This window comes from Mycobacterium sp. E3305, assembly GCF_001666785.1.
GTDB lineage: Bacteria > Actinomycetota > Actinomycetes > Mycobacteriales > Mycobacteriaceae > Mycobacterium.
The window spans coordinates 1-57671 of sequence record NZ_LZJA01000188.1 but is presented as its reverse complement, the minus strand read 5'-3'; the positions used below and the strand labels follow the sequence as shown (position 1 = coordinate 57671).

The window sequence follows — 57671 nt, the reverse complement described above, 5'->3', positions numbered from 1 at the left end:
TCACGACGAGCTCGCCGAGATCGTCGACAAGCACGGCGACGATCGGCGGACCCGCATCATCGCGGCCGACGGTGACGTCAACGATGAGGACCTGATCGCCCGCGAAGAGGTCGTCGTCACCATCACCGAGACCGGTTATGCCAAGCGAACCAAGTCCGACCTCTACCGCAGCCAGAAGCGCGGCGGCAAGGGCGTGCAGGGCGCCGGTCTCAAGCAGGACGACATCGTCAAGCACTTCTTCGTCAGCTCGACGCACGACTGGATCCTGTTTTTCACCACGCAGGGCCGGGTCTATCGCGCCAAGGCGTACGAACTGCCCGAGGCGTCCAGGACGGCGCGCGGTCAGCACGTGGCGAACCTGCTGGCCTTCCAGCCCGAGGAGCGCATCGCCCAGGTCATCCAGATCCGAAGTTACGAGGACGCCCCGTACCTGGTGCTGGCCACGCGCAACGGCCTGGTCAAGAAGACCAAGCTGACCGACTTCGACTCGAACCGATCGGGTGGAATCGTCGCGATCAACCTGCGCGACAACGACGAGCTCGTCGGCGCGGTGCTGTGCTCGTCGGACGAGGACCTGCTGCTGGTATCGGCCAACGGCCAATCCATCCGGTTCTCGGCGACCGACGAGGCGCTGCGCCCGATGGGCCGCGCCACCTCCGGCGTCCAGGGCATGCGGTTCAACACCGACGATTACCTGTTGTCGCTCAACGTGGTTCGCGAGGGCACGTACCTATTGGTGGCGACGTCCGGCGGCTACGCCAAGCGCACCGCGATCGAGGAGTATCCGGTGCAGGGCCGCGGCGGCAAGGGCGTGCTGACGGTGATGTACGACAGGCGGCGCGGCAAGCTGGTGGGCGCGCTGATCGTCGACGAAGACAGCGAGCTCTACGCCATCACCTCCGGCGGCGGGGTAATCCGCACGGCGGCGAGGCAGGTCCGTAAGGCGGGACGGCAGACCAAGGGTGTTCGCCTGATGAACCTGGGCGAGGACAACACGCTGCTGGCCATCGCGCGCAACGCCGAGGAGAACGCGGACGAAGTCGTCGACGAAGCGGAAGGCGCCGCGGACGCAGACGGCTAGTCGTTGACAATCCGCGCGGTCCGACGAACGGCCGGGCAATTAGACTCGGCCCGACCGGACAAAATGCGACGCCCCCGCGGCCGTGGCAGGAGAGCTAAGGAGTCGGGGTGACCTCACCGAACGAGCCGGGCGCCCCCAAACAGGGCGATGGCCTTAATGGGGATGGCTCGGCCGAGCGTGCCGGCGCCCACCGCGCGACGCCGCCCGCACCGGCCGGCCGCGCTCCCGACGCCGGGGACTCACCGCCGTGGCAGCGTGGCGGTCCCCGGCCCCCGCAGGCGCCGCAACGGCAGACCGAGCCGCCCACCGAGGCGCGCCAGTCCGGCCCGCCCAGTGGTGTCGAGGCGCGGCTCAACCGGTTCATCTCCGGCACCGCGGCCCCCGGCGCACCCGCGCAGGGCAAAAACCCGCCGCACGACAACGACGCCCCGCAGGGGCGTGGCGACGGGCCGCCGGCGGAGGCTTACGCCAGCGAGTTGCCCGACCTGTCCGGCCCGATTCCGCGGGGCCCCCAGCGCAAAGCGTCACCCGACCGCGCGCCGGAGCCGTCGACCCAGGCGGGATCCGGCCGGTCGTCGGCCACGGAAAACCGGGAGGGCCGCGAGACCCGCGAGAGCCGCACCCAGGTGTCGCGGCGACCGCGCGGGCCCGTGCGGGCCAGCATGCAGATCCGCCGGATCGATCCGTGGAGCACGCTGAAGGTCTCGCTGTTGCTCTCGGTCGCGTTGTTCTTCGTCTGGATGATCGCCGTGGCGTTCCTGTATCTCGTCCTCGGCGGCATGGGCGTGTGGTCGAAGCTGAACAGCAACGTCGGCGACCTGCTGAACAACACCAGCGGCAGCAGCGGCGAACTGGTCTCCAGCGGCACCATCTTCGGCGGGGCCGTGTTGATCGGCCTGGTCAACATCGTGTTGTTGACGGCGATGGCCACCATCGCCGCGTTCGTCTACAACCTGACCACCGATCTGATCGGCGGCATCGAGGTGACGTTGGCCGACCGCGACTAGCGTTTTTGGGGGTCGGGCGGCAATTGCGGTAATCTCGTCGCTCGGCCGTACGCGTGTACGGGCCTATAGCTCAGGCGGTTAGAGCGCTTCGCTGATAACGAAGAGGTCGGAGGTTCGAGTCCTCCTAGGCCCACAACCATGTGCCCATCAAGACGTTGCGTAAGACTTGCCCTGCCAATCACACTGATCGCTGTGGTGGCGGCGGTGGCGTGGTCCCGACGCGGGGTCGAGATCTGGCACGTGGCGGTGGACGACACCACGGGTCAGCCACCACCCGAGCCCGGCGAGGGGCCTTAGCTCAGTTGGTAGAGCACCGCCTTTGCAAGGCGGGTGTCAGGGGTTCGATTCCCCTAGGCTCCACAAATCGTGGGCGCGCCGACGTGCGTCCACGCCGCCAGGAACAGCCAACGGAAACGGTTGGCGTAACTCGCGACCCGCCCGAATTTGGCGCGGGTTTTGCGTCCCGGATCGATAGCTATCCCGCTAGTGTGTAAGCACTGATCGCGTGCCGAATAAGTCGCAGCCGCAGCGAAAGCGGTTGACCTGCGAGAAAGCCCACCGCCAAACCACACACCCTCGATATCGACGTCGCAGTAGGCAGCCCCACAACCCGACAGTTGCTATCGCGCGATAGGCAGCCGACAGCGCGACTCCGCCTTTGCTGTGAGGAGGAAACGGCTTTGTTCGGGCCAATATCAAGGGCGCGTGTGCGGGGCGGGCTATGTCTTCGCACCCGGTAGCCACTCCCGTCGCGGTCATCGGCATGGCTTGCCGCCTGCCCGGAGGCATCGATTCTCCAGAACAGTTGTGGGAGGCCTTGCTCCGCGGCGATGACCTGGTCACCGAAATTCCACCCGAGCGGTGGGACGCCGACGAGTTCTACGATCCCCAGCCCGGTGTGCCCGGTCGGTCCGTCTGCAAATGGGGCGCGTTTCTGGACGACGTCGCCGGCTTCGACCCGGAGTTCTTCGGCATCACCGACAACGAGGCGACCGCGATGGACCCGCAGCACCGCCTGCTGCTGGAAACCTCGTGGGAGGCCATGGAGCACGGCGGCCTGACCCGAGAGACGCTGGCCGGTTCCCGCACCGGCGTCTTCATGGGACTGATGCACGACGACTACCAATTGGTGCACGCGGACGCCAACGCCCTGGAGGGCCCGTACGGCTACCTGGGCAATAGCTTCGCCATGGGCTCCGGACGCGTTGCCTACACGATGGGGCTACGCGGTCCGGCGATGACGGTGGATACCGCCTGCTCGTCGGGGCTTGCGGCGGTGCATATGGCGTGCCGCAGCCTGCATGACGGCGAAAGCGAGCTCGCATTGGCGGGCGGCGCCTCGGTGTCGTTCGAACCGCGTAAGTCCTGCTCGGGTTCCGCCATCGGAATGCTGTCTGCCACGGGACGCTGCCGCGCCTTCGACGTCGGCGCCGACGGGTTCGTGGCCGGCGAGGGCTGCGTCGTCTTGTTGCTCAAACGGTTGGCGGATGCCTTGCGCGCGGGCGACCGAATTTTGGCTGTGCTCCGCGGCACCGCGGCAAACCAGGATGGCCACACGGTGAACATCGTGACGCCGTCACGGGCCGCACAGGTCGAGGCCTATCGGGCCGCCCTGGCCGCGGCGGACGTGGACGCCCGCACCGTCGGCATGGTGGAAGCACACGGTCCCGGAACGCCGGTGGGTGACCCCGTCGAATACGCCAGCCTGGCGGAGGTGTACGGCGCGGACGGGCCGTGCGCGCTCGCATCCATCAAGACCAACTTCGGGCACACCCAGTCGGCCGCCGGAGCCCTCGGCCTGATGAAAGCCGTTCTCGCGCTGCAACACGGGGTGGTCCCGCGCAACCTGCACTTCACCCAATTACCCGACGAACTGTCCCGTATCAAGACCAATCTCTTTGTGCCGCAGGCTAATACACCGTGGCCCAGCCAGCACGGACCGCGCCGGGCGGCGGTGTCGTCGTACGGGTTCTCGGGGACCAATGTGCACGCGATCGTGGAGCAAGCACCGGTCACATCGGGCGCCCCGCCGACTCCCCCGGCGATCGATGGCCCGCTGCTCTTCCCGCTGTCCGCCACGTCGGCAGACGGGCTGCGCCGCACCGCCGGACGGCTCGCGGACTGGGTCGAAAAACACGCTCCCGGGCTCGCCGCATCGGACCTGGCATACACGCTCGCCCGGCGGAGGGCGCACCGGACGGTGCGCACCGCGGTCATCGCCGGCACGCTCGACGAGCTGACCACGGGGCTGCGGAGGGTCGCCGCCGGCGACTTCCCCTACCAGCCGGCGGTCGGGCAGGACGACCGAGGACCGGTCTGGTTGTTCTCCGGCCAGGGCTCGCAGTGGGCGGCGATGGGCGCGGAGTTGCTCACTACCGAACCGGTGTTCGCCGCGACGGTCGCGACAGTGGAGCCGCTGATCGCCCGGGAATCGGGTTTCTCAGTCACCCAGGCGATTTCGACGCCCGCCACGGTGACCGGGATCGACCGGATCCAGCCGGCGTTGTTCGCCATGCAGGTCGCGCTGGCGGCCACGATGAGGGGCTACGGGGTGCGGCCGGGCGCCGTGATCGGCCACTCGATGGGCGAGGCCGCGGCCGCGGTCGTGGCCGGGGCGTTGTCGCTGGAGGACGGCGTCCGCGTGATCTGCCGCCGCTCCCGGCTGATGTCGACAATCGCCGGCTCCGGCGCAATGGCGTCGGTGGAACTGCCGGCCGAGCAGGTCCTTTTGGAACTCATGGCCCGGGGTGTCGACGACGTCGTGCTGGCGGTGGTGGCCTCACCGCAGTCGACGGTGGTCGGCGGCGCCGCGCAGGCCGTGCGCGACCTGGTCACCGCGTGGGAGCAACGCGACGTGCCTGCGCGCGAGATCGCCGTCGACGTGGCATCGCACTCCCCGCAGGTGGATCCGATCCTCGACGAGCTGTCCGACGCCCTCGCAGAGGTCGACCCCAGGACACCCGACGTACCCTTCTACTCCGCGACCGCATTCGACCCGCGCGAGCAGCCCGTGTGTGACGCCTGGTATTGGTCGGACAATCTGCGCCACATGGTGCGTTTCGCGGCCGCCGTGCAGGCGGCGTTGGAGGACGGCCACCGCGTGTTCGCGGAGTTGGCGCCGCATCCGCTACTCACCCATGCGGTCGAACAGACCGCGGCCAGCCTCGGTATGCCGCTGGCCGCCCTCAGCGCCATGCGCCGAGAGCAGGAACTCCCGCACGGGCTGCGCGGCTTCCTGGCGGATCTGCACGATGCCGGCGCGGCCGTCGACTTCTCGGCGCTCTATCCGGGGGGCCAACTGGTGGACGTTCCGCTCCCGACGTGGAGCCACCGCCGACTGCTGCTGAACCGCGACGGTCAGGATTCGCGGGCACGCGGCGCCTGGACCGTCCCGGTGCACCCGCTGATGGGGCCACACGTGCGGCTGCCCGAGGAACCCGAGCGCCACGTCTGGCAGGGCGAGGTTGGAACCGTGGCGCAGCCCTGGCTGGGCGACCACCGCATCCACCGCGTGGCCGTTCTCCCGGGGGCGGCGTACTGCGAGATGGCGTTGGCCGCGGCTCGCACGATCTTCGGTGAGAAGTCGGAGGTTCGCGACATCGCATTCGAGGCGACGCTGCTGTTGGACGACGAGACTCCGGTCTGCGCGGACGCGTCGATGACCGCGCCCGGCGTCGCCGATTTCGTGGTGCAGAGCTTTCAGCAGCGCAAGCCGATTCGGCGGGCGACGGCGGTGCTGCGGGCGGGAGGACGGGAGGACCGCCCGGCGGCTTACGACATCGCAGGCCTGCTCGCGGCCCACTCGTGCCGGCTGGACGGGGTCGAGCTGCGGAACCAGTTCGACGACCACGGTTTGCAGTATGGCGCGGCCTTCGCCGGACTGGCCGCGGCGCACAGCGCGGGCAAGGGCGCCGCCACGGTGCTGGCGGAGGTCGCGCTGCCCGGTGCCATCCGCTCGCAACACAGCGCCTACGGCGTCCACCCCGCGCTGCTTGACGCGTGCTTTCAATCGGTTGCGGCGCACCCCGCGGCCCGAGTCGCGGGCAGCGCCGGGCTGCTGTTACCGCTTCGCGTCCGCGGTATCCGGCTCTACGCCGAGACCCGCGGAGCGCGGTACTGCTACACGAAGGTGTCAACCGCCGACGGGGCCGGCGTTGAGGCCGACCTCGAGGTGCTTGACGAACAAGGGACCGTGCTGCTGGCCGTGGACGGACTGCAAGTCAGCACCGGAGCCGCCGAGGGTGCCCATCGCGATCGCGTGCTGAACGAACGACTGCTGACGATCGAGTGGACACAGCGAACACTGCCCGACGTGGAACACCTGGGCCGGGAATCATGCTTGCTGATCAGCACTTCCGCCACCGCGGACGTGATGGCGACCAGTCTGGCCGATGCGGTGAAGTCCGCGGGAACCGACTGCGCGACCATGACATGGCCGCAGCACTGCGATCATTTGTCCAACTCCGAAACCCTGGGCTCGCACCTTGGTGCCGGCAGTGTCCGCCGGGTGGTCATCCTGACCGGGCCGAAAAACGGCAACCCCGATGAGGAGTGCGCCCAGCGTGGCGGGGACTATGTCCGTCATCTCACGCGAATTGCCAGGCATATCACCAAGATCGACCAAGAGCCGCCGCGTCTTTATGTCGTGACGCGCAATGCCCAGGCCGTTGTGCCGGGGGACGTGAACAACCTGGAGCAGGCCGGGCTGCGCGGCCTGGTGCGAGCTATCGGCACCGAATATCCGCACCTGCGCCCAACGCTGATCGACACGGACGAGGAGTCCGACGCCGAGCAACTGGCCAGACAACTGTTGGGGCCTTCGGACGAGGACGAGACGGCCTGGCGGAACGGTCGGTGGCACACCGCCCGCGTGGCCCCCGGGCCGCTGCGGCCTGAGGAGCGGCGTACCGGCGTGGCGGATCACCCCTACGACGGGATGCGCATGCGGATCCGCACGCCCGGCGATTTGGAAACGCTGGAACTGGCGGCGTTTGAACGATTCCCGCCGGGGCGGGGGGAGATTGAGGTCGCGGTCACCGCATCCAGCATCAACTTCTCCGACGTTCTGGTCGCAGCAGGCGGGCAGGCCGGTGGTAACGGCGATGCAGCACGCCTCGGGACGGACTTCGCGGGCGTCGTGACCGCCGTGGGTCCCGACGTCTCCACCCATCGGGTGGGTGACCACGTCGGCGGGTTCTCTGAAAGTGGTTGCTGGGCAACGTTCGTCACCTGTGACGCCCGCCTGGCCGCGACGCTGCCGCCGGGCCTCACCGACGACCGGGCGGCTGCGGTGACCACTCCGCACACGATCGCCTGGTACGCCTTGCACGAGCAGGCAAGGATCGCCAACGGCGAACGGGTGTTGATCCATTCCGCCGCGGGCGGCGTGGGGCGGGCGGCGATCGCGATCGCCCGCGCCGCGGGAGCCGAAATCTTCGCCACCGCCGGAAGCGAGCAACGGCGGGAGTTGTTGCGCGACATCGGAATCAACCACGTCTATGACTCCCGCGGTGTCGAGTTCGCGGAACAGATCCGCCGCGACACCGACGGATATGGTGTCGACATCGTGCTCAACTCGCTGTCGGGCGCGGCGCAACGTGCCAGCCTGGAGGTGTTGGCCGCCGGCGGACGATTCGTGGAGATCGGTAAGCGGGATGTCGATGCGAATACCAGGGTGGAGCTCTTTCCATTCCGGCGGAACCACACGTTCCACTACGTCGATCTGGCGTTGATGTCGCAGAGCCATCCAAAGCGAGTGGGCGGATTGCTGGACACCGTGTACCGCCTTGTCGCACAGGGTGAGCTGCCGACACCGGACATCACCCACCACGCGCTCGGCGATGCCGCCGCGGCCCTCCGAGCGAAAAGCGAGGCCGAGCACACGGGCAGGGTCCTCCTCGATGTGCCGCAGACCGGTCACACCAACGTCGTCGTACCACCCGGTCAAGCCCGGACCTTCCGGAACGACGGCTCCTACATCATTACCGGTGGCCTGGGCGGCATCGGGCTCTTCCTCGCCGAAAGGATGGCCGCGGCCGGCTGCGGCCGCATCGTACTGAGCTCCCGGTCGCGGCCGGATGCCAAGGCGTTGGAAACGATCGAACTCATCCGGGCGATGGGCACCGACATCGAGGTGGAGTGCGGCGACATCGCCGAGGACGGCACGGCTACGCGTTTGGTGAGGGCGGCGACTGCCACCGGTCTGCCGTTGCGGGGGGTGTTGCACGCCGCCGCGGTGTTCGAGAACGCGATGCTCGCCACCACGAGCGACGAGCTCGTCGACCGCAACTGGGCTCCGAAGGTGTTCGGGGCGTGGAACTTACACCAGGCGACGGCCCACCTCCACCTGGACTGGTTCTGCGTGTTCTCCTCGGCGGTGGGTCTTGTGGGCTCGCCCGGACAAACGGCGTACGCCGCGGCTAACAGCTGGCTGGACGCGTTCGCGCGGTGGCGCCGCGCCCGCGGCCTTCCAGCCACCGCGATCGGCTGGGCATTGTGGGCAGAGGTCGGTCGCGCCGCCGAGGTCAGGTCGGAGACCGGCGAAGAGGTGACTCCCGGGCAGGACGGCGAAGGCACCGCGATTGCGCACTGGCGGGACACGGCCTTCACCGCCGAGGAGGGCGCCTACGCGTTTCAGGCGCTCTTGCGCCACGACCGGCCGTACGCCGGTTATGCGAAGTTGACGGGTACACCGTGGTTCGCCGCATACGCACAGCGCAGCAGGTTCGCCGAGTTATTTCGCTCCAGAAGCCAAAGCCCCAAGGGGACAGGCGAATTGGTGGCCGAGTTGCACGCGCTACCGCGCGAGGACTGGCCGGCCCGGCTCCGGCGCATGGTTTCCGACGCGGTCAGCCTGATTCTCAGGCGAACCATAGACCCGGATCACCCACTGTCCGAGTATGGCCTCGACTCAATGGGCAACCTGGAGCTACGGACCCGTATCGAGGCGGAAACAGGGGTCCGCGTCACCACCAACGACATCACCACGATCCGCGGTTTGGCCGGGCTGCTGTGTGAGACTCTCTCCGCCACCGCCGATCTCGACGCCGGAGCAAACGTGCCGAAGGGGGCAGGGTGTTCGTAGGTGCAGGGCCGGCGCGCGGGCTGTTCGTGGGAACCGTTCATGACTGGATGCCGGAGGCGGGCAGAATCGTGTCCTGGCAAGCAGCTCCGGCCTCCCTCGAGAAAGCCCGGCACGCGCCGGCAAGCGATGTGCCGCTGAGCGCCATGCAGGAGGCGCACCTGCGCGGCTTTTCGCGATACGCCGCCCGGGGCCTAGACTATGCCCGGCTGGTCATCGGGTGCGGCGACGAACCGGGCCGGTGCGACGTCCGCGCGATGAATTACGTCATCAATGCACACCTGCGCCGGCACAAGACGTATCACAGTTGGTTCGCGTACGAAGACGCGGAACGCATTGTGCGCCACACCATCCAAGATCCCGCCGATATCGAGTTCGTTCCGATCCGGCATGACGCGATGACACCCAACGAGTGGCGCCAGTTCGTGCTGTCCACCCCGGACCCGGTGCAATGGGACTGCTTCAGGTTCGGCATCATCCAGCGCGCGGACCACTTCAGCTTCTTTGCGATCGTCGACCACGTGCACTGCGATCCGACGATCATCTCGGGGCTGTACACGGAAATCTTGATGAACTACCGGGTCCTGATCACCGGCGGCGCGCTCGTCGCCTCCCCCCCGCCCGCCAGCCACGACGACTTCTGCGTGCGCGAGAAGCAACACCTGGCCGGCCTGACGTCCGCTTCCCCCGAGGTGCGGAAATGGATCGAATTCGCCGAACGGAATGGCGGAACGCTCCCGGACTTCCCGCTTCCCCTCGGTGACTTGTCGGTGTCCTCCGGTGGTGACCTCATGGTCGAACGGCTGATGGACCAGGAACAGACCGCGGCTTTCGAATCACTCTGCATCCGGGCGGCCGCGCGCATCAGCGGGGGGTTGTTCGCCTGCGTTGCTCTCGCGCAATACGAGCTAACTGGTGCGACAACGTATTACGGCCTCGCACCCATCGACAAACGCAGAACCCTGGCGGAATTCTCGACCATGGGCTGGTTCACCGGCGTGGTCCCGTTCACCGTCCCCGTCGACCCGACATCGTTTGCAGAGACCGCGCGTGCCGCGCAGGCATCCTTCGACTCGAATCTGGATCTCGCGAATGTGTCGTTCAACGACGTGCTGAAGTTGGCGCCCTGGCTCAGACCGTGGGGGCCGAATTGCACCATGGTCAACTACATGGATGCCGGCCTGCCGCCGTTCTCTGCCACCGTCTCCTCCCACATGAAGAACGCGAATCTCAAAATCTACTGCGATCCAAGGGATCCGGCGCACCTGTACATCTCGGTGATCCGTCTCTTCGATGCGGTATCGATATGGGTGAATTTCCCCAACAACCCGGTGGCCAGGGACTCCGTCATCCGATTTCTGAACGCGTTGCAAGGCGTGTTCAAGCGAGTCTTGGAAGGCCCCGGCTCGAATGCGCCGACCAAAACCACGGACCTCGCCTACGCGGACGACGACTGACGGAGCCGGTAGCAGCGATGAAGGTTGTCTTGGCCGCCCACGGAACTCGCGGTGACGTCGAGCCCTGCGCCGCCGCCGGCCTCGAGCTGATGCGGCGCGGGCACGAAGTGCGTATGGCGGTGCCGCCCAACCTGATCGGCCTCGTGGAGGCCGCCGGGCTGCCTGCGGTCGCCTACGGGCCGGATTCGCAGGAGCAGGTGAACGCGCTCGCGGACTTCCACCACCGCGCCTTCAAGCCGCAGAATCCGCTCAGCTTGGTCCGCTCGGGCAGGGAGCTCTTCATCGAGGGCTGGGCGCAGATGGGCACGACGCTGACTTCGGTGGCGGACGGCGCAGACCTGCTGGTAACCGGCCAGACCTACCACGGGGTCGTCGCCAATGTGGCTGAGTACTACGACATCCCAGTGGCGACACTGCACCACATGCCGATCTGCGTCAATGGCCAGCTGGCCCTTCCGTCGGTACCATCGCCGGCCCCCCTGGTCCGCACCGCGTTGAGGACGGCGTGGTGGCTGTACTGGCGCATCACCAAGGAGGTCGACGACGAGCAACGCCGTCAACTGGGCCTTCCGCGGGCCGCCGCCCCGGCGGCGAAGCGAATGGCGCATCGCGGATCGCTCGAAATCCAGGCCTACGACCGAGCCTGTTTTCCGGGCCTGGCGAAGGAATGGGATGGCCGGCGCCCGTTCGTCGGTGCGCTCACGATGGATCTACCGACCTGTGACGACGGTGAGGCGGCCGCCTGGGCTACCGCTGGAACGCCCCCCGTCTACTTCGGGTTTGGCAGCACACCGGTCCGATCCCCTGCCGACACGATCGCCATGATCGCCGCCGCCTGCACGCAGCTTGGCGAACGGGCCTTGGTCTATTCGGGCGAGGGCGCCCCACACCGTACTTCACAATCCGACCGAATAAAGCTCGTCGGCCCGCTGAATTACGCGGCCACGCTTCCACTCTGCCGCGCCATGGTCCACCACGGTGGCGGGGGCACCACGGCCGCCGGCCTGCGAGCCGGAATCCCGATGCTGATCCTCTGGGATGTGGCCGAGCAGCCGCTGTGGGCCGCGCAGGTCAGCCGGATGCGAGTTGGCCGCGCCCAGCGGTTGGTGAGCACCACCGTGGAGTCACTCGCCCGGCATCTCCGCGAGATCCTCGCGCCGCACTACGCCGGCCGAGCCCGTGAATTCGCCGCCCAGATGACCAAGCCCGCCGAAAGTGTCACCGCGGCAGCGGATCTCTTGGAGAAGGTCGCCGTCGGGGAGCGTGCTTGATGATGTGGGGAACGGTGCTGCCGATCGCAGTTTGGCTGTCGCTGGACCCGACGCGACTGGTCATCGGCGGAATCTTGATGTCACGCCCCCGGCCCCGGCACAACCTCCTCGCCTACTGGTGGGGCGGCCTCACAGCGGGCGTAGCCCCGGGCGTCGGCGCCTTCGTACTCCTGCGGGATTCGCCAGCGACGGTTATGGAAGACGCGAGGTCCACGGTCGTGCGCTTCACGGGCGGGTACTTCCAAATCGCGATCGGCGTGCTTGCCCTGGCGATCGCGACCGGAGTGTGGGCGTACCGCGGCGCCCCACCGTCCCGAGCCCCGCAGCCGCCCCGACCGACCGCGGCCGCCCGGCTGACGGCCCGCGTCCGCCGCGCGTTGCAAGGCGGGAACCCGTGGGTGGCGTTTGGGATTGGACTGGTGACGACCATGCCACTCGCCGATTATCTCGTGGTGCTCACCATCATTGTCTCCTCGAGAGCAGCGATCGGCGCTCAGCTCGGCGCGGTCGTGATCTTCACGATCGTGGTCCTCGTCCTGGTAGAGGTCCCCCTCGTCAGCTATCTTCTCGCGCCGGCGCAGACCCAGCTGGCGATGGTGCAGCTGCAAAGGTGGTTTGCCATTCACCGTCGCCGGCTTCTGATCGCCGCACCCGCTCTCGCCGGGATCATGCTGGTGGCCTCGGGCGTAAGCAGCCTCTGAGCGGTCGATGTCGTTCAGTTCGAACCGCGCGGCCCTCGCCGAGCAGATCCCATGCGCCCGTTCATCCGCCCGGCGCCGGGCCGGGCGTAGCCGCTCATCAGGGACGGCGCTCTCCGGCCGAGCCTGTCCACGTTCGACTGGATGAGCTGGAAGGGATAGTCGGTGTGTCGCTCGATGACGTCGCGCAGGTCCGCCATGGACGCGTGCCACGGCATGTCGTAGCGGGCCAGGTTCGCCTTGAGGAACGGAAACCGGAAGTCCTTGATGAGGCCATCCCAAAAGTGCAGGGTGCCGTTGTTGCGAGCAGAGCGTCTGGTGGCCCACGGGCGGGCCGATGGGCGGCCGTAGGTGAGTTCGATGGCGGCGGCGGAGACGAACGGGTTGAGGCTGAGTCCGGCTCCACGGGCGCGGGCGGATATGCCGATCTCGTATCGCCAGATGACCATCCCCTTGTGGACCACGTACTGGAAGCCATCCCAGAAGTCTTCGAGGAACGTGCGGGTGTGCGAGTCGAGATCCCAGACGAGAAAGAAAGATTGGAGATGCGGAACCAATTGGGTGTTCTCGACAGCGCCGTACATGTCGGCGCCGTGAAACGAACTCCACATGTCTTCCAGGGGAAAGAGCGGACCGAAGACGCTGTCGTTGGCGACCAGAAACCGGTCGAATTGATTGAGCGACCACCCGTGGTGCGTGAGAATGCACCACGCGAGGTGCCACGAGCCGAAATCGTAGGAAAGCGTTCGGCGGGTGTAGATGCCATCACAGAGGGAGCGGATGGAAGCCACCGACTCCGGTGTGAGAGTGGGCGAGCCGGAGACGAAGACGATGGCCGCGCCCTGCTCCCGCAAGGCTTTCAGGTAATAGGCGACGTACGGATCGACGACGCCCTGCGGGTCAAAGTGCGCAAACAGAGCAAGCGTGCGGCGGCCGGGTGGAGGATCCGGCGGAAGCTCCAGGTGGGTTTCGCATAGGAAGCGGAAAGCGTTGCCGCTGCGGCGGTAACGCGCCGCGGCCGAAGCGCGCTCGCTTTCGGTGCGCAGCATCTCCGAGAATTTCATCACGTCCCCGTGGCGTCCGTGAGTGCTCAGTCGGCGTGAACGGCCGGCCCTCGGCGCTGCGCATCCAACCGGGCGAACTGATTCTGTCGATACCGCTCGACACAGGCCGCCCGACGGACCTTGCCGCTGGTGGTGATGGGGATCGAACCGGGCGCTACCACAACGAGATCGGCGATGCTCAACCCGTGGACGGTGGATATCGCGGAAGTGACCTTGCGCCGGACGAGATCGAAAGCCTCCTGGCCGGAATCGTCGCGGCTCTTCAACTCGATGATGGCGACGAGTTTCTCCGTGCCCTCGTCCGGAACGGCGATGGCTGCACAACGCCCCGGCGCGATGCTTTGGATCGTTGCCTCGAGGTCGTCGGGAGAGTGGTTGCGTCCGTACACGATCAATAGATCCTTGATCCGGCCGATGATGAACAGTTCGCCGTCGGCGAAGAAGCCCATGTCACCGGTACGCAGCCACGGTCCCTCCGGCGTGCCGGCCGACGGATCGACAAGCGTTGCGCCGAACGTCGTTTCAGACGCTTGTGGGTTCTGCCAGTAGCCGGAAGCGACGTTGTCGCCTTGCACCCAGATTTCGCCGGTTATTCCGGCCGGACATTCGATTCTCGTCTCCGGATCTACGATGCGCACGAGGGGTGAGCGCGCCGCGCCGTAACTAATCAGTGCTGTACCGCCCCCGCCCGCACACCGCTTCGCGCGGCCGGCGGTCAGTTCTTCGGAGTCGAAATGCGCGACTCGTGGTGATTGACCCGCCTCGCGGGTGGCGATGTACAACGTCGCCTCCGCCATTCCGTATGAGGGCCGCAACACCCGGTCCTGGAGGCCGAAGGTGGCGAATCGCTCGGTGAAGCGCCGCAGCGTCGCGGGCTGGACTCGCTCACTGCCGTTGAGGATGCTGAGCACGTTGCCGAGATCAAGCCCTGCCAGGTCGTCGTCGGAGGCCTTTCTTGCGGCTAGTTCGAAGGCGAAGTTGGGTCCTGCCGAAAGTGCGTGACTGTTGCCGGCCAGCAGTTGAATCCACCGGGCCGGCCGCTGCAGGAACGCCACTGGAGTCGTGAGTACGGTGTGGAATCCCGTGAGCACCGGAAAGACGATTCCGAGATGCAACCCCATGTCGTGGTAGAAGGGCAGCCAGGACACCACGGTGGTGTCCGGTGGCGCAACGCCGCCGTGGTCGCCGAAGAAGGCGGCGTTGATCTGCTCGAAATTGGCCAGGATGTTCCTGTCGGAGACCATCACTCCGACGGGGGTGCGCGTCGACCCGGACGTGTATTGCAGATAGACGGTGTCGATCCCGCTGCCGACCCGGCCGCGCGGCCCGGCCCTCGAGCCCGAAGCCAGCGAATCAACCGCGACGATCGACGGAACGGATCTCCCGGCCCCCGACTCGACGTACCGGGCGGCATCGCCTGCGGCGGACGATACCGTGAGAACGACGGAGGGTGCGGTGTCTTTCAGTACGGCGGCGACGCGTTCGTCGCTGGCCCCACCGAGTGGAACCGCAATCAGCCCTGCCTGTAATGCCGCAAGGAACGCGGCGATGTAGTCGAGCCCGTGCGGCGCCAGGATCACAGCGCGGTCGCCCGGCGATCCGTGAATCCTCAACTCCTGTGCGACGTCAAGCACTCGCCGGTAGAGCTGTGACCATGTCACGCTCTCGGCAATTCCGTTGCGATCGCGCTCGTAATCCATAAACGTGAACGCTGTCCGATTGGGCTGCAGACTGGCGCGTTCGCGCAGCAGTGTCGGAATGGGACACTTAAGCATGGGCGTCAGGTTACCCGGGCCATTAACACTGCGTCGGCTTTGGGCTCGAGACGATGGGCAGTTGCAACGTACGCCTATAGAAAACGTCATCAGCCGGCTGAACGGCACGCCAATCTTGGTGGCGCTGTTGGATTTGCGCTTCAAATACGGGTACCGGTTCCTCAGCCGTCTCCTCACAAGAGATGACGTCCTATTCCTCAATTACGGGTACGAGGAGGATCCGCCGATGGCCCTGCCGCTGGCGGCCTCCGACGAGCCCGACCGGTTCCCCATCCAGCTCTATCACCGCACCGCGACCCAGGTGGATCTCACCGGCAAGGATGTGCTGGAAGTCAGTTGCGGCCACGGCGGTGGGGCCTCGTATCTGATGCGGACGCTGCACCCGGCGTCTTACACGGGCCTGGATCTCAATACGGTCGGCATAGCGTTCTGCCAAAAGAGGCACCGTCTGCCCGGCCTGAACTTCGTGCAGGGTAACGCCGAAAGCCTGCCCTTTCCCGAGGGGTCCTTCGACGCGGTGATCAATGTCGAAGCCGCGATCAATTACCGCGACGTGCGCCGGTTCTTCGCCGAAGTGAAACGCGTGCTGCGGCCGGGAGGGCATTTCCTGTACGCGGATATCCGCTACGCCGACGAGATCGCCTCCTGGGAAGCGGACCTCGCCGGCATCGCGATGCGCCGGATTTCAGCGACAACGATCAACGCGGAAGTCATGCGCGGGCTCGAGCAGAATCGGTTGTTCGACCAGATCACCCGGCGTCTGCCCAGCGTCCCATTCGTACGCGGCATCGCCGAGGACTATGCAGGGGGGCGCGGTTCGCTGATCTACCGGCGTCTGGAGAACGGCGAGGCTTCGTACCGGTTGTTCTGCTTTGCCAAGGACTGATCCGTCCGGGTCTTGAGACTTCGCGTCGGCGTCACCCCGTGTGAAGCCAACACTCCCTCGCGCCGTGCCCGACGGCCTATTCTTTGATCACCACAGCAAACGCAGGGGGCCGGATTGGCGGAGGTCGGATGACGGCCGTAGCGGCGTGCCACGCGTGTGGCACCGAGCTTCTCGAGAATGCGCGGTTCTGTCACGGGTGTGGTTCGCCGGTTGCCCAGCCCGCCGCGCATGCGGAGTACAAGCAGGTGTCGGTGCTGTTCGCCGACGTGGTGCACTCCATGGACATCGCCGCGGCCGTCGGTGCGGAGCGGTTGCGAGAAATCATGGCCGAGCTTGTCGACCGCTGCACCGACGTCGTGCAGCACTACCGGGGCACCCTGGACAACTTCACCGGTGACGGAATCATGGCGGTGTTCGGGGCGCCCGTAGCAATGGAGGACCACGCGGTTCGCGCCTGTCTGGCGGCCTTGGGGGTTCAGGAGGAGATCAAGGGGCTGGCGGGCGAGGTCCGACAGCGCGACGGTGTGGACCTGCAGTTGCGGGTGGGACTGAACTCCGGTCAGGTGATAGCGGGCGAAATCGGGTCCGGTCCGTTCCGCTACACCGCGATCGGCGAGCAAGTCGGGATGGCCCAACGGATGGAGTCTGTGGCACCGCCGGGTGGGGTGATGCTCAGCGAGTCGACCGCCCGGCTCGTCCAACACGCCACCGAGCTAGGCGATCCCGAGGAGGTGCGCTTCAAGGGCAGCGACGGCCCGGTGCTGGCCCGGCGTCTGCTGCGCATGACGGACGGGCACCGCCGAACCGGCCTGCCCCAAGGCGCATTGGTAGGGCGTGACCTCGAAGTGACAACGGCCGCAGGGCTTTTAGACCGATCGATGAGCGGGCGGGGATGTGTGGTCTGCGTTGCCGGGCCGCCGGGTATCGGCAAGACGCGACTCGCTGACGAAGTTGTCGCGATGGCCAGCCGGCGCGGTGTCGAAGTGTCCTCGGTGTACTGCGAGTCGCACACCAGCGATGTCCCCTTCCTGGTCGCGGCAGGACTGTTGCGCGAAGCCGCCCGGATCACCGAGCTCGACGACGAGGCGGCGCGAGCACAGGTGCGCGCGGGCCTCCCCGACGCCTCCGACGAGGACGTGCTGCTGCTCTATGACCTGATGGGCATTCGAGACCCCGAGACGCCGCCTCCCACGATCCATCCCGACGCGCGGCGGCGTCGGCTGACCGCATTGATCAACTCCCTGTCGCTGAACCGCACCCAACCGGTCCTCTACGTCATCGAGGACGCGCACTGGATCGATGAGGTCAGCGACTCGATGCTGGCCGAGTTCCTCACCGTCATCCCCCAGACGCCGTCGATGGTCCTGATCACCTATCGCCCCGACTATCACGGCGCTTTGGCGAGAGTCCCTGGCACCCAAACGATCTCGCTCGCCCCTTTGAGTGATTCGGAAACCGCTGCGCTGCTCGACGAGTTGTTGGGCTCGGATCCGTCGGTCTCCGGAATCAAAGCGCTCGTCGCCGAACGGGCCGGCGGGAACCCGTTTTATGCGCAGGAGATGATTCACGAGCTCGCCGAGCGCGGCGTGCTCGAGGGCGAGCGCGGCGAATTCACCTGCAGCACAGACGTGGCCGACGTCACCGTACCGGCCAGCCTGCAGGCAACCATCGCGGCGCGGATCGATCGGTTGGATCCGGATGCCAAGCAGACGCTGAACGCCGCCGCGGTGATCGGGTCGCGGTTCACCCCCGAGTTACTCGCTGCGGTGGGCAACGCCCCTGCCCTCGACGCACTGCTCAGCGCCGCGCTGATCGATCAGGTCCGGTTCACCCCGGGTGCCGAGTTCGCCTTCCGCCACCCGCTGATACGGGCGGTGGCCTATGAATCACAACTGAAATCCGATCGCGCGGAGATGCACGGGCGGCTCGCCGCCGCTATCGAGGCCCGCGAGCCGGAATCGGCCGACCAGAATGCCGCGCTGATCGCCGAACATCTGGAAGCCGCGGGTGACCTGCGGGGTGCCTACGGCTGGCACATGCGCGCGGCCAAGTGGGCGACGTACCGCGATATCGCCGCGGCGCGTCTGAGTTGGGAGAGCGCCACGACGATCGCCGACGCATTGACTGCCGATGACCCGGACCTGGCGGCCATGTGCATTGCTCCTCGCACCATGTTGTGCGGGATCGCCTGGCGGTTGCACGTCAACAACGTCGGCGACCGGTTCGACGAGTTGCGCAAGTTGTGCAGCGCCGCGGGCGACAAGCCGTCGCTGGCCATCGCGATGGCGGGGCTGGTCGTGGACCACGCCTTCCAGGACAGGGTGGGCGAGGCGTCACGGCTGGCCTCCGAAGCCATCGCCCTGATCGAGTCCATCGGCGATCCGACCCTGACCGTGGGGCTGTCCTTCACGCCGATCCGCGCGAAGATGGCAAGCGGCGAGTGGTCAGAGATGCTGCGTTTGTCCCAGCGGGTGATCGACCTGGCCGACGGCGATCCCGCGAAGGGCAATTTTCTTTTCGGGTCGCCCCTGGCGCTTGCCTACGCGCAGCGGGCGACCGCCCGCTACGCGCTGGGCCTTGCCGGCTGGCGAGACGATCAGCGGCGGGGCCTGGCGGTGGCCCACGGCGCCGACTCGCTGTCCTACGTCACGGTCGTCAGCTACGTGTACACGGCCGCGGTACCGGCCGGCGCGCTGCGGCCGGACGATTCCGTCGTCCGCGAGATCCAGGACGCGCTGGCGATCGCCGAACGGTCCGGCGACAACCTCCAGGTGGGTGTGGCATGGCTGACCTTAGGCCTTGCGCTGCTGCACCGCGATACGGATGCCGACCGGGATCGCGGGCAGCGGCTGTTGTTGGGGGTTCGCGACGTGTTCGTGCGCGGGGGCCACTTCTTGTGCGATCTACCGATGATCGATGTCTACGTGGCGCGTCAGGCGGCGCGCCGCGGGGAGCATGACGAAGCGATACCGCTGATGTCCGCCGCGGTCGACCACCTCGCCCGCGGGGGGCAGCTGCTGTCCTGGGGCATTCTGGCGACGGGGGTACTGGTGGAGACATTGCTGGACCGGGGAAGCGACCGTGACGTCGCCGACGCCGAGGCGGCAATCGAGCGGTTAGCCGCCGCACCGGCCGATGAGGGCCTGGCGATACGTGAAATCTGGCTGTACCGGATGCGCGCCCTCATGGCGCGGGCGCGAGGCGAGTCGGACGCCTACGCGTGTTTCCGAGATCGCTACCGCGACATGGCGAGGACGCTTGGCTTCGTAGGACACGCCGACTGGGCCGAGGCGATGCGGTAGGGCCGACCGCCGTCAGGGGCGCGGCTGCACGTCGACGCTGGGCGGGCGGGACTGCGGCTCTTGGGGCTTGGCGCGAACCGAGCGCCGCACCAGGCTGAACGCGACTGCGCCGCCGGCGAGGACCACAACGGCCGCTCCCGCGAACACCAACGGGCGCCTGGCCCGATGCTGTGCGCGCCGCGCGTCCTGCAGCGCCTGAGGCAGGTTCGAAACGACCTCCTGCGCGGCGGCCAGCTCCTGCGCAAGGGTTTCCTGGGCAGCGGCGAGTTCCTTGGCGAGGCGCCCCTCTTGATATTTGCGACGAATCTGCGCCGCGGTCGACTGCGCTGACTGGGCGCTCAGGCCGACGATCCCCCGGGTGACGTCCACCGGGCCCAGCGTCGAGTAGGTCAGCCCGCGAGCGAGTCGCTCGCGCGGGGTCAGCCGGGATTCCGCCTTCGCGCTCATCTGCCGCCTTTCTGCGCCGCCGGGCAAGCCCGTCGCGGGACCGGCTCGTGGGTACTCGAACAGACTGCCAGCATAGGGATGCCGGCGGAACTGTTCTGCGCGCGCCGCCTTTTCGGTCGTCGCCCGGCTCGGGGTGACACCGGGTGCGGGCATCCCGGCGCGGAGTGGCAGACTCTCATGCCGTGACCAACAGCCCCTTTCAGACCGCTACCGCCACGCTGCACACCAACCGCGGCGACATCAAAGTCGCTCTGTTCGGAAACCACGCACCCAAGACCGTCGCCAACTTCGTTGGCCTGGCCCAGGGCACCAAGGAGTACTCGACCCAGAACGCCTCGGGTGGCTCCTCCGGTCCGTTCTACGATGGCGCGGTCTTTCACCGGGTGATTCAGGGCTTCATGATCCAGGGCGGCGACCCGACCGGAACGGGTCGCGGCGGCCCGGGCTACAAGTTCGCCGACGAGTTCCACCCCGAACTGCAATTCGACAAGCCGTACCTGCTGGCGATGGCGAACGCGGGTCCGGGCACCAACGGCTCCCAGTTCTTCATCACGGTCGGCAAGACCCCGCACCTGAACCGCCGGCACACCATCTTCGGCGAAGTCACCGACCCGGAGTCGCAGCGGGTTGTCGAGGCGATCTCGACGACGTCCACCGACAGTAACGACCGCCCCACCGAGCCGGTCGTCATCGAGTCGATCACGATCTCCTAAGCCCGGCCCTTCCCGGTCCGCTCAACGCGGGTTTCGGCCCGCGTAACCGGCGGCCGTCAGCGCGTCGAGCACCTCGAGCGGGTCCGTCCCGAGGTCCCACCGAGAGAAGAGCACCAGGCTGTCGTCGGCCGTCTCGACCTCGAGCAGCCGCACCTTGCGTGCGTAGCGGCGGAACTCGGTGATCCGGATGATCTTGATGTCGGACGGCCGTAATAACTGCGTCCGGAACCATCCCCGGAGCGCCAAGCCGTCGGCGGTAATTGCCAGCTTGGGCCGCGCGCGCCACGTCGCGCCCGCAAACAAGATCAGACCCACCGCGGCAATCCCCGTCAGAATGCGCCCCGGCGCGTCTGTGACCACGGTCACAGACGCGATAGCCATCAGCAGCCCGGCAAGGCCACAACCAGCAATTCCGGGGACACGCGGCTCCCATTGTGTTTGCTGCATGCGCCGCTCAGGCCCTCCCACCACGGCCTATGGAGTTATCCACAGACGCTATCAACAGTGGGGATAAATCACACGCGTGTGATTGGGTGGCGGCAATGTTGCTGGCGCAGTAACGAGGCAACCCAAAAATGAATTCATTCGGCCGCTGGTCGTGCTCAGTGCCAGCGCATCGTCAGCAACAAACCGGTGATCATGAAAGCGAACGCGATGGCGTAGTTCCACGGCCCCAGTTGTGCCATCCAGTTGAGCGCGGCGGGCGCCTGACTCCCGACGGCCGCCAGCTGGAAGACCATCAGCCAGACCAATCCGATCAGCATGAGACCGACGAACAAGGCGACGAACCACACGCTCGACGGCCCGACCTTCACCTTCACCGGCGTGCGGCTGACCGCGCTGACGGTGAAGTCATTCTTCTTGCGGACCTTGGACTTGGGCATGATTACCTCAACAAGACGGTGAGCGGGACGGGGTGCAACGATAACGACCGCAGCTGCACGCACAGCTTGGCTACGAGACTAACCCACCTGGCACGGCGACCAGGAAATTGGAGAGCAGATGAGCGACGGAGGCCGGTCACCCTGGCGCTTCGGCGTCCCGGTGGTGTGCCTGCTGGCCGGATTGCTCCTGGCTGCCACGCACGGGGTGTCCGGCGGCGCCGAGATCCGCCGCAGCGACGCGCCCCGGTTGGTCGACCTGGTCCGGGAGGCCCAGGCCTCGGTGAATCACCTGAACGCCCAGCGCGACGAGCTGGCCGGCAAGATCGACGCCGCGCACGGCCGGTCCTCGGATCGGGCGTTGGCGGCAATGCTGCGCCGCTCGGCCGAGCTGGCCGCCGAGGCGGGGATGAACCCGGTGCACGGCCCGGGGCTGACCGTCACCCTGGAGGACGCGCCGCGCGACGCCAACGGCCGCTTCCCGCGGGATGCGTCCCCCGACGACCTGGTGGTGCATCAGCAGGACATCGAGGCGGTGCTCAACGCCTTGTGGAGCGCCGGCGCCGAGGCGATCCAGATGCAGGACCAGCGCATCATCGCCACCTCGGTGCCCCGCTGCGTCGGCAACACGCTGCTGCTCAACGGCCGGACCTACAGCCCGCCCTACACGATCACCGCGATCGGCAACGCGGCCACCATGCAGGCCGCCCTGGCCGCCGCTCCCCTGGTCACCCTGTACCGCCAGTACGTGGTCCGATTCGGGCTGGGCTACCGCGAAGAGGTCAAACCGGACGTGCAGATCGTCGGCCACACCGAGCCCGATCGGCTGCATTTCGCGCAGCCCATGGGAACCATCGGCTACTGATTTCGGCCGGACGGTAACCTGGCACGGTGCGGATCCTGGTCGTCGACAACTACGACAGCTTCGTGTTCAACCTGGTGCAGTACCTCGGCCAGCTGGGCGTCGAGGCCGAGGTGTGGCGCAACGACGACGCCAGACTCTCCGACGAGGCCGCCATCGCCCAGCGGTTCGACGGTGTGCTGCTCAGCCCCGGCCCGGGCACCCCGGAACGCGCGGGTGCGTCCATCGGACTGGTGAACGCGTGCGCCGCGGAGCGCACCCCGCTACTCGGAGTCTGCCTCGGCCACCAAGCCATCGGCGTCGCCTTCGGCGCGACCGTGGACCGGGCCCCCGAACTGCTGCACGGCAAGACCAGCAGCGTCTTTCACACCAACGCCGGTGTGCTGCAAGGACTTCCAGATCCCTTCACGGCGACCCGCTACCACTCGCTGACCATACTTCCGGAGTCGCTTCCGCCGGTGCTGGAGGTGACGGCCCGTACCCGCGGCGGCGTCATCATGGGTGTGCGCCACCGGGAGTTGCCGATCCACGGGGTCCAGTTCCATCCCGAGTCGATCCTGACCGAGGGCGGCCACCGCATGCTGGCCAACTGGCTGGCCTACTGCGGATGGGCCCGCAACGACACGCTGGTGCGCCGGCTCGAGAACGAGGTCCGGGCGGCGGTGCAGCCCTATCTCCCGGCCGATCCCGCGGCTACTGGCCGAACTTCAGCGTGATGATCCCGTCCCGGTTGCAGCCGGTGCCGGCCGGCGGGTTCTGATAGACCACCCGGTGCGACTGGGAGCCGCCCGCGTCGACGTCCGGGCCCTTGTCCAGCACGCCGGTCCAGCCCAGCGCCCGTAACCGCGGCTCGGCGTCCGTCCAGAACATGCCGCTCAGGTCGGGCATCACGAACTGGTTGCCCTTGGACACCTGCAGTTCGATCACCGAATCCACCGGAACCGTCTGACCTTTGGGCGGATTGGTGCCGATCACCTCGCCGGCGGGGCGGGTGCTGTCCACCTGTGCCTGGGTGACCTTGGTGAAGCCATAGACCGTGAGGTTCTTCTGTGCGACGTCGACGGTCTGACCGGCGACGTCCGGCACCTGCTTGGTCTCGGGGCCGGAGCCGACGATGACGGTGATCACGTTGGTGATCGCGGACGTCTGGTTGGCCGGCGGGTTGGTGCCGATCACCTTGCCCAGCAACTCGGGACTCGACGGAGAATTGGCCTGCTTGAATTTGCTGAATCCCGCGGCTTTGAGCTTGCTGACCGCGTCGGAGTAGCTCAGCGAGGAGACATCGGGCACCTCGCGCTGCTCGGGACCCGTCGAAACGTTGATCGTGATCTCGTCGCCGGCGCCGACCGACGCGTTCGCGCCGGGATCGGTGCTGATGACATGGTCGGGCGGGATCGTAGAGTCGGGCTTCTGCAAGGTACGCGTCTTGAAGCCGCGATTCTGCAGCGCGGCAATCGCGTCGGCGGACACTTGGCCCCGCATGTCGGGGACCTGGACATCGCGGGTGGTGCCGCCGAAGGTGTTGAAGGCGATGACGACGACGATCGTCAGCACCGCCAGCGCGGCGACCGCGACGATCCACCGGCCGACCCCCCCGCCGTCGCCGTCGTCGATGCGACGAAGGGGTTGCCGGGGCAGCGGATCGGTGCGCGGCCCGGGCTGGTTTGCGCCGGAGGCGATCAGGCCGCTGCGGTCGGCGTCGGTGAGCACCTTGGGCGCCTCGGGCGGTTCGCCGTTGTGCACCCGCACCAGGTCTGCGCGCATCTCGGCCGCGGTCTGGTAGCGGTTGTCCGGGTTCTTGGCCAACGCCTTGAGCACGACCGCGTCGAGGTCGGCAGAGATGCCCTCGTGCCGCTGCGACGGCGGAATCGGGTCCTCGCGCACGTGCTGGTACGCGACCGCGACGGGCGAGTCCCCGGTGAAAGGCGGTTCGCCGGTGAGGATTTCGTAGAGCACACAGCCCAGCGAGTAGACGTCGGACCGGGCATCGACGCTGTCGCCGCGGGCCTGTTCGGGCGAGAGGTACTGCGCCGTCCCGATCACCGCCGCGGTCTGGGTGACGCTGTTGCCGCTGTCCGCGATCGCCCGCGCGATGCCGAAGTCCATCACCTTGACCGCGTTGGTGTTGCTGATCATGATGTTGGCCGGCTTGACGTCGCGGTGGATGATGCCGTTCTGGTGGCTGAAGTTCAGCGCCTGGCACGCGTCGGCGATGATCTCGATCGCCCGGCGAGGGGGTAACGGCCCGTCGGTGTGCACGATGTCGCGCAGGGTGACGCCGTCGACGTACTCCATGACGATGTAGGGCAGCGGACCCGTCGGGGTCTCCGCCTCGCCGGTGTCGTACACCGCGACGATGGACGGGTGGTTGAGCGCGGCGGCGTTCTGGGCCTCGCGACGGAACCGGAGATAGAAGCTGGGATCGCGGGCCAGGTCGGCGCGCAGCACTTTGACCGCTACATCGCGGTGTAACCGGACGTCGCGGGCCAGGTGAACCTCGGACATACCCCCGAAGCCGAGGATTTCGCCCAGTTCATAGCGGTCAGACAGGTGCTGAGGGGTGGTCATCGTGGTATCTCGTGTCGGGCCGGTGACGCGCTGGGCGTCAGTGGTTCAACCCGCCCGTATTCGGCCGGCCCTCGTTGCAGTCCAGAATTACCTATCGTCCCGCGATCCGTCCAATTCAGCCGCAGCACGGGGCCGGACGCGGAACCGCTCGGGGTGTTGGTGGCCGGCGGCGCCGGCGGAGTCCCGGTGTCGGTGACCGTCGGCGGCGGCGGTGCCTGCTGGGTATCGGCGCGGGAATTGATGACGATGAGCACCGCGATGATGATCGCCAGCGCCCCCAGCACTCCGGCGGCCCACAACAACGCGCGCTGGCCCGACGAGAAGGTGCGCCGGGCCGGGGGTGGCCGATGGCCCCCGGTGGCGGGCCGGGATCGGCGCGGCGCCGCGGCCCGGGCGCTGGTCACGGCGGCCGCCCTGGTGGTCGGGCTCGACGGAATGGCCGCCGGCGACGCCCGCCCGGGCGGGGGCGACTGGCTGGGGCGCGGCGGCCGGCGGCCGGCCCGCACCGCCGCAACGGCATCGGCGAACGGCCCGCCGCTGCGGTAGCGCATGGCCGGGTTCTTGACCAGCGTGATCTCAATCAGTTCGCGCACGTTGGGCGGCAGCTCCGCGGGCAGCGGCGGCGGGGGCTCCTTGATGTGCTTCATCGCCACCGTCAGGGCACCGTCACCGGTGAACGGCCGCTTCCCCGAGACGACCTCGTAGCCGACGACTCCCAGCGAGTACACGTCGCTGGCGGGAGTCGCGTCATGACCCAGGGCCTGCTCGGGGGCGATGTACTGGGCGGTTCCCATCACCATCCCCGTCTGCGTGACGGGCGCGGCGTCGACGGCCTTGGCGATACCGAAGTCGGTGATCTTCACCTGGCCCGTCGGCGTGATCAGGATGTTTCCCGGCTTGACGTCGCGGTGCACCAGACCGGCCGCGTGCGCGACCTGCAGCGCACGACCGGTCTGTTCGAGCATGTCCAGCGCGTGCCGCAACGACAGCCGGCCGGTGCGCTTGAGCACCGAGTTCAGCGGCTCGCCGTTGACCAGCTCCATCACCAGGTAGGCGGTGCGGCCCTCCCCGTCCAGCTGGCTCTCGCCATAGTCGTGGACCTGGGCGATGCCGGGGTGGTTGAGCATCGCGGTGGTGCGCGCCTCGGCGCGGAACCGCTCGATGAATTCCGGATCCTGGGAGAACTCCTGCTTGAGCACCTTGACCGCCACGCGCCGGCCGAGCCGACTGTCCACCGCCTCCCACACTTGGCCCATGCCGCCGGTGGCGATCAGGCGCTGCAGGCGGTATCTGCCAGACAGCGTCACACCAACTCGCGGGCTCATGGTCCTCCCTGTAGCGCGGCTTGGATCACAGCCCGTCCGATCGGCGCGGCGAGTGCACCTCCCGTCGCGGACAGGCGGTCGCCGCCATTCTCCACCAACACTGCCACGGCGATTCTCGGCGTCTGCGCGGGCGCGAAGGCGATGTACCACGCGTGCGGCGGCGTATTACGCGGATCGGTGCCATGCTCTGCGGTACCAGTCTTCGATGCGATCTGCACGCCGGGAATGGCCCCTTTCTGCTGTGCGACCTTCTCGGCGCCGACCATCAGCTCTGTTAGCTTAGCGGCGACCTGGGGCGACACCGCGCGGCGCTGCTGATAGGGAACGGTGGTGCTGATGTTGGCCAGATCGGGCCCTTTGAGGCTGTCGATCAGGTAAGGCTGCAGCTGTACCCCGCCGTTCGCGATGGTCGCGGCGATCTCGGCGTTCTCCAGCGGTGTCAGCGCGACATCCTTCTGGCCGATGCTGGACATGCCCAGGGCGGCGGCGTCCGGGATGATTCCGACGGTCGATTCGGCGACCTGCAGCGGGATGACGCTCGGCGTGGAGTCCAGGCCGAACGCGCGCGCCATGCTGCGCAACGCGTCGGCGCCGGTGTGCATGCCGAGTTGCACGAAGGCGGTGTTGCACGACAGGGCGAACGCTTGCTTGAGCGACACCGTGGCCTCGCTGCCGCAGGGCTGGCCGCCATAGTTCTCCAACGTCGCGGTGCTGTCGGGCAGAGCGATTGACGGAGCGGCGGTGAGCTGTTCGGCGTCGGTCGCCCCGGCCTCAAGCGCCGCCGCGGTGGTGACGACTTTGAAAGTGGAACCGGGCGGATAGGTCTCCGAGATGGCGCGGTTGGTCAGCGGGTTGTCGGGGTCGTCGCGCAGCCGCTGCCATGCTTGCGCCTGCACTTGAGGATCGTGCGACGCGAGCAGGTTGGGGTCATACGACGGCGATGACACCATGGCCAGGATCTTGCCGGTGGACGGTTCGAGGGCGACCACGGCGCCCTTGCACGGCGGCCCGCCGCAGCCCTGCTGCATTGCGTCCCACCCCGCTTGCTGGACCCGCGGCCGGATTGTGGTGTCGACGTTGCCGCCCCGGGGGTCGCGGCCGGTGAAGAAATCGGCCAGGCGGCGGCCGAACAGCCGCTCGTCGGATCCGTTCAGCAGCGCATCCTCGGCGCGCTCCAAGCCGGTGCTCGAATAGCGCAGGGAGTAGAAGCCGGTGATCGGCGCGTACACCGACGGGTTGGGATACACCCGCAGGAAGCGGAACCGGCTGTCGGTGGCCACCGAGTAGGCCAGCAGTTGGCCGCCGGCGATGATCTGCCCGCGTTGGCGCGAGTACTCGTCCAGCAGCACGCGCTGATTGCGCGGGTCGGCGCGCAGCGAGTCGGCGGCGAACACCTGCGTCATGGTGGCGTTGAGCAGCAACAGAACGATCAACGCCATGACGGTGACCGAGATGCGGCGCAGAGAGGTGTTCATACCTTCTCGATCACCTCGGTCTTCGCCGCCGCGATCGGGGAATCCTTGCGGTCGCGTCCGCGCAGGGGGTGGCGGGCGCTGTTGGAGATGCGAGCCAGGATCGCCAGCAGTATGTAGTTCGCCAGGAGCGACGATCCGCCGTAGGACATCCACGGTGTGGTCAGGCCCGTCAGCGGGATGAGTTGGGTGACGCCGCCGACGACGATGAACAGCTGGATGGCCAGGGTGGAGGCCAGGCCCGCGGCCAGTAACTTGCCGAAGCTGTCTCGCGTCGCGATCGCGGTGCGCATGCCGCGGATGATGACGATGGTGTAGAGCATCAAGATGCTGGCGAGCCCGACGAGCCCGAGCTCTTCACCGAATGCGGCGATGATGAAGTCGGTCGACGCGGCCGGCACGGTGTCCGGCTGACCGTTGCCGAGCCCGGTGCCGAAGATTCCACCCGTGGCGAAGCTGAACAGCGACTGCACGATCTGGTAGCCGTTGCCGTCGGGGTCGGAAAACGGGTCCCACCACATCTGCACGCGGACCCGGACGTGGGCGAAGATGAAGTAGGCGATGACGCTGCCCACTGCGAACAGCACCAGGCCGATCAGCACCCAGCTGATCCGTTGCGTCGCAAGGTAAACCACCACCAGGAACGACGCGTAAAGCAACAACGAGGTGCCGAGGTCCTTCTCGAAGACCATCACACCGATCGAGGCCACCCAGGCGCCCAGCAGCGGCGCGAGGTCTCGCGGGCGCGGCAGGGTTAGACCCATGAAATGCTTTCCTACGCTGGTGAATAGCCCACGCTTGGCGATCAACACGGCGGAAAAGAAGATCAGCAACAGGATTTTGGAGAATTCGGCGGGCTGAATGGAAAAGCCGGGGAGGCGGATCCAGATCTTTGCGCCGTTCTGTTCGGACAGCGAAGCCGGCAGGAGCGCGGGAATCACCAACAGCACCAGGCCGGTGATGCCGCATATATAGCCGTAGCGAGCCAACTGTCGATGGTCTTTGAGAAACGTGACCACGAGCGCGAACGTGACCACGCCGACCACCGTCCACATCAACTGCTGGGTGGCGCTGGGATGATTGCGGCCGCTTGTCTGGCTGTTGACGAGGTCGAGCCGATGGATCATCACCAGCCCAAGTCCATTGAGCAGAGCCACAATTGGCAACAGCAGCGGATCCGTATATGGGGCGAACCGTCTGATGGCCAGGTGCGCGGAGCCGAACACGAGCAGGAATATCAGCCCGTAGCTGATGACGTTCCAGCGCAAGACACGGTCCTGGTTTGCCTCGACGATCAATAACGCCGCGACGGTGATCGCTGCGGCGAAGCACAGCAGCAGCAGCTCGGCGTTGCGACGGGTGGGCAGCGGAGGCGTGACCGCGACGGGCGGCTGGAGTTGGGTCGTCATGCCACCGTCCGGCAGTCGATGCCCGGTTGAAGTGGAGGCGCTGGAAGCGCGGTGACCGTCTGAGATGTGGTCGTGGGGCCCGCCTGCGACGGGGGCGCGGGGCCGCTTGTGACACTGGTAGGAGCTGGGGTGCTGGAGCCGGGAGGGGCGGTGGTCGGTGCTGGAGATGTCGCGACACTGGACTCGGGGGTGCCGCTCCCGGGGGCCGGCTGCCCCGGCGGTGACGTGGCGCGCGGGGACGGGCAGGTGGGCAGCAGGTATTCGGCGAGCAGTTGACGCAGCTGTGACTCGGCTTGATCCAGGCTGCCGCCCGGCAGTCCGGTCTGAACCTGGACCTGGCCGGGACGGCGCAAGTCCCGCAACGTCATCAGCTGACAGTTCGAGTGGTCGGATTGGCCGTAGCTGATCAGGGAGAGTTCGTTGCGCGCGGTCAGGCAGCCCACCAGATACGGCTGCTGCAGGGGCACGCCGAGCAAGGACCCTTGGATTCCGCGGACGATCGAAACTTTGCCGTCGTACTCGGTGACGTAATAGTTGCGCTGAATCACCCACCATCCGATGGCCAGTCCGGAAAGGGCGAACAGCACCGCCAGCGTCACCACGAAGAACATCCGCCGACGGGGCCACCGCGGCCGGCTCGGCGTTTCCGGTTGCGGCGCAACCCGTTTCGCTGCCTCTTCGCGCGGTCTGATCGCCGAGGCGCGGCCCGCGGAGGTGTTGGGCAACGTCATCTGGTCGTCGTCCCCGGAAACAGCTCCAGCCAGGATCGGCTGGGTCTGGCCGTAGTCGTAGTCGACGACGTCGGCCACCACCACGGTCACGTTGTCCGGCCCGCCGCCGCGCAGCGCCAACTCGATGAGGCGGTAGGCGGCTTCGGCGACGTCGGGAATCTGCAGCGCCTCGAGGATGGTCTCGTCGCTTACCGGGTCGCTGAGCCCGTCGGAGCAGAGCAGGTAGCGGTCACCGGCGCGCGCCTCGCGCATGGTCAACGTGGGCTCGACCTCGTGACCGGTCAGCGCGCGCATGATCAGCGACCGCTGCGGGTGGCTGTGCGCCTCTTCCCGGGTGATCCGCCCTTCGTCGACCAGGGTTTGGACGAACGTGTCGTCCTTGGTGATCTGCGTCAGTTCGCCGTCACGCAGCAGATAGCCGCGCGAGTCGCCGATGTGCACCAACCCGATTCGGTCGCCCGCGAACAATATTGCGGTGAGCGTGGTGCCCATCCCCTCGAGCTCGGGCTCGGCCTCCACTTGCGCCGCGATGGCCGCGTTGCCCGAGCGCACCGCGGCGTCGAGCTTGGCCAGCAGGTCGCCGCCGGGCTCATCGTCGTCGAGGTGGGCCAGTGCGGCGATCACCAACTGGGAGGCCACCTCGCCGGCAGCGTGACCGCCCATCCCGTCGGCCAGCGCGAGGAGCCGCGCGCCGGCGTATACGGAGTCTTCGTTGTTGGAGCGCACCAGGCCGCGGTCGCTGCGCGCGGCATATCGCAGGACCAGGGTCACGGGCGCAACTCGATCGCCGTTTTGCCGATCCGAATCGGCGTCCCTATCGGAACTCGTACCGCAGTCGTCACCTTTGCCCTGTCAAGGTAAGTGCCGTTGGTCGATCCTAGATCCTCGACGTACCATTCCGAACCGCGCTGCGATAGGCGGGCGTGCCGCGTCGAGGCGTAATCGTCGGTCAGCACGAGCGTCGAGTCGTCAGCTCTTCCGATCAACACCGGCTGCCCGCTGAGTGTGATGCGCGCCCCCGCCAACGCGCCCTCGGTGACCACCAGGTAGCGCGCCGCGTGCCTGCGTTGCCGCGAGGGCAGCAGGGTGCTGCGCAGCGCCAAGCCGCGGCGCACCATGACGGCCCCGGTGGGCGCGTAGATATCGGTCCGCAGAATTCGCAACACGGACCAGATGAATACCCATAACAACATTAGAAATCCGGCGCGCGTCAGCTGCAGTACGAGTCCCTGCATCTGGCGTCCTTTCCGTCCTGGCCCCGAAATCCAGCGTCCCCCTGGCGCCCGTGACCCCGAGCACATCGGCAACGTCACGATACTTGGACGGCGGTCGACGCGGGGCGAAGCACGGCAGCGTTGAGCCCAGCGGGTTTAGTGGATCCGGACGATGATCTCCGAATGACCCAGGCGGATCACGTCGCCGTCCGCCAACTGCCATTCCTGAACCGGCGCGTTGTTGACGGTGGTGCCGTTGGTGGAGTTCAAGTCCGACAGGAGCGCCACCTGCCCGTCCCAGCGGATCTCGAGGTGACGCCGGGAGACGCCGGTGTCGGGCAACCGGAACTGCGCGTCTTGTCCACGGCCCACGATGTTGGAACCCTCACGCAGCTGGTAGGTGCGGCCGCTGCCGTCGTCGAGCTGCAGGGTGACCGTCGTTCCGGCCGCGCCGTAACCGCCGGCGCCGTAAGCGCCGTAACCGCCGGCCTGCTGGCCGTAGTCCGCCGGCTGCCCGTAGTCGGCGGGCTGGCCGTACTCGCTCGGCTGGGCGTACTCGGCTTGCTGGCCGTACTCGTAGTCGCGGTGGGCGGTCTCGGGGTATCCGCCGGCCTGACCGGGGTATCCCCCGGCCGGCACGTTCTCGGCATACTGCGTGTAGTCGCCGGCCCCGTACTCCTGCCGGCCGTAGCCGCCGCCCTGTTGGTAGCCCTGCTCGTAGCCGCCGCCTTGCTCATAGCCGGCGCCTTGCTCATAGCCGGCGCCCTGCTCCGGATAGGCCTGCCGCTGCTCGGGCGGAGCGTAGCCCTCGTCTTGGCGGGCCGGCCCGCGGCCGTAATCGCCGTAGCCGCCATAACCCTGCTGGCCTCCCCCGGGCGGCGGGGCGTAGCCGCCGCCCTGACGGTAGCCCTGGTCGTAGCCTTGGCCGCCGTATCCCGTGGGCGCGGGAGGACGCTGCTCATACTGCGGTGGGGGCCCGCCCTGAGCTTGGTCGGGATAGCCGCCGCCGGGGCCTTGGTAGCCGCGCTGGTCGGGGTAGCCCCCTTGATCTTGGTAGCCGCGCTGGTCGGGATAGCCGCCGCCGGGGCCTTGGTAGCCGCGCTGATCGGGGTAGCCGCCCTGACCTTGGTAGCCGCCCTGCTCCGGATAGCCGCCCTGCTCGGGGTGGCGTGGCGGCGGGTAGCCCTGCTGCGGCGGGTAGCCGCCCTGCTCGGGCGGGTACCCCGCGCGCGGGTCAGGGCCGCCCTGCGGCTGGTCACCGGCGCGCGCGTCGTCCTGCGGGCGCGCGTAGCGCTCGTCGTAGTACTCGTCGCCAGGCCGCCCCGGCCCCGGAGGGCGGTAGCTCGAATCGTCAGTCATTGGTGCTACTCCTCGTTCTGCGCCGAACGCACTATTTGATTGTGGCGGGACGGGATCGTGGACCGTCGGGCGGGGCTGCACATCGGGATTGACAGCACCGCGGGCGCGGTACTGCCCGGTACGCAAATCCGACGACCGCTCGAACCGGACGACCACATCACCATACGTTTCCCACCCCTGTTCATGGATGTAGTCGACCAAGTACCTACCGAAAGCACCCGACGTGAGATCAGGGTCGGCGCCCACCTTCTCGAAGTCGTGCCTACCGAGGGTAATGATGTATTCGTTGGGGGCCAAAAGCCGATTGCCGTGGAGTTTCTGGACGCCGTCGCGGGCTTCGCGGCGCAGGAGCGCCTCGACTTCCTGCGGAACGATCGATCCGCCGAAGACGCGGGCGAACGCGTTGTCGACGGTGGCCTCGAGCTTGCGCTCGATCCGCGCGGCCAACCCTCGTTGGCTACTCATGCTCCGCCGTTCGCATGCACTTGCCGCAGCATGCCGCTGGCGCGCGGCAAACGATTCGGCGCGTGTCCCTCACCCCAGCATGTTATCGGGACAGCGCGACGGCGCGGCACCGTCGAAACTCTGAGAACTTGGTCGGCCCTGCTCAGACGCGTTGTCTCCCAGCGCCCCACGGCGTCCGGGCCCGACCAGGCGGGTTGGGGGACGCGGCCATTAGAGTGGTATGGTCCATCGGTTGTTTTTCCGGGCGAGTGGCGGAATGGCAGACGCGCTGGCTTCAGGTGCCAGTGTCCTTCGGGACGTGGGGGTTCAAGTCCCCCTTCGCCCACATTTGAGCGGTTCTCCGAACCGATGCGCTGAGGTCACGGACTCGAGGAGTTCGTGGCCTTCGTGTTTTCCGCCATGTTGTGCCGAGCCCTGCGCGCTTGGCCGCGGCAGTGAATTGACGTCTGCTATCGCGTTAGTAGCGTAATTGCCAGCTCAGGAGGGGTGGCAATGGTCGTCGCGGCGTGTGGCGCTGCGCAGCTACGGGTGATGCGATGCAGCTGCGCTACATAAGCATTGCGGCGCTGATCGCCGAGGCCGGCGGTGATCCGTGGGCAATCAACCGAAGCTTGCAAGCCGGCAGGCCCGGGGAGATCTCCTCGCTCGCCGAGGCCTTCCACCGAGCGGGCCGATGCACCGACGAGGCCCAGCACGCCTTCGAGCAAGCGCGCAACCGCTTCGACGCCGCATGGAATCGCCAGGGCGGCGGCGGCAATCCGATCACCGACTCCGCCGATGTGCAACGGGTGACGCAGTCGCTTGGTGCCCAGTCGCTTCAGCTGCCCAAGATCGGCGTCGACCTGGAAAGTATCGCGGCCTCCTTAGCCGAGGCGCAGAAGGCCGCGGCGGGACAGATCGCGACCCTCGAGAACCAGTTGCAAACACTCGACGACTTGATCGGGCAGGCCGTCGCAATGGAACGATCCGGCAACCTGAGCGCGGAGGACCGGCACACCCTCGATGCCCTCATCCGCAATTGCGAGAGGGATGCCATCGATGACACCAAAGCCGCACTGGCACAGCTCAATTCGATACGGAATGGCTACTCCGATGGCTTGCGGAACTCACTGACCAACCTACGAATCGAGGGCTATGATCCGGCTCGCCTTCACGATCTCGACGCCGACGGCTCACCGAAGCCAACTGAGGCCCAGCTGCAGGCGCTGGCCGACCTGCGCCGGAGCACCGACCAGGCGGTGGTGGATCAAATGGGCAAGGTGCGTGCCGCGCAGGATGCCCTGAACAAGGCGATGGCCGACCTCTATACGCACGGCCCGGGGTCGCCCGAGGGCGAGGCCGCGAGCGGGAGGCTGCCCAAGCTCAGGGAGGACCTCGCTCACGCGCTCGACGACCTGGGCAAGATCCCCGACTACAGGGACGTCGACCCCGCGTCGATCACGATCGCTCCCGACGGTCATTTCATGTTCACCCACACCGTGGATGGACAGCCGGTGCAGGTCTACGGGCAACTCAAGGACGGCACGGGTGAGTTCTTCGATCAGGCCATGGGCACGTCCTACGCCTTCAGCGGTGGCAAGTTGACCGGCATGCGCACGCTGGATCCCGGGAAGGTGGTAGCCACCCCTGAGCCGTTGTGGAGCGCGATCACCACCGCGGTCGGCGGCGGCGCTGTGCTGAAGGCGGGCGGTCAGGTGGCCTGGCAGGGGCTGAAGACGCTTTTCACTCGCGAAGCGATTGAGGGCGTGACCGGCGAAAATGTTTTTCCTCGCGCATTGGTCGGTGCGGAGGAGCGCGCGGCAAGTGCCGAAGAGGACCTGAGCCCGCATGGCTCGCCAACTTCCGGCGTGAGCGGGGAACCGGTGCCGGGCACCCACCCCGGTCCCGCGCCCGTGGTGGAGCACACGCCGCACCCGGGGGGTGGTGGCGGAGGTGAGCTTCCGCCCGATGCCGGACCTCCGGCGGGACCGCATGTGCCGGTGGAACCCGAAGGGCCCCCACCGGTCGTGATCGACCCAGCCCACCCGGAGTTCACCCTCCACAACCCCCTCGACTACATGACGCCGGAGTTGCGGGCGCTGTCTGAGCAACACCTGACCGGGAGCGGCGAAACGGTCCTTGGGCCGTACAGGAATCCTTTGGGCGGCCCCTCCTATATCGAGCTCGCGCAACAACGTGGCGCCAGCTACTTCGACATTGGGGATGCATGGGACGCTGCCACGCCCGTTGAGCGATTTGCCGCCAACCAACATGTGCTCGACATTGCAATTGCTAATCGAGATACGATCAAGCTGTCAGTGCCAATCGATCAGGTTCTCGACGATACTTACACTGCCGCCGAGCTCAGTTATCTGCGAGCTCACGGATACGAAGCAATCGACGGTTCAACACTAGTACCCCCCAAGGCCGGAGGCCCATGATGAAGGCGCTTTTAGAGTTCATTATGCAACACGCGGGATTCTTATACCTCAACCCTGAATACCGAATCACAAATTCCAACACCCGGGGCCTCGCTGACATCGATGCGTCGATTACGTTCACCGGTGAGTTGCTCAGGTGGGATGTCGTGAATGATCGTGGACAGATCTACTTCGCGGCGGTGCCCATGCTGCAGGGAGGTGGCGACAATTGGTTCGCGGCTTCCTTAATTCGTCAGTACCTTGAAGGCGGGGACGACACTGGCGCCGCATCACCCGTCGATCAAGCCAATTGGCTGTCGGTAAATCTGAAACGCGTAGAGCAGCTTTTCGCCGATCCGCCCACTGCTGAGCGCACAGCTGACGAGTTGATCTCGCTACGCCGGTCCAATTCGTCGAAGAAGTGGGGATGGCCGAAACCGGACACGATCTAGGCCGAGTCTCGGTAGCTGCGTATCTGTAGAAAACTCAGATCTAAGATGCCGGCTGAGATGTAAGAATCGTCCGCATAGCCCAGGGCATTGCCCTGCCAGCGTCAAGAGATGGGAAGGCGATCTCGATGTCACGGCGCGCAACCGTAGTCAGTGATTTCGGAAACAGTCAGTTGAGGAGATGTAGCTAACATCATGAAGGGCGCCGAGTAACGTGTCGAGCGTGCTTGACTCGAATCGTCCGATTGGGGCACCTTCGATGAAGGCCCTTTTCGAATTTCTTCTGGAGTACTTCGATTTCCTGTACTTAGACCCGCGCTACCGGGTCGCTGATTCAGACGTGGCGAAGCAGGCGCCCAGTGCTTCTTTGACGATAGTCGGGCCAGCATCAACATTTCAGCTCATCAACGAACGGGACCAAATAGAAATCGTGGTCGCGCCAACAAAACTCATGGATCCAGAGAACTGGTTCTGGCCTTCGCTGATCAAACAATATATTGACAACGATCCAGTAATTCGATATTTGCCTGCTTCGGATGAAGCAATCTGGATGCGTGAGAATCTCGACGCCGTCGAAAGACTCTTCTCAGACGATTCGACACTGAAAGCCACATGTGACGGGCTGTGTGCGCTGTGTCGTGCGAATGCGGAAAGGTATTGGTCAAGCTGGCGAGAGCAGCAAGGGCTTACTTAAGCGATCCGGCGCGGGCTGACGAGCGGACTGCCACCAGGAGCGCATCTGCACTGCTATTCTCCGAACCTGCTACGTCATTGCGTCGCGACCAGACTAAGAATTCACCCACCGCAAAATATCCGGCGTCACGGCGTCGGTGATGTCGTCGTACTCGGGGTGCTTCTTGAGCACGGTGCCGATCATCGAGCACACGGGAACTATGCGCTTGCCCTCGCCGCGCGCCTCGTTGAGCGCCTCTTCGACGAGGATGGTTGCCAGGCCGCGTCCGCCATACGCCGGGTCGATTTCGGTGTGGTAGAAGACGCGCTGGTCGCCGCGGTCGGCGAAGTCGGCGAGGCCGACCTGCTTGCCTTCCACGGCAATGGTGTATCGCCCCTCCTCGAGGCTGACGGTCGTCTCTGCCCCGGTCTTATCGGTGGCCATTTGTGTCTTCCTTTCGTTGCGGTATCGGTCGAGGCCGCAGCCGGGTGGTCGGCAGCGGCGGGGCGGGCAGTCGGATGAGCGAACCCCGGTAGCCGTTGACGGCGCCAAAGCGTTCGTCGCCGGCCTCCCACAGTTGGCGGTAAGCCACGATCTCGTCGTGGCTTCGTCCCACGAAGTTCCACCACATCACCAGTTCTTCGGCGAACGGTGTCCCGCCGAGCAGTAATACCCGCGCGGGCCGCTCCCCCTCGTTGCCAAGCCGCAACGACGAGCGGCCGGGTCTGAGGTAGGCCAGTTCGGCGACAGTCAGAGCGGCTTCCTCCACTTGGACCGCACCCGAATCGCAGAGCACGCCATGCTCGAAAGCCGGATCGACGTCGAGGTCCAGGTGAGTTCCGGCGTCGAGATCGAGCTGGGCTCCCAGCAAGGGAGTGAAGGTGGGCACCGGGCTTCGGCTGCCTGCGAGGTCCCCGAGGAACACGCGAGCCGTCCCGCCCCGGAGCGGTACGGGTTTGGGGGCATAGTGATCGAAGCCCCGGTCGGTGTCGCGATCGGAATCGGGCAGCGCCACCCAGAGCTGGACACCGTGCAAGGCCGCCGCCGACGAAACCGATACCTCCGAGTGGCAGATACCGGCACCGGCGGTCATGAGATTCAACTCGCCGGGACGTACAGCCGCGTACACGCCAGCGCTGTCGTTGTGCTCCACTTCCCCACTGAACAACCAGCTGACGGTTTGTAGTCCGGTGTGCGGATGCGGGGGGACGTCCATGCGCGCGGACGCCGGGCCGTAATGGTCGATGAAGCACCAGGCGCCGATCAGCGAGCGCTGCCGTTGCGGCAGCGAGCGTCGTACGCGCATCGCCCGGGGTCCGCCCAACGGCACCTCGCGGGGGCGCAGCACCTCGGTGCCCGCGCTCGGTGCTGCAGCGCAGGCAACTTCGATCGGCGCCGGCTCGAGGTTGCTCATCGTCCACACCGACCGTACCCATACTCGCTACTTACGTGGGGGTCGGAGCACCTTCATCGCCAGCCGCATGACGGGCTCGGGCACCCGGTCCTGCATCGACAACGCGGTGTCGGCGGCGCGGGAGCGCAGCGGAGTGCCTCGACCGAAGACGCGGTTCAAAGGTCCGCCGGACGGTTCGAGCACCACGTGCAGCGGCGGAGTGCCGACGCTGGCTCCCAGCGCATTGGCGATGACCATACGCTGGATCTCACTGGTGCCCTCAAAGATGGTGTATAGCTTGGCATCCCGATACCACTTCTCCACCGGGTGATCGGTGATGTAGCCCCAGCCGCCCATGGTCTGAATGGCGCGTTCGGTGGCCTTGACAGCCACCTCGCTGGCGGCCATTTTCGACATCGACCCCTCCCCGCGTTCGAAGGGCACGTTGTTGGCGGCCATCCACGACGCTCGCCAGGTCAGCAACCGCGCCGCGTCGATCTGGGTGGCCAGCTCCGCCAGCGGGAAGGCGATGCCCTGGTTGTCGATGATCGGCGCGCCGAATGCCTCCCGCTCGGTGGCGTATGCCGTCGCGTACTCCAGCGCAGCGCGCGCGATGCCGATAGCCTGCGCGGCGACCATCGGGCGGGTCTGTTCGAAGGTGCCCAGTGTGGCGGAGCCCGACCGCTTGCCGCCCGCCACGACCTCGCGAGCCTTGGCGAGCTTGTGCTCCAGCTTCTCTTCTCCGCCAAGCAGATTGGCGCCGGGGACGCGGACGCCCTCGAACAGCAACTCGGCGGTGTGGGACGCGCGACAGCCCAGCTTGTCCAATTTACGAACGAGCTTGAGCCCGGGCGTTCCACCGGGCACGACGAACAGCGCCTGCCCGCGATGACCGAGTTCCTCGTCGACGACGGCGTTGACCACGTGCACGTCGGCGATTCCGCCGTTGCCGATCCACATCTTGTGGCCGTCGATGATCCAGTCGTCACCGTCGCGGCGAGCGTGGGTACGTAGATTCCGCACGTCGCTGCCGCCCTCGGGCTCCGAGATGGCCAGCGCCGCCAACTTGAGATCGCCTGGGGTTCCGAAGCATTCGGGTGCCCACTCCAACATCTGTTCCGGTGACGCTGCCTGGCCGATCGCCGACAAGGCCAACGCCGGCATCACGATTGCCAGCCCGATCCCGGCGCAACCCCAGAACAGCTCCTCCATGAACATCGGCAACGACAGGCCGGTCGGGTCGCCGATCAGATCGCGGTAAAACAGCGGGCTGTAGAAGCCGCGCTGGGCCGCCTCCTCCAAGACCGGCCACGGGAACTCTTGCCGTTGGTCGTAGTGGAGCGCCACGGGCCGGATCACGTCTTCGGCGAACTCGTGGGCCCGCCGGGCCAGGTCGTGCTGTGCTGCGGTCGGGGTCAGGTCGAACGTCATGGATCCCGCCTTCGGGTCGACAGACTCGGTCGTGCCGAAGCTCTACCCCGTTGGCTACGCCAGCAAACGGCCCCTGAGGACGACGGAGCTTCAGGCCGCCGAGCGAGGCCCCACCTTTGCGAGGGGCAGGTGCAGCACCACCGCGGTCACCGCAACCGCCTCGTGCTCATGATTTGCCAGCAGAGCCGCATTCTCCGGCAGCTGGCGGGAGTTGATCTCTCCGGACGCGATGCGCCGCAGGACGTCGTGGGCCTGGGCCAACTGGTCGCGCTTGCGGTACTGGCCGCCGGGAAGTTTGACGCCGGCCCAGACTCCGTACTCCTCGCGGTGCGCGATGGCGTGTTGGGCGCACCGTCGCTGCTGCGCCAACGGGCAGCGGCGCAGGCACTGGAGACGCGCCTCGACGGCCGACCGCTCATACGCGCGGGCCTTCGCCGCGCCGTCGCCACCGTCGTCGTCGGGGTAGCCGAACCACAGTTCCGGGTTGGCAGCGCACGGGTGTCCCATGTCGGTCTCCTTGGTCGAACGTGAAACGTAGGCAAAAGCATATACACAGACGGGTGCTCCGCGCAAGAGAAACGTGACAGAAACGTATATGCGTAGCGATACGGGACCGGCTGTGTAATATCCGGCCTATGGCCGGAGCGTGCGGTGAGCCGTGAATCGGCCGGCGCGGCCATCCGCGCTTTGCGAGAGTCGCGCGACTGGTCCCTAGCCGACCTTGCCGCCGCGACCGGTGTCAGCATCATGGGGCTGAGCTTCCTGGAGCGCGGCGCCCGCAAGCCGCATAAAAGCACAGTTCAGAAGGTTGAGAACGGGCTGGGCTTGCCGCCGGGCACCTATTCTCGCCTGCTCGTGGCGGCCGATCCGGATGCGGAACTGGCGCGCCTGATGGCCGCGCAGCCGCCTGCCGCCGTACCCGCCAGGCGCAGCGGGCCCGTGGTCGTGGACCGTCACAGCGACACCGAAGTGCTGGAAGGGTATGCCGAAGCTCAGCTCGAAGCGCTCAAATCGGTCATCGATCGGTTGCCAGCGACAACATCAAACGAATATGAGACGTATATTCTGTCTGTGATCGCTCAGTGCGTGAAGGCAGAGATGCTGGCCGCCGGTTCCTGGCGGGTCGCGGTGAACGCCGGCGCGGACTCCACGGGCCGGCTGATGGACCACCTCCAAGCCCTCGAGGCGACGCGGACCGCCCTGCTGAAACGGATGCCGACCAGCTTGAGTGCCCGGTTTGACCGGGCGTGCGCGCAGTCGGCCTTGCCCGAGGCCATCGTCGCCACGCTGATCGGTGTCGGCCTCGACGAGATGTGGGACATCCGCAACCGGGGGGTTATTCCGCCCGGAGCGCTCCCCCGCGTGCGCGCGTTCGTCGACGCCGTCGAATCGGGAAACCAACAGGGCGAGGGGCCGCAGTGAATCAAAGCGAAATCGCGCTGTTGAGCCGCGCCCATGACCTGTTCGCCGGCGGCACACGGCAGCCGCCGCTCGACGCGGGCGCCGCGCACTACCGCAAGGTGCTGCTCGGGGCTGCCGGGGCGAACGACGGATTGGCTCGCGGCTACCTGTTCGCCGCGGAACACAGCCGGCAACGGCTCGGCGCCGCCGCGGCCACGGACGCCGCGATGGCGGGTGTCATCGCCGGCGCCGACCGGGACCGGGCCCAGGCCCGCGAGCTGACCCGAAACGTCGTCGATGAAGCCCGCGCCGAACCCGCCGTCATTTCGGCGACCCCGATGGCCCAGCGCGAAGCGATGCGCCGCCGCGCGGCACGACTACGGGCGCAGCACGCCCATGTCGTGTCGGCCCGGCTGCGGGCTCGTCGGCGCCTCGCCGAATTACGTGCGCTGCGCTACCAACTATGGCGCCGGCGCCCCGCGGGATTGGGCTTGACCGCGCGGGCGGCGACCGCGGTGCGCGCTGCCCTGTCGCGTCTGGGTTGCCCGTACGTGTGGGGTGCGACGGGGCCCGACCAGTTCGATTGTTCGGGTCTAGTCCAATGGAGCTACGCACAGGCGGGAATTCACTTGGACCGCACCACTTATCAGCAGATCAACGACGGGATGCCGGTGCCCCGCTCACAGGTCCGGCCCGGTGATCTCGTCTTCCCGCACGCCGGACACGTCCAGCTGGCCATCGGAAACGATCTGGTAATTGAGGCGCCCTACGCGGGTGCCTCGGTGCGGATCAGCCCGCTGGGCCCCCACGTCGCTATTCGCCGACCGCTATGACGAACAGGGTGAGCCGATGACGGAACAAAGCGGACCTTCGGTCGCCGCGATACAGGCGCGCCAGTCGGCGCTCGCCGGCCAGCACGGCACGGTAGCCGACGCCGACCGCGTGCTGGGAGAAGTGCTCTCTAGTGCGCACGCCGCGATGCGCGAAGGCGCCCGTCGACTGGATGCCATCGCCGAGCAGCTCGACCACGCCACCGCGCACCAGGCGAGCCTCGCCGTCGATACCCCGATGGGCGCGCGCGAGTTTCAGCGCTTTTTGCTGGCCAAACACCGCGAGATCACCTCCGTCGTCGAGGACGCGCGCGAACTCAGTCGAGCGAAAAAGGCTGTGCTGGAAGCGCTTCGGGACCAGTACAGCGCCGGCGGCGGCTAGCAGGCACGGTCGCAGTGTCGTCCACAACCGCACGGCACGGTGAATTGTCGACGTCCGAACGCCTGGGTACGGTCGTCGGGCATGGAGAGGTCGCAACGCATCCCGCACGCATTTCGCGTGACTGCAACCGTGGTCGCGTAGCTGATGTCGGCGCATGAGGAGCTTCTCGCGGCGGTGAAAGATGTCCGAGACCGCACCGGTGACCCGAACGCGTGGCAGGCGGGCCTGTCGCCCGGTGAGCTGGCCGCCGTGATCACCCCGACGACACGTCCCGAACAACTCCAGGCGATCGCGGGGAAGATCCGCCAACAACTCGCGGGTCCGCCGGATCGAGAGAGGGGTGAGGCGGCCGAAGCCATCGCGCACGCCGAAGCAGCCCTCGCCCACCAGAATTCGGCCAGCTCTCAGCTGGACATGCAAGTGATCACGGCTATCCTGAACGCCCATCTCAATGCCGTCGATGGCAGCGAGGCGCTGACGAGGTTGCAGCAAGACACGGAAGCCGCGGTCCGAATGCGATCGGACCTCGACACCCCGGCAGGCGCACGCGACTTCCAGCGCTTCCTGATCGGCAAGCTCCGCGACATTCGCTCGGTGGTCCTCAACGCTCGCCTCGACGACACGTCGAAGTCGGCACTGATGGCCGCATGGACGTCGCTGTACGACGCATCCAAGAGTCCCGACGAGCGTGCGTCGGACCGCGCGGTTGGCACCGATGCGGAAACCGCAGCGTCGACAGGGGACTCGGACTGGGATCCGCTGCTGGACTCGATGCTGGCCGACGACCCGGGACTGGCGACCGATGACCTATCGGGCACGGGTACCCCGGAGGCCGGGACCGCCCCGACGGCGCCCATCGCTCCCGTGCCGCCGCCGATGCCCAGCGTCGCTCCAGGCCTGCCGAGCTTCGGCGCGACACCGACCGGACTGCCACTTCCCGCGCTGGGCGGTGAGGAGAGAACGGACCCGATGCTGCGAGGCCTCGACGACGAAGGCCCGGTGGACCCCTCCGAGCGGCCGGATCCGAAGACCGAGTCCGGATCAGACGAACCGGGCGACCAGCACGACGACGGTGGTCGGGAGGCGGCCGCGGCCGAGAATGAACCGGCGGCGGCCGGTCCCACCACGGTGACCCTGCCCGACGGCGAGTCGGTGACGGCCGCGAGCCCCCAATTGGCAGCGGCGATCAAAGCCGCGGTCGGCGGAGTGGCGATACCAGATGCGTTCCAACAGCAGGGAATAACGATTCCGCCCCCGGGCTCCGCGGTCACCAACCCGATCGAGCCGACGCGGGTGAGCCCGGCGGATATCGGGATCTTCATCGACCGGCATGCTCTTGCCCTCGGTCCAGGTAAGGCCCTTCTCGACGGCCAAATTCAAGACATCGCCACCGTGACCGGGCCAAGCTTTCTAGGCTGGGAGCATCCGCCGGCGCCGGCCGCAGCCGTGACCCCGCCGACGAGACCCGATACACCCACACCCACGCGGCCGGCGGCTTCGTCGACCACCTGACAATAGTGATCTCGCCGGTTTTCGCCGGCGGCCGGGAACAGGAGACAGCGGATGGCAGATTCGATCCATGTGGTACCCGCGCACTTGCGTCAAGCCGCCGCGCGCCACCAGGAAACCTCCGATTACCTGCGGACGGTTCCTTCGTCGCACGAGGCGATCCAGGAAAGCCTGGATTCGCTCGGGCCGATCTTCGGTGAACTTCGCGACGCCGGACGGGAACTGCTCGAGCTCAGGCGCCAGTGCTACGAGCAACAGGCCGCGGACCACGCCGACCTGGCGGACAAACTGACGGCCTCGGCGGCGATCTGGGAACAGCACGAGCAGGATGCGGCTCGCAACCTCGGCGGCATCGCTGACCGCGGTCGATGACGGACGCGAATCCCGCATTTGACACCGTTCATCCGAGTGGGCACATCCTCGTCCGCTCTTGTCGCGGCGGCTATATGCACAGCGTTGCGCTGAGCGAAGAGGCGATGGAGACCGACGCCGAGACGCTGGCACGAGGCATTCTGCTGACCGCCGACGTCTCTTGCCTCAAGGCATTGCTGGAAATCCGCGACGAGATCGTGGCGGCCGGACACACGCCCTCGGCCGAGGTTCCGACCCCGCGAGACCTCGACGCGGCGATCGAGAAGCTACTGGCACACAAACTGCGTCGCCGCAACAGGGCCATCTAGCCGGTTCGCAGGGCTTACAACAGCCATGTCTTGGCCGCCTCGGGATCTGGAGCGATATCGGTGGGCGGCTCTACAGGGTTGGGGCCGAACAACTCTCGCGCACGGGCAAGCAAGGCACGCACTTCATCGAGTTGCTGCTGCAGCGCAGATTCAGCCATGTCCCCACGCTACCCAGGCCCTCACACCTGCACAATTCACTCACCGAATAAGCGATCCATCAAATACCGGTACCCTTAACCGGTGGCGATCTTCGGTCGGATGACGGCGCGCCAGCGCCTCCGGAGAGCTACCCGGGAATCACTGGCGATGCCGGCTTTCAGCTCTCCCATCGATTGCACCCCATGGGTGATCGGTGGACTTTGGCCTGCCGAACTGTCGACGGTGACGGCCGAAAACGCCACGCTCGCAGAGTATCTCAAAGCCGACCTGCAGCGGATCGCCGAAAGCGCGAACGAGCAGCTGAAGATGATCAAGCGCGCGGGCTTGGCCGACCTGTCCCGCCAGGCGGAAGAAGCCCGCGTGATCGATGAAGCGCGCGGCCGCGCCGTGCGGCGAGTCGAGTCGACGATGCGCCAGCTGCACGCGGCGAAGAGCGGAGTGAGCGCCGGATATCCCCGCAGGCAGCTCGCCGAACCGTCGCCACCGGACATGACGCAGACCCGAATCCTTCCCGCGGTCAGCGGCGCCAGACCTTCCGAAGCGCCCACCAGGACGACGAGTAGGCCGCGCTGGCGGGTCGACAAGCCGGCTCCCATGGTGCCGGACCCCGGTGCGGTCGAGCCGGGGCCGCAACCGGAAACCACTGCACAAGAGGTCGCTGCGGAGGTTGCCACCACCCCGAAAACGCCGGATATGGACGAAACGCAGGTCATTCCGAGCGTGACTGACGTGAAGCACATCGTCGAAGCGCCGGCCGATCGCGCAGAGCCCGGCCGGGAGCCCGTCGCCGACGGTCGTCGCCAGGTGGAGGTGCAGGAGCCGGCGCCGGAGCGGGATGAACCGGATTCGGCGGTGGACACCGACGCCGCGGTGACCGCGATCGAGGAGACGCAGATCATTCCCGCGATCACCGAAGTCGAGCAGGTCGCTGACCAGCCGGTCGAGAGCGTGCCTGCGGCGGACTGGGAGCGCCCACCCTTGCTCGATGAGCCGGTTCGCCCCCATTTCGAGAAGGACGAATCAGCGTTCGATGAGGACGAATCAGCGTTCGCCTCGACGGAGGAGACGCAGGTCATTCCCGCGTTGACCGAGGTCGGTCCGGTCGTCGAGCCGCCGGTCGCGACCCCGGCGGCCGAGTGGGAGCCGGTTTCCAACGGCCGCCACCATGTCGACGAGGAGGCGGCGCCGGGCCCGGAGGCGCTGCCGGCTGAGGAGGCGGAGCCCGCCGACGCCGCACCGGCGGCTTCGATGGAGGAGACCCAGGTTATCCCGGCGATCACCGAGTCCCACCCTGTCGTCGACGAGCCGACGGACAGCGGTCGCCATCACGCTATCGTCGACGAACCCGTCGCTGCGCGGGATGAACCGGAGCCCACCCACCTATCTCGCGAAAAAAGTGTCACTACAACGGGTTTCGATGCAGAGCGGCTGAATCGACTGCTTGAGTTCGTGGTCCGCCAAGAGCCGCGGCTGAATTGGGCGGTGGGCGACCTTCCGGACGGCGCGACCGTTCTGGTAACCGATCTGGCCCACGGCTGGATACCGGCGGGCATCAACCTTCCGGCCGGCGTGCGGCTGTTGGGGCCCGAGCGTCGCACCGGCAGGGTCGCCGCGTTGATCGGCGACGCTGCGCGCGTCGTGACCTACGCTCCCGGTGATTCGCTGCGCCGCTCGGCGGACTTCGCGACGACGAAGTCGTCGGTCGAGCCGCGGGAGCTGCCCGCGATCGAGGACCTGGGCAGAGTGCTGAGCGAGACCACCCGCCGGTTCGACGGACTCCCCCGCATTGTGCAGAGGCTCGCGGATGCTGCTGCGGCCGAAGCCGTCATCATCGACCAGGAGGTCGACGTGCTGCGGGTGCACCTCGATACGGCGCGCTATCAGCTCCTGGTCCAGTATCCGGCCGTGAACCCGGCACTCCTGCTGAAGTGTTTGCTGATGGCCGCAACCGAAGGCCTCGCGAGTGGAGACCCGGTTTCGGCGAACTACCACCTCTCCTGGTATCGGAAACTCGTCGCCCAGGTACCGGGCGCGTAGCTCCGACGCGACGCGCTTTCGTGGCCTGCGAGTTTGAATTGACGCTGGTTGGAGGGGTCGACATACTGTGATCGTGTCGGATTCGGGCGGTCGCGCGAATCTCAGCGATAAGGATCTCGTCGAATCAGTTCTCCGCGAATTGAGCGCCGCGGCCGACAAGTGGGAAGCCCTCGTGGCCCAGGCTGAGGCGGTCACCTACAGCGTCGATCTCGGTGATATCTATGCGGTGGCCAACTCTGATGGCCGGCTGCTCAAGCTGACTCTGCACCCGGGCGTGATGACGGGCTATGCGCACGGTGAGCTGGCGGACCGGCTGAACCTTGCTATCTCGGCGCTGCGCGAAGAGGCCGAGGCCGAGAACCGGGCGAGTTACGGCGGCCCGCTGCACTAGCCGCGCTCATCGACCGGCGCTTGGCTGGGATGGGCGCCGGCTCTCTTCGCGCGTAGCCGCGCTCATCGACCGGCGCCGGGCGGGCCCGCGAAGGCTTGCGCGATCTCCAGCCAACGCTGGGCGTCGGGCCCGTCGGCAGTGATGTCGAGGGCGCTGAGCGGGCGCCGCTGGGTGACCAAGAAGCAGAAGTCTTCCGCCGAACCGGTGACCCGCTGCGTCGCGTCAGGCGGCCCCCAGGTCCAGGTGTCCCCACCGGGTCCGCGCAGTTCGACCAGGAAGGGCTCGGCCGGGGCGGGCAGATTGTTGACGGAGAAGGCGTAGTCGCGGGTGCGCACCCCCAGGTGAGCAATCGACCGCAACCGATCGGTCGCGGCCCGCTTGATCCCCAGCGCATCGGCAACGTCCAGTCCGTGAGCCCACGTCTCCATCAGCCGAGCGGTAGCCATCGAGGCCGCGCTCATCGGCGGCCCGAACCAGGGAAGTTTGCGTCCGGCGGGAACCGTCAGGAGCTCCTCATGCAGCCGGCCCCGGGTGGCCCGCCAGTCGGCGAGCAGTTCGGCCGGCGGTAGAGCTGCCAATTCCTCGGCGCCCGCGTCGACGAAGCCCGTCGGGTCGGCGGCCGCGGCCCGGAGCGCGTCGGCGAACCCCGCCTCGTCGGTGACCGAGGTCAGCGCGACCCGGTCGGTCCACAACAGGTGGCCGACCTGGTGGGCGATCGACCATCCCGGCGCGGGCGTCGGGTCGGCCCAGCGGTCGGCCGGCAGCGGCGCGACCAGGGCATCGAGGTCGTGGCTCTCGGCGCGAAGGTCGGCCACGATCGATTCGGGACCCGCCATCATTGCCTCCGCTCGTCGGTCGCCCCCGCCGGGGAACGATTATTCGCCTGGTCGCCGCGCCGGCCCAGGAAACTGTGCATGGCCAGCCCGGCCAGGTAGAGCCCCGAGCCGAACAAGGCGAATGCGGGCGCATGCCCGTCGGCGGGAATCAGCGCCGCGGCCACCGTGATGGAGGCGATGAACGCGACCCAGAACAGCGCGTCCTGCACCGCGAAGACGTGTCCACGCAGGGCGTCATCGACGTCCATCTGCATCGCAGAGTCGGCGCACAGTTTGACCACCTGCCCGGTCACACCGAGAAAGAACCCGCACACCGCCATCACCGGCAGCAGTAATCCCGCTCCCGCCACCTCGATGCCCGCCGACGCCGCAAGCGCACCGTTCACCGTCGCGTAGCGGCCCCAGCGCCGGACCGCCGGCGGAGTGAGCACGTTGGCCAGGAACGCCCCGAGGCCGGCGGCACCGAAAAACACCAGCGCGGTGCCCAATCCCCCGGCCTGCGGGTCTCTCATGTGGTGGACCAGCAGCAAGACCAGCAGCGAATTGATGCCGATCACCATGCGGTGGGCGGCCAATCCGGACAGGGTGGCGGCCACCGTGGGCCGCTGCGCCACCGTGCGCGCGCCGTGCAACCAGCCAGTGATCACTGCGTAGAAAACCGGTCCGTGGATTGCCCTCTTGGTGTCGTCCGGGCCCAGCACGCGGGCGCCGAATCGCAAGGTCAGGAGCAAGGCGGTCGCGACGGGGACGCCGGTGAGAAAGATGATCGCCGAGGCGCCTTTGTCCCCGGCGCCGAACACGAACCGGGGCACGAGCATGAAGTTCGCGCCGATGAAGGCGGCGATCGCCCCCGACGCGTTGGCCACGGCGTTCATCGTCACCACCTGTTCGCGCGGCACGACGTGCGGCAGGGAAGCCGACAGCCCGGAGCCGACGAATCGGGCCAAGCCGTTGGCAAACAACGCGCCCAACAGCAGCGGCAGGTCGCCTGCTCTGACCGCCAGGATCGTGCCGATCGCGGCGATGAGGACGAGGCGGCCGGCGTTGGCGCCGACGATCACCAGCCGCCGGTCCCAACGGTCCATCAGCGCGCCGGCGAACGGACCCAACAACGAGTAGGGCAGGAACAGCACCGTGAACGCCCGCGCGATCGCCATGGGATCGGCGGCTCGGTCGGGATTGAACAACAACGCGCCGGCCAGACCCGCCTGAAACAGCCCATCGCCGAATTGACTCGCCATGCGCACTTGCAGCAACCGCCAGAAGTCCGGCAAACCGCGCACCGACCGCCAGATTTCGGCGGGTGCGCTTGAGTGCATCCGGGATTGGATCACAAAACCGACTTCCACGATTAGGGTCTAGCAAGCTCGTCACGGCCCGAGCTGACTTACCAACAGTACAAATATTTGCGTCCCGCGCTTGATTCCCCCGGGCGGCAAGTGCTGGATGCGATGATGGTGTGGTGCCGCCGCCCGAGGATCCAGAGGACTATGTCGCGCCGGCCGCGCAGCGGGTGCGGGCGGGGACCTTGTTGCTTGCCAACACCGATCTTTTCGAGCCGACGTTCCGGCGCAGCGTCATCTACATCGTCGAGCACAACGACGGCGGCACCCTGGGAGTAGTGCTCAACCGCGCCAGCGAAACGGCGGTGTACAACGTGCTGCCGCAGTGGACCAAATTGGCCGCCAAGCCGAAAACGATGTTCATCGGCGGCCCGGTGAAGCGCGACGCGGCCCTCTGCCTGGCGACGCTGCGGGTCGGTGCCGACCCCCAGGGTGTGGCCGGCCTGCGGCACGTGGCCGGCCGGGTGGTGATGGTCGATCTCGACGCCGACCCCGACACGATTGCGCCCGTGGTGGAGGGGGTGCGAATCTTCGCCGGCTACTCCGGCTGGACCATCGGTCAGCTGGAAGGCGAGATTGAACGCGACGACTGGATTGTCTTGTCGGCGTTGCCATCTGACGTTCTCGTTGGGGCGAGGTCCGATCTGTGGGGGCAGGTGCTGCGTCGCCAGCCGCTGCCGCTGTCATTGCTGGCGACCCATCCGATCGACCTCAGCCGCAACTAACGCCACTCCCCCACGCCCGGGGGGTCCGCGCTAGCTCAGTGGCAGGACTGCGTGCAGCCGGAGCAGGTACCGGTGCACGTCGGCGCCGCCGCTTCCTGCTGGAGCGCGAAGCGCGCGCTTTGCCACGACCCGGCGGCCAGCGTTCCGAAGGCGCCGGCTACGCAGACGATCACCACCACCAGCGCGGTGTGCGGCGGGGCCGCCAGCGCCACCACCCCGCCGGCGGCCAGCATGATCGCCGCCGCCAGTTGCGCGGGGGCCACCGATCGCAACGCCAACGCGGTGGGATCGACATGTTGGCCGCGCGCGAGCGACCACGTTCCGAACCCGGCCGAAGCCACCGCCGCGCATAAGCACAGCACCCCCGCAATCAGCATGGCCTCACAATACGAGCCCGGCCGCCGGTTCGCTCAGCGGGCTCCAGCGGTGCCGCGGGACCGCCCTAGTGCTGCAGAAACGAGAAGTTCGGCAGTGGGGGCAGGCCGGGGACCAGCGTCAACAGGTTCGGCATGGGCTGGCGGCTGGGCACGGGTCCCTGTACCGGCAGGCCCGTCGGAGCCGTCGCCGATGTCTGCCGCAGCGGAGCCGCGGCGGGCGCCTGCCCGAGCGGCGGGGTCGCCGGAACCTGCGCCACCGGAGCGGTCGCCGGAACCTGCGCCACCGGAGCGGTAGCCGGTACCTGCGCGACCGGGGGCACCTGCGCGGCCGGGACCGGGGCCGGGGCCAGCCCGACCGGCGAGGCTGCCGGGGTCTGGACCGGCGCGGGAACGGGAGCGCCGGGAACGGTCACCCGGAAGCCGTTGACGATGGCGTCGGTGGCGGGCGCGTCGGCGACGGCCACCGCACGGTCGGTGGTCACGGCGAGCGACACCAGGTACTTGTCGTTCCCGGAGGTGGCGATGACATGGCGCCGGGAGGTGTTCAGCAGCATGTCGCCGTCGCGGTACGTGCCTTCGACGATCGACGACGGGAAGCCGCCGAAATCGGCCATCGAGGCGTTGGTCGGTTGCCAGGCCAGGAGTTTCTGGCTGTCGACGTAGCCGTGGCTGATCGCCTCGCGGGGGTCGAAGTTGCCGACCAGCTTGTACACCACCACCTGTGCATTCGAGGTGTAGATGCTGCTGCCTTGCCGGTCGGCGATCACCGCGAACGCGTCGGGCACGTTGGGGTCGGGCACCTGGGTCCAGCGGGCCGGCACCGGCAGGGTGATGTCGAGCGCCTTGAGCCCCTCGGGCGTCTGCGCCTCGAGCTTGACTCCCTTCGACTGGAGGTAGTCACGGATCGTTCCGGAGGCGGCCGGGGTGACGGGGGGCGGGACGGGCGCGCCCGGAGCCGTGGGCGAGGCAGCGGGGTTCGACGCCGGAGGGGCCGCGACGATCCGATTGGTGGGTACCTGCCCGGGCGTGACGGCGGCATGCTGCGGAGCCGGGAGGGCGGGAACGGGCGACGGGGCAGGAAGCACCGGGTCAGCTGACGCGTTGGCGCCCGTGACGACCGCCGTGGCGATCAGTCCGGCGACCATACCCCCGAGGAGCGCACGGCGGGCGGGGACGATCTCGATCATCTGCCTCGGTCCTTCCAATGGCGCACTGCCAGCAGGCTTGTCAGAGGCCGACTGTAACTACAGGTCAAAGGCCGTGAATAGGCTCGAAATCGACCTGGGATGAACCTCTGATCGGTGCGCAACGGAACCGAGACCATCCTGTGGCCCGGCGGGCGGGCCGGGGTTCCCTTATACCCTGTTCAGGTGACCGACTCCCCGACCACTGCGGCCGAGAGCAACCCCGGCGCCGTTCAGCCGGACTCCGACGCGCCGACGCATCGCTACACCGCGGCGCTGGCGGGCCGTATCGAAAGCACGTGGCAGGAGAACTGGGCCAAGCTCGGCACGTTCAACGTGCCCAACCCGGTCGGATCGTTGGCCCCGGCGGACGGCACCCCCGTTCCCGCCGACAAGTTGTTCGTGCAGGACATGTTTCCCTATCCCTCCGGGGAGGGGCTGCACGTCGGCCACCCGCTGGGCTACATCGCCACCGACGTCTACGCCCGTTACTTCCGGATGACCGGGCGCAACGTTCTGCACGCGTTGGGGTTCGACTCCTTCGGGCTGCCCGCCGAGCAATACGCCGTGCAAACCGGCACCCATCCGCGCACCCGCACCGAGGCCAACGTCGTGAACTTTCGCCGTCAGCTGGGTCGGCTGGGCCTCGGTCACGACAGCCGGCGCAGCTTTTCCACCACCGACGTCGAGTTCTACAAGTGGACGCAGTGGATCTTCCTGCAGATCTACAACGCCTGGTTCGACACCGCGGCCAACAAGGCCCGCCCGATCGCAGAGCTGATCGCGGAATTCGATTCCGGCGCAAGGCAGCTCGAAGACGGCCGCCAATGGTCTGCGTTGTCGGCGGGGGAGCGGGCCGACGTCATCGACAGCCATCGGTTGGTCTACCGGGCCGACTCGATGGTCAACTGGTGTCCGGGATTGGGCACGGTACTGGCCAACGAGGAGGTGACCGCCGACGGTCGCAGCGACCGCGGCAACTTCCCGGTGTTCCGGAAACGATTGCGGCAGTGGATGATGCGGATCACCGCCTATGCCGACCGGCTGCTCGACGACCTGGATCTGCTCGACTGGCCGGAACCGGTCAAAACCATGCAGCGCAACTGGATTGGCCGCTCCATCGGCACCCGGGCGCTGTTCTCGGCGCGCAACACCAGTGGCGAGACGGTCGACATCGAGGTTTTCACCACCCGGCCGGACACGATGTTCGGCGCCACCTACCTGGTGCTGGCTCCCGAGCATGACCTGGTCGACGGGCTGATTGCCGCCGGCTGGCCGGAGGGGACCGACCCGCGGTGGACCTACGGCGCCGCGACGCCGGCCCAGGCCGTCGCCGACTACCGGCAGGCGATCGCGGCGAAGTCGGATCTCGAGCGGCAGGAGAGCAAGGAGAAGACCGGCGTCTTCCTGGGCAGCTACGCGCGCAACCCCGCCAACGGCGAGCCGGTGCCGATCTTCATCGCCGACTACGTGTTGGCCGGATACGGGACCGGCGCCATCATGGCGGTTCCGGGCCACGATCAGCGCGACTGGGACTTCGCCCACCAGTTCGGCCTTCCCATCGTGGAAGTCATTGCCGGCGGTGATGTTTCGGAAGCCGCCTATCCCGGCGACGGCATGCTGGTCAACTCCGGCTACCTCGACGGCATGGACGTGCCGACGGCGAAGAAAGCGATCACCGCGCGTCTGGAGGCGGATGGCCGCGGCTGGGCCCGCATCGAATTCAAGCTTCGGGACTGGCTTTTCGCCCGGCAACGCTACTGGGGCGAGCCGTTCCCGATCGTGTACGACAGCGACGGTCGCGCTCATGCGCTCGACGAAGCCGCCCTGCCAGTCGAGCTGCCCGACGTGCCGGACTACTCGCCGGTGCTGTTCGACCCCGACGACGCCGACAGCGAGCCGTCACCTCCACTGGCCAAGGCCACCGAGTGGGTGCACGTGGAATTGGACCTCGGCAACGGCTTGCAGCCCTACACCCGCGACACCAACGTGATGCCGCAGTGGGCCGGCAGCTCCTGGTATGAACTGCGCTACACCGATCCCTACAACTCGGAACGGCTGTGCGCCAAGGAGAACGAAGCGTATTGGATGGGTCCGCGGCCCGACGAGCACGGCCCGCAGGACCCCGGCGGTGTCGACCTCTACGTCGGCGGCGCCGAACACGCGGTGCTGCACCTGCTGTATGCGCGGTTCTGGCACAAGGTCTTGTACGACCTGGGACACGTCAGCTCCAAGGAGCCCTACCGCCGCCTGGTAAACCAGGGCTACATCCAAGCCTTCGCCTACACCGACTCGCGAGGCTCGTATGTCCCCGCCGACGAGGTTGTCGAACGGGGCGGCCGCTTCTTCTACCCGGCTCCCGGCGGCGAGATCGAGGTCTTCCAGGAGTTCGGCAAAATTGGTAAGAGCCTGAAGAATTCGATATCTCCGGACGAGATTTGCGACGAGTACGGCGCGGACACGCTGCGGGTATACGAGATGTCGATGGGCCCCTTGGAAGCCTCCCGCCCCTGGGCCACCAAGGACGTCGTCGGGGCGCAACGCTTCCTGCAGCGTGTGTGGCGGCTGGTGGTGGACGAGCAGACCGGCGCTACACGGGTGGTCGATGTGGCCGGCCAACAAGAGCTCGACACCGAAACCTTGCGCGCGCTGCACCGCACCATCGCGGGAGTTTCGGAAGACTATGCGGCACTGCGGAATAACACCGCGGCGGCCAAACTGATCGAGTACACGAACCACCTGACCAAGGAGCACCGCGACGCGGTACCGCGCGCGGCGGTCGAGCCGCTGGTGCTGATGCTGGCGCCGCTGGCCCCGCACCTGGCCGAGGAACTGTGGCTGCGGCTTGGCCACACCACGTCGCTGGCGCATGGCCCGTTCCCGCAAGCCGATCCGGCCTACCTGGTCGACGACAGTGTCGAATACCCGGTCCAGGTCAACGGCAAGGTGCGCGGGCGTGTGGTGGTCGCCGCCGATGCCGACCAAGACACGCTGAAAGCCGCGGCGTTGTCGGACGAGAAGGTTCAGGCATTCCTGGCGGGCGCCAATCCGCGCAAAGTGATCGTCGTCCCGGGCCGGCTGGTCAACCTGGTCGTCTAGCGAGTAGCCGAGTCAATGGCCTGCGGGCCGCAGCACGACCTCGTGGACGTGGCCGTCTGGGGGAGTGGCCACCACATTGGCTACCGCGGCAGCGACCGTCTCTGGCTTGAGAAACTTAGCGGCGTCATACGCGCCGCCCTCGAATGCGACGAGTTCGCGCTGCATTTCGGTGTCTGTGCGGCCGGGATAGACCGTTGTCACCCGCAGCTGCGGTTCGTCGGCCCGCAGTGAGTCGGCGAAGGCGCGCAACGCGAACTTGCTCGCCGAGTAGGAGGCCATCCCGGGCGAAACGTTGCGTCCCGCACCCGAATTGATGAAGATCACCTGTCCGCGGGCGCTCCGCAGGGCCGGCAGCAGCACCAGCGTAAGTTCCACCGGTCCAAGCACATTGACGGCGAAGGTGGCACGCCACTCATCCACGTTGGACTCCGCGACGTGACCGGGGAAGGACACGCCTGCGTTGTGCACAAGCACGTCGAGTTCATCCACGATCTCGCAGGTGGCCTCGATCTCGGAGGGGTCGGTCAGGTCCAGCGGGAAGGTCGTCGCGTCGAGCCGCTCCGCCACGGCGTCCAGCCGGTCGGACGGCCGACCGGCAAGCAGCAGGGTGTGGGTGGGGGCAGCGCCGTGGCGATCGCGGCACCGATGCCGCCGCCTGCGCCTGTGATGAGTGCAGTGGGCATGCAAGATAGTCTACGGGTGCCAGGAAATCCGTTGTCGGGCAGGTGTTTTCACGCCTCTTTGGCTGCCGCGGGTTCGCCGGCGGGCCCCGGGGCCGGCTCGCCGCAGGCCAGCCGCTCCAGCGGAGCCAGCGCCTGCATCAGGGTGCCCAGATCGGCCGGGGGGAGCTGACTGAGCATCGCCGCCAGGGATGCGCGCCGGTTGGCCAGGGATTCGCCATGCACCGCCCGTCCGCGCGGAGTGATGTCGACCAGCACCGCACGCAGGTCGGACGGGTCGCGCGAGCGTTTCACCAGACCGAGCTTCTCCAGCCGGCGGATCGCCACCGTCGTGGTGGGAGTCCGCACCCGTTCATGGGCCGCCAGGTCGGTCATCCGAATCGGCCCCTGATCCAGCAAGGTGACCAGGATCGACAGTTGCGCCAGTGTCAGTTCTCCCGCGGCAGCGCCGCTCGGGTCCCCACGACGCAGAATCGAAAACAATTTGGACAGCGCACGGTGCAAACCTTCCGCAAGCTCGGTCACATCGGCCGCGGTGGATTCGCTGTCCGCCATAAACGGGGAGTCTAACGCGATATCAGGCGGGGACAAGCTAGCTAAGCCTACTAATTAGAACCGAGGGGACGGTCAAAGTACTTGGGACAAGAATCGCTGTAAACGTTCGGTCCGCGCGGCCTCGAAAATCTGCTCCGGGGGACCGGATTCCACGACCTTGCCCCTATCCATGAAGACGACCGTGTCGGATGCCGAGCGGGCGAAGCCCATTTCGTGGGTGACCACGATCATCGTCATGCCGTCGGCGCCGAGGTCGGCGATGAGTTGCAGAATCCCTTTCACCATTTCGGGATCCAGCGCGGAAGTGGCCTCGTCGAAGAACATCACTTGTGGCGACATGGCTAATGCGCGGGCGATCGCGACCCGTTGCTGCTGGCCGCCGGACAACATGCCCGGCCGCGCATCGGCCTTGTGCTTCAGGCCAACTCGCTCCAATTGGGCCAGGGCCAAGTGGCGGGCTTCGTCGGCGGGCAGGCGGTGCAACTTGCGGGGCGCCATCGCAACGTTCTTCAGGACACTCAGGTGCGGGAAGAGGTTGAAATGCTGGAACACCATGCCGATGCGCTGGCGGAGCTTGTTGGGATCGTCGCGCAATACCGACCGGCCGTCCAGCAGGATGTCGCCGCTGTCCGGTTCGTGCAGCCGGTTCAAGGTCCGCAGCAGCGTCGACTTGCCCGATCCGGACGGACCGATGACGGCGACGGTGGTGCCCGCAGGGGCCTCGAAATCCACACCGCGCAGCACCTTGTTGCCGCCTAGGGTCTGATGAATGTCTTTGGCGGACAGGGAGACCGGCGCGCGGCCCATGTTCACGTGATCTCCTGGCCGAACGTCGTGGTGAGCATGCCCGGAGTGTCGTCCGGATCGGGGGCGCGCCGCCCGCGGCGCAGACGCGCGTCGATGTAATTCACCAGATGCGTTAACGGAATGGTCAATATTAAATAGAAGAGGCCCGCGGCCACCAACGGCGACAGGCTCCCCGTCTGGGCATTCAAATCGCGGCCCACCTGGAAAAGCTCGCGCTGGTCGGCGATCAGGCCGAGGAAGTACACCAACGCGGAGGCCTTCAGCAGCCCGATGAATTGATTGACCAGTGCGGGCAGCACCCGCCGTATTCCCTGTGGCACCACCACGAGCCGCATCGCGGTCGTATAGCTGAAGCCCAGCGCCCTGGCGGCCTCCAACTGGCCAGGGTCCACGCTTTGGATTCCGGAGCGCAGGATTTCACCGATATAGGCGGCGGCCATCAATCCCAATGCCGCAATTCCCAGGGGGTAGGGATTCTTGTTGGTCAGCCCGCCGACCAACGGCCCGACCCCCATTCCGATCAGCAGGATGATCACCACTTCGGGCAGGCCCCGGAAGATATCGGTGTACACCCGCGCCGGCCAGCGCAGCCAGCGCCGGTGCGAGATGCCCGCCATGGCCAGCACCATCCCGAGAGCGAGGCCGATCACGATGGCGCTGTTGGTCAGGATGAGCGTGTTGGGCAGCCCGGTCGTGAGCAGAACCGGGATGGCTCGTCGGTACATCTCCCAGTCGAAGAACGAATCGCGCAACTGCGCCAGGGTCGATTTGGGTGCAGCCGGTCCCGTCGCGGTGCGGTGCTGGCTCGCGGCGATCGCCGCGAAGTCGGGCAGGTTCGGGGCGGGCGCGGCTTTCGATCCGGGTTTCCACCCGGGCGGCAGCGTCCGCGGTACCCATTGGCAGTACAGCTTGGCCCAGGTGCCATCGGCGATCACCGCATCCAGTCCGGAATTCAGCGCGTCGATCAGCGGCTTGTTCTCTTTCGCGACCGCGTAGGCCACGAAATTGCCTGGGCTGAAAGTGTTCGCGACCGTGACGGCCGGATCGCCCGGGCGGATGACGGTCGAGGCGAGGGTTCCGGGCGCCACCCACGCATCGATCTGACGCGTCTTGAGACTGGCATACAGGGTGGCGAAGCCGGGGTACTTCACCGGTTGCAGATGCAGGGTGTCCACGACATAGGACTCCTCGACGGTGCCCTGGACCACGCCGATGCGCTGACCGGCCGCCAGGTCGCTGAACTTGTGGATCGGCGAGCCGGGG

General features: G+C 67.1%; 48 protein-coding genes, 3 tRNA genes and 2 pseudogenes (1 of these 53 running past the window's edge). 28 read left to right on the top strand and 25 right to left on the bottom strand.

Going from position 1 to position 57671, the window contains the following annotated elements:
* From gyrA to A5701_RS17470, 8 genes are all read left to right on the top strand, one after another.
* On the top strand, positions 1-1081 hold the final stretch of the coding sequence (gene gyrA / locus A5701_RS17505; RefSeq protein WP_067756296.1) for a DNA gyrase subunit A. Its footprint begins 1439 nt before the window's first position; 1081 of the gene's 2520 nt are visible here — the last part of the coding sequence; the start codon falls outside the window, past its left edge; the stop codon is at positions 1079-1081.
* 107 nt (positions 1082-1188) lie between these two features.
* Positions 1189-2088, top strand: a complete 900-nt coding sequence (locus tag A5701_RS17500; protein ID WP_067756293.1) for a DUF3566 domain-containing protein — start codon at positions 1189-1191, stop codon at positions 2086-2088.
* A gap of 59 nt (positions 2089-2147) precedes the next feature.
* Positions 2148-2221, top strand: a tRNA-Ile gene (locus tag A5701_RS17495).
* A 154-nt stretch (positions 2222-2375) separates the two neighbouring features.
* Positions 2376-2448: transfer RNA gene (locus A5701_RS17490), tRNA-Ala, on the top strand.
* 361 nt (positions 2449-2809) lie between these two features.
* Positions 2810-9172 carry a type I polyketide synthase gene (pks2, locus tag A5701_RS17485; protein ID WP_067756289.1) on the top strand — a complete coding sequence of 2121 codons (6363 nt, stop codon included), beginning with the start codon at positions 2810-2812 and terminating at the stop codon, positions 9170-9172.
* Positions 9163-10626, top strand: coding sequence for an acyltransferase (locus tag A5701_RS17480; RefSeq protein ID WP_231969188.1), 1464 nt, complete (start codon positions 9163-9165; stop codon positions 10624-10626). Before pks2 ends, A5701_RS17480 begins: the two co-directional genes overlap by 10 nt.
* Positions 10627-10643: 17 nt before the next feature.
* Positions 10644-11897 carry a glycosyltransferase gene (locus A5701_RS17475; protein WP_067756284.1) on the top strand — a complete coding sequence of 418 codons (1254 nt, stop codon included), beginning with the start codon at positions 10644-10646 and terminating at the stop codon, positions 11895-11897.
* Positions 11897-12598: a GAP family protein gene (locus A5701_RS17470; RefSeq protein WP_067756276.1), complete on the top strand. Its 702-nt coding sequence runs from the start codon at positions 11897-11899 to the stop codon at positions 12596-12598. The genes A5701_RS17475 and A5701_RS17470 overlap by 1 nt, the downstream gene beginning before the upstream one ends.
* Before the next feature lie 14 nt (positions 12599-12612).
* Here the strand turns inward: A5701_RS17470 and A5701_RS17465 are convergent, their stop codons facing one another.
* Together A5701_RS17465 and A5701_RS17460 are read right to left on the bottom strand one after the other, a co-directional pair.
* Positions 12613-13659 carry a rhamnan synthesis F family protein gene (locus A5701_RS17465; RefSeq protein ID WP_067756273.1) on the bottom strand — a complete coding sequence of 349 codons (1047 nt, stop codon included), beginning with the start codon at positions 13657-13659 and terminating at the stop codon, positions 12613-12615.
* Between the two features lie 26 nt (positions 13660-13685).
* Positions 13686-15434 carry an AMP-binding protein gene (locus A5701_RS17460; protein WP_067756271.1) on the bottom strand — a complete coding sequence of 583 codons (1749 nt, stop codon included), beginning with the start codon at positions 15432-15434 and terminating at the stop codon, positions 13686-13688.
* A 61-nt stretch (positions 15435-15495) separates the two neighbouring features.
* Here A5701_RS17460 and A5701_RS17455 point away from each other — a divergent pair, with 61 nt between their 5' ends.
* Complete coding sequence (locus A5701_RS17455; protein ID WP_369807430.1) at positions 15496-16320, top strand: phthiotriol/phenolphthiotriol dimycocerosates methyltransferase; 825 nt, start codon at positions 15496-15498, stop codon at positions 16318-16320.
* A gap of 128 nt (positions 16321-16448) precedes the next feature.
* Positions 16449-19622, top strand: coding sequence for an adenylate/guanylate cyclase domain-containing protein (locus tag A5701_RS17450; RefSeq protein WP_067756263.1), 3174 nt, complete (start codon positions 16449-16451; stop codon positions 19620-19622).
* Between the two features lie 12 nt (positions 19623-19634).
* Here the strand turns inward: A5701_RS17450 and cwsA are convergent, their stop codons facing one another.
* Entirely contained in the window at positions 19635-20069 is a 435-nt protein-coding gene (gene cwsA / locus A5701_RS17445) for a cell wall synthesis protein CwsA (RefSeq protein ID WP_067756260.1), read from the bottom strand.
* Between the two features lie 164 nt (positions 20070-20233).
* Between cwsA and A5701_RS17440 the strand changes: the two genes are divergently transcribed.
* Positions 20234-20782 (top strand): peptidylprolyl isomerase, encoded by a 549-nt coding sequence (locus tag A5701_RS17440; RefSeq protein ID WP_067756256.1) that lies wholly within the window; start codon positions 20234-20236, stop codon positions 20780-20782.
* Between the two features lie 21 nt (positions 20783-20803).
* On the opposite strand, the gene A5701_RS17435 is transcribed toward A5701_RS17440, so the two are convergent.
* Together A5701_RS17435 and crgA are read right to left on the bottom strand one after the other, a co-directional pair.
* A complete protein-coding gene (locus A5701_RS17435) occupies positions 20804-21229 on the bottom strand; it encodes a PH domain-containing protein (RefSeq protein WP_067756360.1) in 426 nt (141 codons plus the stop codon).
* Positions 21230-21384: 155 nt separating this feature from the next.
* Complete coding sequence (gene crgA, locus A5701_RS17430) at positions 21385-21666, bottom strand: cell division protein CrgA (RefSeq protein ID WP_067756253.1); 282 nt, start codon at positions 21664-21666, stop codon at positions 21385-21387.
* Between the two features lie 118 nt (positions 21667-21784).
* On the opposite strand from crgA, the gene A5701_RS17425 reads away from it, so the two are divergent.
* Entirely contained in the window at positions 21785-22528 is a 744-nt protein-coding gene (locus A5701_RS17425) for a DUF881 domain-containing protein (protein WP_067756250.1), read from the top strand.
* A gap of 26 nt (positions 22529-22554) precedes the next feature.
* The gene (locus A5701_RS17420) at positions 22555-23241 is read left to right on the top strand and encodes an aminodeoxychorismate/anthranilate synthase component II (RefSeq protein ID WP_067756248.1); all 687 of its coding nucleotides are present in this window, start codon (positions 22555-22557) and stop codon (positions 23239-23241) included.
* On the opposite strand, the gene pknB is transcribed toward A5701_RS17420, so the two are convergent.
* The 7 genes from pknB to A5701_RS17385 all read right to left on the bottom strand — a co-directional run bounded on the left by pknB (position 23219) and on the right by A5701_RS17385 (position 33068).
* Positions 23219-25093, bottom strand: coding sequence for a Stk1 family PASTA domain-containing Ser/Thr kinase (gene pknB / locus A5701_RS17415; RefSeq protein WP_067756246.1), 1875 nt, complete (start codon positions 25091-25093; stop codon positions 23219-23221). The two genes, A5701_RS17420 and pknB, sit on opposite strands and share 23 nt — an antisense overlap.
* A complete protein-coding gene (locus A5701_RS17410) occupies positions 25090-26418 on the bottom strand; it encodes a serine/threonine-protein kinase (RefSeq protein WP_067756244.1) in 1329 nt (442 codons plus the stop codon). The genes pknB and A5701_RS17410 overlap by 4 nt, the downstream gene beginning before the upstream one ends.
* Complete coding sequence (gene pbpA / locus A5701_RS17405; protein ID WP_067756242.1) at positions 26415-27893, bottom strand: D,D-transpeptidase PbpA; 1479 nt, start codon at positions 27891-27893, stop codon at positions 26415-26417. The genes A5701_RS17410 and pbpA overlap by 4 nt, the downstream gene beginning before the upstream one ends.
* Positions 27890-29299 (bottom strand): FtsW/RodA/SpoVE family cell cycle protein, encoded by a 1410-nt coding sequence (locus A5701_RS17400; RefSeq protein ID WP_067756239.1) that lies wholly within the window; start codon positions 29297-29299, stop codon positions 27890-27892. The genes pbpA and A5701_RS17400 overlap by 4 nt, the downstream gene beginning before the upstream one ends.
* Complete coding sequence (locus A5701_RS17395; protein ID WP_067756236.1) at positions 29296-30801, bottom strand: protein phosphatase 2C domain-containing protein; 1506 nt, start codon at positions 30799-30801, stop codon at positions 29296-29298. Before A5701_RS17395 ends, A5701_RS17400 begins: the two co-directional genes overlap by 4 nt.
* Positions 30798-31265: an FHA domain-containing protein gene (locus A5701_RS17390; RefSeq protein ID WP_046183038.1), complete on the bottom strand. Its 468-nt coding sequence runs from the start codon at positions 31263-31265 to the stop codon at positions 30798-30800. The genes A5701_RS17395 and A5701_RS17390 overlap by 4 nt, the downstream gene beginning before the upstream one ends.
* A 135-nt stretch (positions 31266-31400) precedes the next feature.
* Complete coding sequence (locus A5701_RS17385; protein ID WP_067756233.1) at positions 31401-33068, bottom strand: DUF3662 and FHA domain-containing protein; 1668 nt, start codon at positions 33066-33068, stop codon at positions 31401-31403.
* Positions 33069-33310: 242 nt separating this feature from the next.
* On the opposite strand from A5701_RS17385, the gene A5701_RS17380 reads away from it, so the two are divergent.
* From A5701_RS17380 to A5701_RS28260, 4 genes are all read left to right on the top strand, one after another.
* A tRNA-Leu gene (locus A5701_RS17380) sits at positions 33311-33393 on the top strand.
* A 211-nt stretch (positions 33394-33604) separates the two neighbouring features.
* Complete coding sequence (locus tag A5701_RS17375) at positions 33605-35488, top strand: hypothetical protein (RefSeq protein WP_067756230.1); 1884 nt, start codon at positions 33605-33607, stop codon at positions 35486-35488.
* Positions 35485-35919 carry a hypothetical protein gene (locus A5701_RS17370; protein WP_231972844.1) on the top strand — a complete coding sequence of 145 codons (435 nt, stop codon included), beginning with the start codon at positions 35485-35487 and terminating at the stop codon, positions 35917-35919. The genes A5701_RS17375 and A5701_RS17370 overlap by 4 nt, the downstream gene beginning before the upstream one ends.
* Before the next feature lie 220 nt (positions 35920-36139).
* Positions 36140-36610 (top strand): hypothetical protein, encoded by a 471-nt coding sequence (locus A5701_RS28260; RefSeq protein ID WP_156670137.1) that lies wholly within the window; start codon positions 36140-36142, stop codon positions 36608-36610.
* 93 nt (positions 36611-36703) lie between these two features.
* On the opposite strand, the gene A5701_RS17365 is transcribed toward A5701_RS28260, so the two are convergent.
* The 4 genes from A5701_RS17365 to A5701_RS17350 form a co-directional block, all read right to left on the bottom strand.
* A complete protein-coding gene (locus A5701_RS17365) occupies positions 36704-37033 on the bottom strand; it encodes a GNAT family N-acetyltransferase (RefSeq protein WP_067756226.1) in 330 nt (109 codons plus the stop codon).
* The gene (locus A5701_RS17360; RefSeq protein ID WP_067756223.1) at positions 37020-38003 is read right to left on the bottom strand and encodes a pirin family protein; all 984 of its coding nucleotides are present in this window, start codon (positions 38001-38003) and stop codon (positions 37020-37022) included. The genes A5701_RS17365 and A5701_RS17360 overlap by 14 nt, the downstream gene beginning before the upstream one ends.
* 27 nt (positions 38004-38030) lie before the next feature.
* Positions 38031-39413, bottom strand: coding sequence for an acyl-CoA dehydrogenase family protein (locus tag A5701_RS17355; RefSeq protein WP_067756220.1), 1383 nt, complete (start codon positions 39411-39413; stop codon positions 38031-38033).
* 90 nt (positions 39414-39503) lie between these two features.
* Entirely contained in the window at positions 39504-39920 is a 417-nt protein-coding gene (locus A5701_RS17350; RefSeq protein ID WP_067756218.1) for a WhiB family transcriptional regulator, read from the bottom strand.
* A 144-nt stretch (positions 39921-40064) separates the two neighbouring features.
* Here A5701_RS17350 and A5701_RS17345 point away from each other — a divergent pair, with 144 nt between their 5' ends.
* The 6 genes from A5701_RS17345 to A5701_RS17320 all read left to right on the top strand — a co-directional run bounded on the left by A5701_RS17345 (position 40065) and on the right by A5701_RS17320 (position 44215).
* Positions 40065-40835, top strand: a complete 771-nt coding sequence (locus A5701_RS17345; protein ID WP_067756216.1) for a helix-turn-helix domain-containing protein — start codon at positions 40065-40067, stop codon at positions 40833-40835.
* Positions 40832-41647 (top strand): C40 family peptidase, encoded by an 816-nt coding sequence (locus A5701_RS17340; protein WP_067756210.1) that lies wholly within the window; start codon positions 40832-40834, stop codon positions 41645-41647. Before A5701_RS17345 ends, A5701_RS17340 begins: the two co-directional genes overlap by 4 nt.
* A 16-nt stretch (positions 41648-41663) precedes the next feature.
* Positions 41664-42026 (top strand): DUF4226 domain-containing protein, encoded by a 363-nt coding sequence (locus A5701_RS17335; protein WP_067756208.1) that lies wholly within the window; start codon positions 41664-41666, stop codon positions 42024-42026.
* 144 nt (positions 42027-42170) lie between these two features.
* Positions 42171-43538, top strand: a complete 1368-nt coding sequence (locus tag A5701_RS17330; RefSeq protein WP_067756205.1) for a DUF4226 domain-containing protein — start codon at positions 42171-42173, stop codon at positions 43536-43538.
* A gap of 51 nt (positions 43539-43589) precedes the next feature.
* Positions 43590-43907, top strand: coding sequence for an ESX-1 secretion-associated protein (locus A5701_RS17325; RefSeq protein WP_067756202.1), 318 nt, complete (start codon positions 43590-43592; stop codon positions 43905-43907).
* Positions 43904-44215, top strand: a complete 312-nt coding sequence (locus A5701_RS17320) for a DUF2694 family protein (protein WP_067279683.1) — start codon at positions 43904-43906, stop codon at positions 44213-44215. The genes A5701_RS17325 and A5701_RS17320 overlap by 4 nt, the downstream gene beginning before the upstream one ends.
* Positions 44216-44229: 14 nt before the next feature.
* Here the strand turns inward: A5701_RS17320 and A5701_RS28575 are convergent, their stop codons facing one another.
* Positions 44230-44373: a hypothetical protein gene (locus A5701_RS28575; RefSeq protein ID WP_167374087.1), complete on the bottom strand. Its 144-nt coding sequence runs from the start codon at positions 44371-44373 to the stop codon at positions 44230-44232.
* Between the two features lie 82 nt (positions 44374-44455).
* Here A5701_RS28575 and A5701_RS29370 point away from each other — a divergent pair.
* From A5701_RS29370 to A5701_RS17310, 3 genes and pseudogenes are all read left to right on the top strand, one after another.
* Positions 44456-44914, top strand: a pseudogene (locus tag A5701_RS29370) (hypothetical protein); the annotation flags it as partial.
* A 54-nt stretch (positions 44915-44968) separates the two neighbouring features.
* Positions 44969-46411, top strand: a complete 1443-nt coding sequence (locus A5701_RS17315; RefSeq protein WP_197505005.1) for a DUF5631 domain-containing protein — start codon at positions 44969-44971, stop codon at positions 46409-46411.
* Between the two features lie 70 nt (positions 46412-46481).
* On the top strand, positions 46482-46802 hold the full coding sequence (locus A5701_RS17310; RefSeq protein WP_369807431.1) for a DUF2710 family protein: 321 nt from the start codon (positions 46482-46484) through the stop codon (positions 46800-46802).
* A gap of 62 nt (positions 46803-46864) precedes the next feature.
* Here A5701_RS17310 and A5701_RS17305 read toward each other — a convergent pair whose 3' ends face one another.
* Together A5701_RS17305 and A5701_RS17300 are read right to left on the bottom strand one after the other, a co-directional pair.
* A complete protein-coding gene (locus A5701_RS17305; RefSeq protein ID WP_067756348.1) occupies positions 46865-47638 on the bottom strand; it encodes a TIGR03084 family metal-binding protein in 774 nt (257 codons plus the stop codon).
* The gene (locus A5701_RS17300) at positions 47638-48957 is read right to left on the bottom strand and encodes an MFS transporter (protein ID WP_067756199.1); all 1320 of its coding nucleotides are present in this window, start codon (positions 48955-48957) and stop codon (positions 47638-47640) included. The genes A5701_RS17305 and A5701_RS17300 overlap by 1 nt, the downstream gene beginning before the upstream one ends.
* 140 nt (positions 48958-49097) lie before the next feature.
* On the opposite strand from A5701_RS17300, the gene A5701_RS17295 reads away from it, so the two are divergent.
* A complete protein-coding gene (locus tag A5701_RS17295) occupies positions 49098-49706 on the top strand; it encodes a YqgE/AlgH family protein (protein WP_156670136.1) in 609 nt (202 codons plus the stop codon).
* Between the two features lie 35 nt (positions 49707-49741).
* On the opposite strand, the gene A5701_RS17290 is transcribed toward A5701_RS17295, so the two are convergent.
* Together A5701_RS17290 and A5701_RS17285 are read right to left on the bottom strand one after the other, a co-directional pair.
* Positions 49742-50083 carry a hypothetical protein gene (locus tag A5701_RS17290; protein WP_067756197.1) on the bottom strand — a complete coding sequence of 114 codons (342 nt, stop codon included), beginning with the start codon at positions 50081-50083 and terminating at the stop codon, positions 49742-49744.
* A gap of 65 nt (positions 50084-50148) precedes the next feature.
* On the bottom strand, positions 50149-51270 hold the full coding sequence (locus A5701_RS17285; protein ID WP_067756195.1) for an LpqN/LpqT family lipoprotein: 1122 nt from the start codon (positions 51268-51270) through the stop codon (positions 50149-50151).
* Positions 51271-51453: 183 nt separating this feature from the next.
* Here A5701_RS17285 and leuS point away from each other — a divergent pair, with 183 nt between their 5' ends.
* Complete coding sequence (gene leuS / locus A5701_RS17280; protein ID WP_067756345.1) at positions 51454-54366, top strand: leucine--tRNA ligase; 2913 nt, start codon at positions 51454-51456, stop codon at positions 54364-54366.
* A 12-nt stretch (positions 54367-54378) separates the two neighbouring features.
* Here leuS and A5701_RS17275 read toward each other — a convergent pair.
* From A5701_RS17275 to A5701_RS17260, 4 genes and pseudogenes are all read right to left on the bottom strand, one after another.
* Positions 54379-55049: pseudogene (locus tag A5701_RS17275) on the bottom strand (SDR family oxidoreductase).
* A gap of 48 nt (positions 55050-55097) precedes the next feature.
* Positions 55098-55601, bottom strand: a complete 504-nt coding sequence (locus A5701_RS17270) for a MarR family winged helix-turn-helix transcriptional regulator (RefSeq protein WP_067756193.1) — start codon at positions 55599-55601, stop codon at positions 55098-55100.
* Positions 55602-55673: 72 nt separating this feature from the next.
* Positions 55674-56408, bottom strand: a complete 735-nt coding sequence (locus A5701_RS17265) for an amino acid ABC transporter ATP-binding protein (protein WP_067756191.1) — start codon at positions 56406-56408, stop codon at positions 55674-55676.
* A gap of 2 nt (positions 56409-56410) precedes the next feature.
* The coding region (locus A5701_RS17260) for an ABC transporter substrate-binding protein/permease (RefSeq protein WP_067756188.1) at positions 56411-57671 on the bottom strand (1261 nt) is incomplete at its 5' end.

What these genes read in the sequence shown, in the direction of transcription:
- A5701_RS17315 (WP_197505005.1), top strand. Translation starts at nt 44,969, where the DNA reads ATGGTGCCGGACCCCGGTGCGGTCGAGCCGGGGCCGCAACCGGAAACC.
- pknB (WP_067756246.1), bottom strand. Translation starts at nt 25,093, where the DNA reads ATGACCACCCCTCAGCACCTGTCTGACCGCTATGAACTGGGCGAAATC.
- A5701_RS17460 (WP_067756271.1), bottom strand. Translation starts at nt 15,434, where the DNA reads ATGCTTAAGTGTCCCATTCCGACACTGCTGCGCGAACGCGCCAGTCTG.
- A5701_RS17335 (WP_067756208.1), top strand. Translation starts at nt 41,664, where the DNA reads ATGACGGAACAAAGCGGACCTTCGGTCGCCGCGATACAGGCGCGCCAG.
- A5701_RS17425 (WP_067756250.1), top strand. Translation starts at nt 21,785, where the DNA reads ATGAGCGACGGAGGCCGGTCACCCTGGCGCTTCGGCGTCCCGGTGGTG.
- A5701_RS17475 (WP_067756284.1), top strand. Translation starts at nt 10,644, where the DNA reads ATGAAGGTTGTCTTGGCCGCCCACGGAACTCGCGGTGACGTCGAGCCC.
- A5701_RS17450 (WP_067756263.1), top strand. Translation starts at nt 16,449, where the DNA reads ATGACGGCCGTAGCGGCGTGCCACGCGTGTGGCACCGAGCTTCTCGAG.
- A5701_RS17370 (WP_231972844.1), top strand. Translation starts at nt 35,485, where the DNA reads ATGATGAAGGCGCTTTTAGAGTTCATTATGCAACACGCGGGATTCTTA.
- A5701_RS17305 (WP_067756348.1), bottom strand. Translation starts at nt 47,638, where the DNA reads ATGGCGGGTCCCGAATCGATCGTGGCCGACCTTCGCGCCGAGAGCCAC.
- A5701_RS17330 (WP_067756205.1), top strand. Translation starts at nt 42,171, where the DNA reads ATGTCGGCGCATGAGGAGCTTCTCGCGGCGGTGAAAGATGTCCGAGAC.
- pks2 (WP_067756289.1), top strand. Translation starts at nt 2,810, where the DNA reads ATGTCTTCGCACCCGGTAGCCACTCCCGTCGCGGTCATCGGCATGGCT.
- A5701_RS17350 (WP_067756218.1), bottom strand. Translation starts at nt 39,920, where the DNA reads ATGGGACACCCGTGCGCTGCCAACCCGGAACTGTGGTTCGGCTACCCC.
- A5701_RS17390 (WP_046183038.1), bottom strand. Translation starts at nt 31,265, where the DNA reads ATGCAGGGACTCGTACTGCAGCTGACGCGCGCCGGATTTCTAATGTTG.
- A5701_RS17465 (WP_067756273.1), bottom strand. Translation starts at nt 13,659, where the DNA reads ATGAAATTCTCGGAGATGCTGCGCACCGAAAGCGAGCGCGCTTCGGCC.
- A5701_RS17300 (WP_067756199.1), bottom strand. Translation starts at nt 48,957, where the DNA reads ATGCACTCAAGCGCACCCGCCGAAATCTGGCGGTCGGTGCGCGGTTTG.
- cwsA (WP_067756260.1), bottom strand. Translation starts at nt 20,069, where the DNA reads ATGAGCGCGAAGGCGGAATCCCGGCTGACCCCGCGCGAGCGACTCGCT.
- A5701_RS17290 (WP_067756197.1), bottom strand. Translation starts at nt 50,083, where the DNA reads ATGCTGATTGCGGGGGTGCTGTGCTTATGCGCGGCGGTGGCTTCGGCC.
- A5701_RS17320 (WP_067279683.1), top strand. Translation starts at nt 43,904, where the DNA reads ATGACGGACGCGAATCCCGCATTTGACACCGTTCATCCGAGTGGGCAC.
- A5701_RS17265 (WP_067756191.1), bottom strand. Translation starts at nt 56,408, where the DNA reads ATGGGCCGCGCGCCGGTCTCCCTGTCCGCCAAAGACATTCATCAGACC.
- A5701_RS17270 (WP_067756193.1), bottom strand. Translation starts at nt 55,601, where the DNA reads ATGGCGGACAGCGAATCCACCGCGGCCGATGTGACCGAGCTTGCGGAA.
- A5701_RS28575 (WP_167374087.1), bottom strand. Translation starts at nt 44,373, where the DNA reads ATGGCTGAATCTGCGCTGCAGCAGCAACTCGATGAAGTGCGTGCCTTG.
- A5701_RS17470 (WP_067756276.1), top strand. Translation starts at nt 11,897, where the DNA reads ATGATGTGGGGAACGGTGCTGCCGATCGCAGTTTGGCTGTCGCTGGAC.
- A5701_RS17355 (WP_067756220.1), bottom strand. Translation starts at nt 39,413, where the DNA reads ATGACGTTCGACCTGACCCCGACCGCAGCACAGCACGACCTGGCCCGG.
- A5701_RS17400 (WP_067756239.1), bottom strand. Translation starts at nt 29,299, where the DNA reads ATGACGACCCAACTCCAGCCGCCCGTCGCGGTCACGCCTCCGCTGCCC.
- A5701_RS17435 (WP_067756360.1), bottom strand. Translation starts at nt 21,229, where the DNA reads ATGCAGCAAACACAATGGGAGCCGCGTGTCCCCGGAATTGCTGGTTGT.
- crgA (WP_067756253.1), bottom strand. Translation starts at nt 21,666, where the DNA reads ATGCCCAAGTCCAAGGTCCGCAAGAAGAATGACTTCACCGTCAGCGCG.
- A5701_RS17360 (WP_067756223.1), bottom strand. Translation starts at nt 38,003, where the DNA reads ATGAGCAACCTCGAGCCGGCGCCGATCGAAGTTGCCTGCGCTGCAGCA.
- A5701_RS17325 (WP_067756202.1), top strand. Translation starts at nt 43,590, where the DNA reads ATGGCAGATTCGATCCATGTGGTACCCGCGCACTTGCGTCAAGCCGCC.
- A5701_RS17365 (WP_067756226.1), bottom strand. Translation starts at nt 37,033, where the DNA reads ATGGCCACCGATAAGACCGGGGCAGAGACGACCGTCAGCCTCGAGGAG.
- pbpA (WP_067756242.1), bottom strand. Translation starts at nt 27,893, where the DNA reads ATGAACACCTCTCTGCGCCGCATCTCGGTCACCGTCATGGCGTTGATC.
- A5701_RS17385 (WP_067756233.1), bottom strand. Translation starts at nt 33,068, where the DNA reads ATGAGTAGCCAACGAGGGTTGGCCGCGCGGATCGAGCGCAAGCTCGAG.
- A5701_RS17285 (WP_067756195.1), bottom strand. Translation starts at nt 51,270, where the DNA reads ATGATCGAGATCGTCCCCGCCCGCCGTGCGCTCCTCGGGGGTATGGTC.
- A5701_RS17375 (WP_067756230.1), top strand. Translation starts at nt 33,605, where the DNA reads ATGCAGCTGCGCTACATAAGCATTGCGGCGCTGATCGCCGAGGCCGGC.
- A5701_RS17410 (WP_067756244.1), bottom strand. Translation starts at nt 26,418, where the DNA reads ATGAGCCCGCGAGTTGGTGTGACGCTGTCTGGCAGATACCGCCTGCAG.